General features: G+C 62.3%; 45 protein-coding genes and 1 pseudogene (2 of these 46 cut by a window edge). 31 read left to right on the top strand and 15 right to left on the bottom strand.

Annotated elements, in window-relative coordinates:
- The 6 genes from ACPQ6D_RS07005 to ACPQ6D_RS06980 form a co-directional block, all read right to left on the bottom strand.
- Positions 1-134 carry the 5' end (the start) of a hypothetical protein gene (locus ACPQ6D_RS07005; protein ID WP_423223591.1) on the bottom strand. Its footprint begins 382 nt before the window's first position, so 134 of the gene's 516 nt are visible here — the first part of the coding sequence; it begins with the start codon at positions 132-134; the stop codon falls past the left edge of the window.
- Between the two features lie 83 nt (positions 135-217).
- Positions 218-892, bottom strand: a complete 675-nt coding sequence (locus ACPQ6D_RS07000) for a hypothetical protein (RefSeq protein ID WP_423223590.1) — start codon at positions 890-892, stop codon at positions 218-220.
- Between the two features lie 30 nt (positions 893-922).
- A complete protein-coding gene (locus tag ACPQ6D_RS06995) occupies positions 923-1,330 on the bottom strand; it encodes a hypothetical protein (RefSeq protein ID WP_423223589.1) in 408 nt (135 codons plus the stop codon).
- A 71-nt stretch (positions 1,331-1,401) separates the two neighbouring features.
- Entirely contained in the window at positions 1,402-1,629 is a 228-nt protein-coding gene (locus ACPQ6D_RS06990; protein WP_423223588.1) for a hypothetical protein, read from the bottom strand.
- A gap of 101 nt (positions 1,630-1,730) precedes the next feature.
- Entirely contained in the window at positions 1,731-2,585 is an 855-nt protein-coding gene (locus ACPQ6D_RS06985) for a zinc ribbon domain-containing protein (RefSeq protein WP_423223587.1), read from the bottom strand.
- Between the two features lie 9 nt (positions 2,586-2,594).
- The gene (locus ACPQ6D_RS06980; protein WP_423223586.1) at positions 2,595-3,011 is read right to left on the bottom strand and encodes a hypothetical protein; all 417 of its coding nucleotides are present in this window, start codon (positions 3,009-3,011) and stop codon (positions 2,595-2,597) included.
- A gap of 213 nt (positions 3,012-3,224) precedes the next feature.
- Here ACPQ6D_RS06980 and ACPQ6D_RS06975 point away from each other — a divergent pair, with 213 nt between their 5' ends.
- Entirely contained in the window at positions 3,225-4,166 is a 942-nt protein-coding gene (locus tag ACPQ6D_RS06975; RefSeq protein ID WP_423223585.1) for a helix-turn-helix domain-containing protein, read from the top strand.
- A gap of 177 nt (positions 4,167-4,343) precedes the next feature.
- Here ACPQ6D_RS06975 and ACPQ6D_RS06970 read toward each other — a convergent pair whose 3' ends face one another.
- The 5 genes from ACPQ6D_RS06970 to ACPQ6D_RS06950 form a co-directional block, all read right to left on the bottom strand.
- A complete protein-coding gene (locus ACPQ6D_RS06970) occupies positions 4,344-7,403 on the bottom strand; it encodes a S8 family serine peptidase (protein ID WP_423223584.1) in 3,060 nt (1,019 codons plus the stop codon).
- A gap of 203 nt (positions 7,404-7,606) precedes the next feature.
- Positions 7,607-8,449: an ABC transporter permease gene (locus ACPQ6D_RS06965; protein ID WP_423223583.1), complete on the bottom strand. Its 843-nt coding sequence runs from the start codon at positions 8,447-8,449 to the stop codon at positions 7,607-7,609.
- A gap of 217 nt (positions 8,450-8,666) precedes the next feature.
- Positions 8,667-9,113 (bottom strand): ABC transporter permease, encoded by a 447-nt coding sequence (locus ACPQ6D_RS06960; RefSeq protein ID WP_423223820.1) that lies wholly within the window; start codon positions 9,111-9,113, stop codon positions 8,667-8,669.
- Positions 9,114-9,632 (bottom strand): ABC transporter permease family protein, encoded by a 519-nt coding sequence (locus ACPQ6D_RS06955; RefSeq protein WP_423223582.1) that lies wholly within the window; start codon positions 9,630-9,632, stop codon positions 9,114-9,116.
- On the bottom strand, positions 9,629-11,320 hold the full coding sequence (locus tag ACPQ6D_RS06950) for a peptide ABC transporter substrate-binding protein (protein WP_423223581.1): 1,692 nt from the start codon (positions 11,318-11,320) through the stop codon (positions 9,629-9,631). Before ACPQ6D_RS06950 ends, ACPQ6D_RS06955 begins: the two co-directional genes overlap by 4 nt.
- Before the next feature lie 478 nt (positions 11,321-11,798).
- On the opposite strand from ACPQ6D_RS06950, the gene ACPQ6D_RS06945 reads away from it, so the two are divergent.
- From ACPQ6D_RS06945 to ACPQ6D_RS06930, 4 genes are all read left to right on the top strand, one after another.
- Positions 11,799-12,080, top strand: coding sequence for a hypothetical protein (locus ACPQ6D_RS06945; RefSeq protein ID WP_423223580.1), 282 nt, complete (start codon positions 11,799-11,801; stop codon positions 12,078-12,080).
- A 109-nt stretch (positions 12,081-12,189) separates the two neighbouring features.
- Positions 12,190-15,021 (top strand): hypothetical protein, encoded by a 2,832-nt coding sequence (locus ACPQ6D_RS06940; RefSeq protein ID WP_423223579.1) that lies wholly within the window; start codon positions 12,190-12,192, stop codon positions 15,019-15,021.
- A gap of 128 nt (positions 15,022-15,149) precedes the next feature.
- Positions 15,150-15,947: an RNA polymerase sigma factor gene (locus ACPQ6D_RS06935; RefSeq protein WP_423223578.1), complete on the top strand. Its 798-nt coding sequence runs from the start codon at positions 15,150-15,152 to the stop codon at positions 15,945-15,947.
- Complete coding sequence (locus ACPQ6D_RS06930; protein WP_423223577.1) at positions 15,944-16,771, top strand: hypothetical protein; 828 nt, start codon at positions 15,944-15,946, stop codon at positions 16,769-16,771. The genes ACPQ6D_RS06935 and ACPQ6D_RS06930 overlap by 4 nt, the downstream gene beginning before the upstream one ends.
- Here the strand turns inward: ACPQ6D_RS06930 and ACPQ6D_RS06925 are convergent.
- Entirely contained in the window at positions 16,734-18,974 is a 2,241-nt protein-coding gene (locus tag ACPQ6D_RS06925) for a CHAT domain-containing protein (protein WP_423223576.1), read from the bottom strand. The genes ACPQ6D_RS06930 and ACPQ6D_RS06925 overlap by 38 nt on opposite strands.
- A 137-nt stretch (positions 18,975-19,111) precedes the next feature.
- On the opposite strand from ACPQ6D_RS06925, the gene ACPQ6D_RS06920 reads away from it, so the two are divergent.
- From ACPQ6D_RS06920 to ACPQ6D_RS06880, 9 genes and pseudogenes are all read left to right on the top strand, one after another.
- Entirely contained in the window at positions 19,112-23,662 is a 4,551-nt protein-coding gene (locus tag ACPQ6D_RS06920; RefSeq protein WP_423223575.1) for a hypothetical protein, read from the top strand.
- 54 nt (positions 23,663-23,716) lie between these two features.
- A complete protein-coding gene (locus ACPQ6D_RS06915; protein WP_423223574.1) occupies positions 23,717-24,997 on the top strand; it encodes a hypothetical protein in 1,281 nt (426 codons plus the stop codon).
- A 163-nt stretch (positions 24,998-25,160) separates the two neighbouring features.
- Positions 25,161-25,775, top strand: a pseudogene (locus tag ACPQ6D_RS06910) (CARDB domain-containing protein); the annotation flags it as partial.
- A gap of 30 nt (positions 25,776-25,805) precedes the next feature.
- Positions 25,806-25,952 carry a hypothetical protein gene (locus ACPQ6D_RS06905; protein ID WP_423223823.1) on the top strand — a complete coding sequence of 49 codons (147 nt, stop codon included), beginning with the start codon at positions 25,806-25,808 and terminating at the stop codon, positions 25,950-25,952.
- Positions 25,953-26,017: 65 nt separating this feature from the next.
- Positions 26,018-26,935 carry an SH3 domain-containing protein gene (locus ACPQ6D_RS06900; protein WP_423223573.1) on the top strand — a complete coding sequence of 306 codons (918 nt, stop codon included), beginning with the start codon at positions 26,018-26,020 and terminating at the stop codon, positions 26,933-26,935.
- A gap of 10 nt (positions 26,936-26,945) precedes the next feature.
- A complete protein-coding gene (locus ACPQ6D_RS06895) occupies positions 26,946-29,795 on the top strand; it encodes a family 16 glycosylhydrolase (RefSeq protein WP_423223572.1) in 2,850 nt (949 codons plus the stop codon).
- A 171-nt stretch (positions 29,796-29,966) separates the two neighbouring features.
- The gene (locus ACPQ6D_RS06890) at positions 29,967-31,097 is read left to right on the top strand and encodes a class I SAM-dependent methyltransferase (RefSeq protein ID WP_423223571.1); all 1,131 of its coding nucleotides are present in this window, start codon (positions 29,967-29,969) and stop codon (positions 31,095-31,097) included.
- 13 nt (positions 31,098-31,110) lie between these two features.
- Positions 31,111-34,035: a hypothetical protein gene (locus tag ACPQ6D_RS06885; RefSeq protein ID WP_423223570.1), complete on the top strand. Its 2,925-nt coding sequence runs from the start codon at positions 31,111-31,113 to the stop codon at positions 34,033-34,035.
- Between the two features lie 149 nt (positions 34,036-34,184).
- Positions 34,185-36,536: a sialidase family protein gene (locus ACPQ6D_RS06880; RefSeq protein ID WP_423223569.1), complete on the top strand. Its 2,352-nt coding sequence runs from the start codon at positions 34,185-34,187 to the stop codon at positions 36,534-36,536.
- A 60-nt stretch (positions 36,537-36,596) separates the two neighbouring features.
- Here ACPQ6D_RS06880 and ACPQ6D_RS06875 read toward each other — a convergent pair whose 3' ends face one another.
- Genes ACPQ6D_RS06875 through ACPQ6D_RS06865 form a run of 3 tightly spaced genes read right to left on the bottom strand, consistent with a single transcriptional unit; the run spans position 36,597 to position 38,541 of the window.
- The gene (locus ACPQ6D_RS06875; protein ID WP_423223568.1) at positions 36,597-37,775 is read right to left on the bottom strand and encodes a hypothetical protein; all 1,179 of its coding nucleotides are present in this window, start codon (positions 37,773-37,775) and stop codon (positions 36,597-36,599) included.
- Positions 37,776-37,823: 48 nt separating this feature from the next.
- A complete protein-coding gene (locus tag ACPQ6D_RS06870; protein WP_423223567.1) occupies positions 37,824-38,315 on the bottom strand; it encodes a type II toxin-antitoxin system VapC family toxin in 492 nt (163 codons plus the stop codon).
- Positions 38,305-38,541: an AbrB/MazE/SpoVT family DNA-binding domain-containing protein gene (locus ACPQ6D_RS06865; RefSeq protein ID WP_423223566.1), complete on the bottom strand. Its 237-nt coding sequence runs from the start codon at positions 38,539-38,541 to the stop codon at positions 38,305-38,307. Before ACPQ6D_RS06865 ends, ACPQ6D_RS06870 begins: the two co-directional genes overlap by 11 nt.
- Before the next feature lie 337 nt (positions 38,542-38,878).
- Here ACPQ6D_RS06865 and ACPQ6D_RS06860 point away from each other — a divergent pair, with 337 nt between their 5' ends.
- The 17 genes from ACPQ6D_RS06860 to ACPQ6D_RS06780 form a co-directional block, all read left to right on the top strand.
- Entirely contained in the window at positions 38,879-39,796 is a 918-nt protein-coding gene (locus tag ACPQ6D_RS06860; RefSeq protein ID WP_423223565.1) for an AfsR/SARP family transcriptional regulator, read from the top strand.
- A gap of 133 nt (positions 39,797-39,929) precedes the next feature.
- Positions 39,930-40,208 (top strand): hypothetical protein, encoded by a 279-nt coding sequence (locus tag ACPQ6D_RS06855; RefSeq protein ID WP_423223564.1) that lies wholly within the window; start codon positions 39,930-39,932, stop codon positions 40,206-40,208.
- Positions 40,205-42,355 carry an AAA family ATPase gene (locus tag ACPQ6D_RS06850; RefSeq protein ID WP_423223563.1) on the top strand — a complete coding sequence of 717 codons (2,151 nt, stop codon included), beginning with the start codon at positions 40,205-40,207 and terminating at the stop codon, positions 42,353-42,355. The genes ACPQ6D_RS06855 and ACPQ6D_RS06850 overlap by 4 nt, the downstream gene beginning before the upstream one ends.
- An 8-nt stretch (positions 42,356-42,363) precedes the next feature.
- Positions 42,364-44,928, top strand: coding sequence for an eCIS core domain-containing protein (locus ACPQ6D_RS06845; RefSeq protein ID WP_423223562.1), 2,565 nt, complete (start codon positions 42,364-42,366; stop codon positions 44,926-44,928).
- Between the two features lie 8 nt (positions 44,929-44,936).
- Positions 44,937-45,839 carry a Pvc16 family protein gene (locus ACPQ6D_RS06840; protein ID WP_423223561.1) on the top strand — a complete coding sequence of 301 codons (903 nt, stop codon included), beginning with the start codon at positions 44,937-44,939 and terminating at the stop codon, positions 45,837-45,839.
- A 52-nt stretch (positions 45,840-45,891) separates the two neighbouring features.
- On the top strand, positions 45,892-47,862 hold the full coding sequence (locus ACPQ6D_RS06835; RefSeq protein ID WP_423223560.1) for a phage tail sheath C-terminal domain-containing protein: 1,971 nt from the start codon (positions 45,892-45,894) through the stop codon (positions 47,860-47,862).
- 22 nt (positions 47,863-47,884) lie between these two features.
- Complete coding sequence (locus ACPQ6D_RS06830; RefSeq protein WP_423223559.1) at positions 47,885-48,322, top strand: phage tail protein; 438 nt, start codon at positions 47,885-47,887, stop codon at positions 48,320-48,322.
- A gap of 10 nt (positions 48,323-48,332) precedes the next feature.
- Positions 48,333-48,731, top strand: coding sequence for a phage tail assembly protein (locus ACPQ6D_RS06825; protein WP_423223558.1), 399 nt, complete (start codon positions 48,333-48,335; stop codon positions 48,729-48,731).
- Entirely contained in the window at positions 48,692-48,850 is a 159-nt protein-coding gene (locus tag ACPQ6D_RS06820) for a DUF6760 family protein (RefSeq protein ID WP_423223819.1), read from the top strand. Before ACPQ6D_RS06825 ends, ACPQ6D_RS06820 begins: the two co-directional genes overlap by 40 nt.
- On the top strand, positions 48,847-49,593 hold the full coding sequence (locus ACPQ6D_RS06815; protein ID WP_423223557.1) for a hypothetical protein: 747 nt from the start codon (positions 48,847-48,849) through the stop codon (positions 49,591-49,593). The genes ACPQ6D_RS06820 and ACPQ6D_RS06815 overlap by 4 nt, the downstream gene beginning before the upstream one ends.
- Before the next feature lie 2 nt (positions 49,594-49,595).
- Entirely contained in the window at positions 49,596-50,330 is a 735-nt protein-coding gene (locus ACPQ6D_RS06810) for a CIS tube protein (protein WP_423223556.1), read from the top strand.
- Positions 50,331-51,614, top strand: a complete 1,284-nt coding sequence (locus tag ACPQ6D_RS06805) for a phage late control D family protein (protein WP_423223555.1) — start codon at positions 50,331-50,333, stop codon at positions 51,612-51,614.
- Positions 51,611-52,276, top strand: a complete 666-nt coding sequence (locus ACPQ6D_RS06800; RefSeq protein WP_423223554.1) for a phage baseplate assembly protein V — start codon at positions 51,611-51,613, stop codon at positions 52,274-52,276. Before ACPQ6D_RS06805 ends, ACPQ6D_RS06800 begins: the two co-directional genes overlap by 4 nt.
- Before the next feature lie 18 nt (positions 52,277-52,294).
- Positions 52,295-52,591, top strand: coding sequence for a PAAR domain-containing protein (locus ACPQ6D_RS06795; protein ID WP_423223553.1), 297 nt, complete (start codon positions 52,295-52,297; stop codon positions 52,589-52,591).
- A 12-nt stretch (positions 52,592-52,603) separates the two neighbouring features.
- A complete protein-coding gene (locus ACPQ6D_RS06790; protein ID WP_423223552.1) occupies positions 52,604-52,999 on the top strand; it encodes a GPW/gp25 family protein in 396 nt (131 codons plus the stop codon).
- Complete coding sequence (locus ACPQ6D_RS06785) at positions 52,996-56,484, top strand: putative baseplate assembly protein (RefSeq protein WP_423223551.1); 3,489 nt, start codon at positions 52,996-52,998, stop codon at positions 56,482-56,484. The genes ACPQ6D_RS06790 and ACPQ6D_RS06785 overlap by 4 nt, the downstream gene beginning before the upstream one ends.
- Positions 56,485-56,487: 3 nt before the next feature.
- On the top strand, positions 56,488-57,671 hold the 5' end (the start) of the coding sequence (locus tag ACPQ6D_RS06780) for a baseplate J/gp47 family protein (RefSeq protein ID WP_423223550.1). 1,489 nt of this gene lie beyond the right edge of the window; the window shows 1,184 of its 2,673 coding nt (coding positions 1-1,184); its start codon is at positions 56,488-56,490; the stop codon falls past the right edge of the window.

Genomic DNA, 57,671 nt, shown 5'->3' with positions numbered 1-57,671 from the left:
GCAAGCACCGGCGCCGGCAGCAGGATCATGGCGTTCGCCAGCAGCGAGAAGGCCAAAACCCCGAGATACCCGTAGGTGGTCCAACCCTGGATATCCTGCCGGTGAATCCACAGCGCTGCCGAGAATGCGGCCATGAGCGAGAGGAATCCCCAGCGCGGCCAGCGTGACCCGCGCCCGGCGCTGCATTCTGTACGCTGGACGCCCAACATTTTCACCGTCAATTTCCCGTAAACATACTGAACACGATCCACAAGATGATCCCGCCGAGCGCGAAGATTACAGCAAGCGATCCCAGCGCGCCCAACAAGAGGATCAGTCCCCCATCAATGAGTATACCGTTGGTGGTTCCCCACTGGCCCGCAAATAGCCGGGCAAAAGTCGCTGCCAGGAAAGCGCCGCCTAGGACCCCAGCGATGACGCCGAGATTCGTTGACGCGTCGAACATGGCTGGCAGCAGTCCTGCTCCTGCGAATCCGCCCACAGCTGCTCCGACCAACAAGGCGCCAAACATCCAGAGGTTGCGCTGGGTGGCAACCTCGCCGCGTTTCTCGGTAAGCGGATAGTCAGTCGGCAACTCATACTTAACCCAGGGCGCATCCAGCACAGCGAGCGCCACCTTGTGGCGATGCATCCGAAGCAGGGTGTCAAGGATGTCCGGTAGCAGTCCTTCATAATCCTGGTAATCCGGGAAATACTTGACAAAGTCCTCAATGGTCGGGATGGTGTGGCCGCACGTTTCGCACGTCAAAGAGCTCCACCCATATTTGCAGCTCTTGCATGATAGTTTACCGTACTTCACTTCCCACTCGCGCTCTTGCAAGCAGGTGTCACAATGATCGCTCATCTTGCGAACGTGCTGGCACTTCGGGCACTCGACGATGATTTTACCCATGACGATCTCCTTGTTTTGCAGTGGGGCCGACTAATAGCCCCAAACCGTGCCAAACGTGCAGCCAAGTTGCGCGAACATCAAATAGACGACTGTCTGCATGGAGATGGGCAACGGTAGCACGTGGCGGGATACGGAGGAGTTAGACATCACCAGTAACTCAAAGGCAATGGCGAATACTACCTGCCCACCAATACCGCGACCATAGATGTATTGAAAATCAGCGCCCCGGCCACCGATCTTGGCGCCGATCGCGGAACCGATCGCTGGCAGCAAGAAGAACGTGGCGAGAGCCACGATCATCGAGGTGAGCGACGTGCCGATTTGAGCATTGAGCGCCTGGTAGTTTCTCAACGGGCTGGCGCCAACGTCGTTGAACATGGTGAAAGCTGGAATACTGGCCAACAGCCCACCGAGATAGGCATAGAGGAAGGTTTTCATGGACGATATCCTCAAAGATTGCAGGTTCCATGCGCGAACAGTTCATGACGCCCGCGCATGGAACCCATGAGCTATGGATTGGCGCGCCCGCAGCCTGGGCACGTGTTGTACTGGCTCAATCGCTGCCAGCAACCCAAACAGGCCGTCCATCCGCAGTGCTTGCACGCATACAGGTCGTGTGAATAGCCGCACTGGGGGCATGCGCCGCGGCCGCGGCTGTCGGTCAGCAGCGTGGCGGCCACGGCCAACGCGCCCGCCCCCAGCCATATCATCCACTTCACTACTTTACCGATGTGCATTTTGTCCTCCATATCCTTGACGTTGATACGTTCCCAATTGGGCCCTTGACCTCTTGGCCCAAAACCATTATTCCAACCTTCACATTTAGCCATCGAGGAGTTTACCTCCACAAAGTAGGCAAGACTCTGATAACGACGGCAAGCAGAATACCCACGATGACCATACATCCGCAACCAGTTCCAACCAAAGCGCCAACCAATTTCTTACCCCCGTATTCGCGATAAAGCCAAGAGCCGAGACCTGTCAATGTGATGCGAAGGGCAAAAACACCTAAAAAAGAGATGATAATTACTGGCAACACCGCGAGTGTTGCCCCAAGGGTTACTCCTACCAGAACCACGACAACTATCACAGATCCCACAACATCAATCAGGATATTCCACAAACCGGAAAGGAGTCCGAGTTTGAGATAGTCAGCCTTGGTGTAACGGCTGTCTTTAGAAGCCAGCTGTGCGACAAACACTCCTTGTCCCAATGCAATGGCTATATTGAAGGGAACAGAGAAGATACTTCCGAGACCCCCCGTAATGGTGTTTACAGTCGACAGAACCAGGTAGCCAATCCAAAAGATGAGCGCGGCTTTCCAGTCTGGCCCAAGCCGCTGCCACCATGACGCGCTGATAGAGCCAAGATATGGACCAACTGGCGCCGCGGAAATAGGCGCAGGAGTGGTGGGCGCTGGCGCCGTGCTGCTTACTGGCGGCGCATGCTCGATAGGTATAGCAGATACAGCAGATACAGAAGTTATGGCAGGAACAGAAGGAACAGAAGGAACAGAAGGAACAGAAGGAACAGAAGGAACAGAAGGAACAGAAGGAACAGAAGGAACAGAAGGAACAGAAGGAACAGAAGGAACAGAAGGAACATTGTCCAACACTGGCAGCGTGGTATTGCATTTGATACACGCCTGTGTTCCTTCGGGATTGGGTGTCCCACATTCTGTGCAGAAAATCATGGAAGTCTCCTATTTGAGCTGAGCGCCGCAGCGGGGACAAACTTTCCATTGCAGTTCGATTGAATTGCGGCAGTTTGGGCACAAGTTCTGAGTTACCCCCACGCCTGGCTGAGTCGAGGGTGCGGGTGTCGCGGAGTTAGTCTGGTCCGGCAACTGCTCATTCTTGATTGCTTCCTGCAATACTTGTTGCTGGTGTATCTGTTCCTGGAGTTGAACCATGACGGCGCAAATCTCTTTCAACTCATCTTCACTCAAAAGCTGCTGGGCGTAGAGTGTCCAAGCAGTATCAGCTAGCCGAGCCTTTTGGGTTTTCAACTGTCCTTCCAGGTCTCGAATTTGGTTCTGATTCTTGAGCAGTCGCATCTGCTGGTCCGCTTTCCATTTTGCGACTGCGGTCGCACGAGAAAGGTTCTCTTGGATTGACATGTTTCCTCCTACTATATGAGAAAGGTGGGCAAAACGACTATTGCATGGGTTAACATCCTCGATACCGACCATGTTTCTCTGTTGCAGCGCGGGCATCCACAGGTTGTCGCCCATCTGGCGCGTATTGATCTCGCGATTTGACCAAAAAAGTCCACGTATGATAAAATGAAATCGGTCTCTCGCTCAAGGAGAAGCACGAGCCGATTATGATTGATGCATCATACCCAATCGGCCCTGGAAATTGTTGAAAAAATTGCCAGTTCGCTTGCCAAAACGCTTATGCCCGATCCAGATGCCACTATTCTCGTGCAGGAAATTGGTTCATATGTCCACTGGCTGCGTGTCCGCCAGCGCCTATCGGCCCAGGAGCTGGCGTGTCAGCTTGATTATGACCCTTCGGTGGTGTCCAAAGTAGAACGCGGCCAGCACATCAGCCCAACCTTCATTGATAAGCTGCTGACGTCCGATGCCATTTGTCTCGACGATGAGATGCGTGCGCAGCTGCGTACTTATCGCCAGGCGCTGATCGAGGCCAAGCGCCTTCACCGCCAGCAGGGATTGAGTATACTTCCAGGCGCGGAGAAAGCGCCCGCTGTCTCCAGTGTCCCTGAGTCGTCGTCCTCAATTTCAGCCGATCCCTGGCAACGGGCGCTGGCGGAAGCATCTTGTCCTGCTTCGGTCGCGGCGGCCGAACTGCCTCCTGCCGTGCCGCTCGCCTTCACCGTAACGCGATGGCATTTCGCCTGGCAAGCCTATCAGCCTGCATTGCGCAGTCATCGTGTTCTTGCGTTGGTCATCAGTAGTGGGTTGGTTTTGTTACTCGGCGTGGTTTTGCTGCGAGGTTACTTTCCGTTCGGGCGCTATGAGTTGGGGGCGCTCGATTTCAACCTGGCCTGCCAGCAGCAGTTCCCTGGCCTGGCAGAGGGCAGGCTGGCAATCCCCTTGAATCCACACAATCCCTTTAGTTGGCGCTGTCCCTATCAACTCGTAGCGGGTGAAATGGCCCGTGAGGGTGACATGGACACCAACGTCGCCTGCCGGGAACAGTATGATTCTCTGTCGGCCTGGTCAGAGCTACGTGATGAACAGGACGCTAACTCGTGGTATTGCGTTGATTCCTCGCCGCCGAAGGTGGGGCTTGGGGCGAACGAGTGAATCCTTCCTCGCAAAAGTACAGCCATGACGCAAATTTAGTGCATGTCGCCTGATGCAAAAAGGGCCGGGTTCCGTTAAAGAACCCGGTCTTTGCATGTGCACCAGAGAGGCTAATCTATCGGCGAGACGAGCGCCAGCCGTCGGGGGTCGGCCAGCGCCCGTTTCCCACTTATAACTTTACGATCGAACCGTCCGGCGGCGGAGCACCGCGGCGCCGGCGGCCAACAGCAGCAGCAAACCACCGGCCATGGGCGCCCATGGGGCGGCAGTCCCGGTGGTCAGCGCGGCCAACTGCACGGCGGTTGGCTGACGAATGGTGGTCGTTTCGGTCGCGGCGCGGCTCTGGCCGCTGGTGTCAGTCAGTGTGGCCGTGGTGGAAGCGGTCGGCCCGACGACAGATTGCACCTTGAACCAGGCTCCCCCCTCGGACTTGGGTCGCAGGTTACCCAGGTTCCAGGTCAGCACGCCCGCCACCGGCGTGATGCCGCCGTCGGCCGAGACGAACGTCGTGTTCGGCGGTATCGTGGCCGTCAGCGTGGCGCCAGGCGCCGCGCCAAAGCCGATGTTATTCCAGTGGATATTGTAGGTGATGGTCTCATTCGTATTCACTGGATCCTTATCGTCGGCGATGGTGATGGAGAGCGCGTGATCGCATCCCCAGTTGACGGCGGCGCCGGTCGCGGGCGTGAAGCGCACAGCGCGCCCGGCCGCCAGATTGGCCGAGTTGCGATACGAGTAGAGCTGCCCGACGGCGCCGGCCGCATCTTCCAGACCCACGGTCGTGAAATTGGGCCAGCTCAGGGTGTTGTACTGGTAGGTGATGGCGCCAGAGGTGAGATCCAGAATGATCTCGAAGGTCTCAGGGAAGCCGCTCGCCCAGTGCTGCACCTGGTAGTACTCGATGACGTACAGGTTGCCCACCGCCTTGGCGTAGATAGTGCCTTGCGCGCCCAAGGCCGGGTTCAAGTCCTCGCCCAACGCCATGAGGTCGTTGTTGGGTCGCCCTTCGAAGGGTAGGAACATGTGCGCGGTCGTATAGTTCGTCGTGCCGAAGAAAACGAAGCCGTTCGAGTTGATGCGGAACGTCGTGTAGGCGGTGCCGAAGTAGGTGAACGCCGAGGGCAGCGTAATCGCCGCCGAACTGGCGTCATCATCCAACGGGTACGCCGTGCCATCGGTCGCATCAATCCATTCATAGAGCGGACCACCCGGCTGGCGGCTGTCCAGACACGCGTAATTCGCACGCGGCGTCAACGTGAAGTTGGCCGTCGTGTTGCCGGCCACGACCACGCTCTGCGACCCGGTGACATAGCCGGGATGCTGCGCTTCGATCGTGTAGGTTCCGGGCGGCACCAACAGGCTGTAGTTGCCGCTGCCATCGGCAAAGACCGGGGCAGCCAGGGCTTCGTTCTTGACAACAATCAAGGCTGGAATGCCGCCGCCCCCATCGAGCACGTAGTTGACGTTGCCACTCACGGTAAAGCTGCCGAGGGCCGTCAGGTTGAAGTCCTGCGTCGTTGTGCCGTTCTGGGTGACCACCACCGTGGGCGCGGAACCGGTTTGGTAGCCATAAGCGCTGGCCGTCATCGCCCAGCTGCCGGCGCCAGCAAGAACCTTGTAACTGCCGTTCTTATCGGTCTGGGTCGTCAGCGTCTTGCCCAACCTGCTGTAGGTCACGGTGGCGCCCGCCAGCGGGGTCGCGCCGGAGGTGACCGTGCCCTGGATGTAGCCGGCCTGGTAGATCATATCAGCCGCGGCCTTGACATCAATCCGGCCCCAGCCAAAGGCATTGTTCGGAATCTGAGAGCCTGGCACGCCGCCGCAGGTCTGTGCGCTGGTGAGTTGGACGGCGGTCTTGCGCAGTAATTCCTCGATCTCAGCCACGCGGCCACGCAGCTTCGGCTCGACCGAAATCAGCAGCGCAACGGCGCCAGCCACGTGCGGCGAAGCCATGGAGGTGCCGCTCAGGCTGGCATAGGTGTTGGTTGGATAGGTTGAACGTACACCATTGCCAGGAGCCGAAACGTTGGGACCAGTCTGTCCGGTAAACGGATTGGGGCCACGGGATGAGAAACTGGCTATCGTGTCGGTCGAAGTCGTCGCGGCCACATTGAAGGCCGAGGGGTTGTCGCCTGGCGAGCCCAGGGTGCCACACGTTGAACCGCTGTTGCCGGCCGAGAAGGTCGGGAAAATCCCGCTCGCGCGCAGCGCGGCAATTACGCCCTCGAAAATCTCGCTGCCGCCAGGCCCGCCCCATGATTGATTGAGGGCGTCTGGCCGCTTGCTTGGATCGGGATTGTTGCCAGTCAGGTCCGTGGGCGCGACCATGAATTGCTGCGCCTCTAGCAACGTCTCATTGTCAGGGCAGCAGCCGTAGGCGGCAATCCACTTGGCGCCTGGAGCCACACCAACTTGATTGGTGCCGCCATCATCGCCAACTTCCGTGCCCATCGTGTGCGTACCATGACCATTGTCATCGCACGGTACGGTGGGATCAGGGCAGAGCGCGCTGGGGGCTGTGTTGTACCAGTTGTAGTTGTGATTGAACACTCCACCGCCCAGGTTGCCGCGATATTGATTGACCAGGGCGGGATGATTGTACTGCACGCCGGTGTCCACATTCGCGGCCACCGAGCCAACACCCGTCGCGCCGTAGGCCGTCCACACGTCGGGAGCACGGATCTTCGTCACGTTCCACTCGATGGTGTCCGGCGCGGCGACGGTGTCGCCAGGCATGACGATCGGGGCTTCCAGTTTACCGTTGAGGAGAATGGCGCCGACTTCAGGCATGGCCGCGAGGGTGCGCAAGGCCGTGGCATCGGCGAGGGCGGAGACCATGTTGACAATCCAGAACGACTTGACCGCCGATGCATGTCCCGCCGCCTCGGCCACTGCGAGCTGACCCAACACGGTGGGTTGGGTGCGGTCGGCCGTGCCGCGCAGGGCATAATAGACAGCCCACCCGCGTGCGGTCCAGTCTTCGATGGCGGCCGCCTCTTGTAAGTTGGCCTGTTCACTCAGCTTGATAAAGACAGGCGCCATGCCGTCAGGCGATGTGGCCAGGGCGTCCCACACAGCGGCGTCAATCTTTTCCGCATAAGCGACGGCCGGGGTTGAACCAACCCAGCGCGCCGGCGCAACGCCGGAGACACCCAGGGCGCTAACCAGTAGGATGGCAACGAGGGCCATGCGCATCCAGGGCCGACCAGACAACCAATGGAAACGAGAGAGGTTCATGACTCTGACTCCTTGTGGTCGCGGAACAAGGGCGCCTGCGGTGACATGCCACCCTCAATGTTTGATCCACGCGATCAGCGTCACCGCAGCGTGACCGTAGTTCTGCGTAGGGCGAGTAACGGTGGCAAATCCATTGTAACATGGGTTTGCCCAATTCTCAAACTGAGAAAAGATGGAGCGGCGCCTGCGAAGGCTCGTCGCCGTCAATTCGCTGTGCTCGGATCCAGTGCATCGCGCAGGCTGTCGCCCAGGGTGTAAAGCGCCAGCATGGTCAGGCCGATGGCGAGCGCGGGCGCCCAGGCCAGGTGCGGGCTGCTGCGCACAACGCTGAAACCGTCGCTGAGCATCAAGCCCCAGCTCGGCGCAGGCGGCAGTAGGCCGATGCCCAGGAAGCTGAGGCCGGCCTCGGCCACCACAGCGCCAGGAATGCCGGTCGAGAGCATCACGAGCAGTATTCCCGTCAGATTGGGCAGGATGTGACGCCAGAGAATGTGGCGGTCTGCGGCGCCCAGGCTGACCGCGGCGGCGACGAACTCCGTCTGTTTGAGGCGCATGACCTGGCCGCGCACCAGGCGCGCCGCGCCCGCCCAGGAGGTGATGGTCAAGGCGAACAGGAGGCTGCCGAACCCACGTCCGAGGATGGTCATGAGCGCGATCAGCAGCAGGGTGGTGGGAAAAGCGTAGAAAAGATCCACCAGCCGCATCAACAGCGCATCCGTTCGTCCGCCGCCGTAACCGGCCAGGCAACCAGCGCTGACGCCAACGAGCAAGATGGGCGCCTGGCTGATGAAACCAACCGCCAGCGACAGCCGTGCGCCAAACAGCAAGCGGCTCAGGACATCGCGGCCCTGCTTATCGGTGCCCAGCCAGTGCTGCGCGTTGGGCGGTTGGCGCACGTGATCGAAATCAACTTGCAACGGATCGTAAGGCGCCAGCAGCGGCGCCAGCACCGCGACCGTCACCAGGACGGCCAGAAAAACCAACGCGCCCAGGGCAGCCCAGTCACGCCGCAAGCGTTGGGTGATGCTGCACCACAGGGCCTTCATGCGTCTATGCTTGCACGTTCAGCGGCTCGGGGCCAAACGAAGGATTCTTTGCCAGGAATTACACGAATTTTCACGAAATGGTTCTCTTCCTGTAACTGCACAGGCATCTGGCGCCCACCGGTTCTGCGTCCACGCTTGCCCTGAGCAAAGTCGAAGGGCAGGTGGACGCCCGGCGGTACGCCCATCAGGCGCGATTTCAATCGGTCGCATGCGCGGCCTATCCAATGTGCGTCACGCGCATGCGCGGATCGAGCAGCCCGTAGGCCATATCCACCAGCAAATTGAGCACAACCACCAGGCCGCCCGCCAGTAACGCACCGGCCATGATCAGCGGGTAATCGCGGTCGGCCGCGGCGTAGACGAAGGCCGCGCCCACACCGGGGATGTTGAAGATAGTTTCGACAAAAAACGAGCCGGTCAGCAGATGCGCCAGCAGCGGGCCGGCCAGGGTCAAGGCGGGCAGCAGCGCGTTGCGCAGAACATGGCGGCCCAGAACCTGACGCGATGGCAGGCCTTTGGCCCGCGCCGTGCGGACATAATCCGCGGCCAGCACCTCCAGGGTTTCAGTACGCGTAAAGCGGATCACCGCGCCCAGCGGCCCCAGGGCGAGCACACAGATTGGCAAGATGGCGCGGCCCGGCGCGCCCCATCCGGTGAGCGGCAGCTAGTGCAGCCGCACCGCGAAGATCACGACGCACAACGTCGCCAGGACATAGATCGGAATGGCGGCGCCCGTCACGGCGAGCAGGCGCGCCACCTGATCCGGCCAGGCGCCGCGGCGCGCGGCTGCGGCCAGGCCGAGCGGCGCACCGGCGCCAAGCGCCAGGGCAGCCGCGGCCAGGCCGATCGGCGCGGAAACCGGCAGCGTGCGCGCCAGCACCTGCTGCACGGTTTCATTGCGGTAGGTGTAGGACATGCCAAAATCGCCCTGCAGAACGCGACCGAGCCAGCGCAGATACTGCACGGCCATGGGCTGATCCAGGCCGTAGAGCTGCCGGTAGCGCTGGCGCATCTCCAGCGGCACGCGCGCGGCCTGATCGGGGTCATCCAAGCCAAACGGCCCGCCCGGCGTCGCGTGGGCCACCGCAAAGGTGAGCAGGGAGAGGAGCAGCAGAGTCAGCCCCGACTGCGCCAGCCGGTTCAACCAATGCCGCCAGCTGGGGCGCGAGGGTTGGCCGCTCATGAGACCAGCCGCACCTGGCGCAGCGCAGGCGCGCCCATGCCGTTGATGATCAGACCTTGCACCGCCGGCTTGATCAGCCGGTGGCGCATGACGTAATACAGCGGAATGATGGCCGGGTCGTCCAGCACCAGGACGCGCTCGCACTGCTGATAGCGCGCGGCGCGCTTGGCCGGGTCGAGTTCCTTTGCGGCCTGGCGCACCAGATCATCGAACGTACGATTGCTGTAGATCAACTCCGGGGCCGTTTTCCAGAGGTCGGCCTGCGGCGGAGGCGTAGTGTAGAGCACGGTCATGAAGTTGTGCGGATCAGGGTAGTCCGCGCCCCACAGTTGGCGGTAGAAATGCGGCCGCAGCGGGCGCTGGGTGCGCCAGGCCAGCCGCGCCCCGGCTTCGGTCGGCGCCAGTTCGGTGCGCACGCCCAGGTTTTCCAGGAGCATGGCTTGCAGCGCCTCGAACAGCGTCTGGTAAGTCTCATTCTGCTCGTACTGCCAGTAGACCAATGGCACCTCTTTGCCGCTCGCGTAGCCGGCCGCGGTCAACAGGGCACGGCCGCGCGCCGGGTCGAAGGCCAGTTCGCGGCCAAGCTGTCCATCATGACCAAGCATGTTGGGCGGCAGGAACTGGTAGGCCGGCTGGCCGATGCCTGGCAGCACCTTGTTGCAGAGGGTTTCGCGATCAATGGCCAGGGCAAAGGCCTGGCGCACGCGCACATCGTCGAACGGCTTGAGCTGCACGCTGAGGCGCAGGTGCATCGTGCTCAGCTCCGCATTCGATTGCAGTTCGTGGCTCAATTTGGCGTCAGCGCGCACGCGGCCCAGTTCGGCCACCGGCGCCTCCACCATGTCCAACTCACCCGCCTCGTACGCGCTCAAGGCCGTGCTCTCCTGGCGGATCATGTTGACTTCCAGGCGATCCACGCCCGGCGCGCCGCCGTGGTAGTAGGGATTGGGCGTAAAGATCATCTGCTTTTCAGGAACCCATTCTGTCAATCGAAACGGCCCATTGCCAACGACATTTTCCGGCTTTGTCCAGGCCTGATCTCCGGCCCTTTCCACCACCTGGCGCGGCAGGGCCATGAAGCTGGGCAGCGACGCCAGGTTGATGAAGTAGGCCGACGGGTTTTCCAGCGTCACCTCCAGCGTCAGGTCATCCAGGGCGCGAACGCCGACGCGGTTGGCATCGGTGGTTTCACCGGTATAGAAGGCGCGCGCGCCCTGGATGTCCACGAGCTGCCAGTACTGGCCGCCGCAGTAGAGCGTTGGCGCCAGGTTGCGCTTGATCGCCCATTCAAAATCATGCGCCGTGACGGGCGCACCATTACTCCAGGCTGCATCCCGCCGCAGGGTGAAGCGCCACACGGTGCCGTCGGCGTTGGGCCGCCAGGAAGCGGCCAGGTCAGGCGTCGGCTGCAGGTGCGCGTCCAGGCTGATCAGCGCGCTGAACATCAGCGAGTTGATGAAATAGCTGTGGTAGGCGCCGGAGCAGCCGGGATCGGCCGCAGCGCCAATATCGCCGCGGTTCAGCGGCATGTTGATGCGCAGGACGCGGGGTCGCCGGGTGGCGCTCGGCGCGGGATTGATTCGCGAGCGGCCATCCGTGACCGGTTGGCAGCCGGCGATGAGCAGGGCGGCCGCGCTGGCGAGGGAGGCGCGCAGGAATTCACGACGGGTGAGGGTGGGTTGGGTCATGGGCGACGATTTTCCTCCTGGCGAAACGAGCGCAAGGCGGGGACAGGCACGCGGGTTGAGTTACGAACCATCGGGGGAATGACAGGTCTCTTGTATCGAACTACGGAAAATAGGGGAATCGCAACGTGTCGCTGCTCAAGGGCGGATGACCGTTACCGAGCGGCCGGTGTGAGCTTGGCAATGGGCGTCGAGAAAATTATACACCAGGTGAGTGCAGGGAGCAAGCACCTTCAGCGCGATAGCACGACCGCGCATTGGACTGCCGTTGGGTGGAGTGCAGTCTTTGTGCAGATAGTGTGCAGTCCGCGTGCATTTTTTTGATGTAGAATGAGTACAGGCGCGATCCCCTGCCCACCCACATACGAAGCCGGTTGGGGTTCACTTCGAGGAACGCGCAGAAAGATCGGCTGACGCAGCGATCTCTGCGCGTTCCTGGGGAGCATGGGGTTAGCCAATCCAAAGATTGGAGAGGATGACGATGTTGGAAGCTACGCTGGACGCAGATTTTTCAGCCCGACTGCCGGTGCAGATGGCGTCCGCGCGGCAGGCGGCGCTGGCCTGGTGGGCCGCGCAGAACCGCGAGCGGGCCTGGTGCGATCAGTGCTGCCGGGCCTTGGCCTGGGGTGAAGGGTACCTGCTGCCAGCCGCGCCAGCGGGGGAGCAGCCCCACGAGACGAAACCTGCGCCGGCCGACTGGCTGGTGTGTGAGCGGTGTTTCTACGCATGCAGCGCGGTTGGCGTGCGACATGAAAGCGCATGACGTGACGAATCTCCTGATGAATAGGCGCCGGTGTTTATGGCGCCGCACCTTCCGGTGATAGCCGAGGTGGGCGCGATTTCGTGATGAAAGGTCAAGGAGGCATACGCCTATGGCGACTCATATGACTACCTCTCGCACCCATCAAACGGGGCGCGTGGGTCTCCCGTATTGGTTTTTTCTGGGTATCATTGTGTTCTTGATTGTTATCACGCTTGGCCTGGCGCTGTGGCTGAGCAGTGGCAACACCCGCTACCGCAGCGCTCACCAAGCCTACCTGGCTGCTGATTGCAGCGCCGCGTTGCCGTTGTACGCGCAATCTACACGCTATCCAACCTGGGCCGGTAGTTTCGTCAGTCAGGCGCGGCGTGAAGAGGCCGAATGCACGGCGTTTGTTGGCGCCACGAAAACAGCGGGAACCGCCAACCCGGCAGAAAGTATCCAGGCATGGGAGGCGTTCTACGCGGCCTATGCGCAAGGCCCCCTGGCGCCGCAGGCTCTCGTCCAACTGCGCCAGCAGTACCTGGCCTGGGCGCAAGTTCAGCGCACCGCTGGCGACTATGCCAGCGCTATCGCCACCTACAGACAAATGGCGACAAGCCATGCTGAATGGGCGGTGGATGCAAACGCAGGGTTGTCGCCAACCTACCTGGCATGGGGGGAGGGATTGCGCACAGCTGGCGATTTTGCACACGCCATCGCGGTGTATGATGAAATGGCCGCAATCAGTTCTGTCTTTGCGGCCGACGCGCTTGCACCGCGCAATCAGGTTTTTCTGGCCTGGGGCGCTGATCTTACCCAACGGGGGGCCTTTGCCGAAGCCGCACAGGTCTATCGTCTTCTCTTGCAGCGCGAACACGAACGCCTCGCCCCGCTCGACCTGCCTGAACGGAACTGGCCGATTACCTGGCTCTACCCATACGCGCTCAGTCAGCATGATCTTGCCGTGCTCAAGACCTCGTTGCACGAGGGGCCAGGTATGCAATATCCCGCGACGCAGGCGCCTGGGGCTGTGGCGGCCAATCGGTTTCCTGGCATTGTCGGCGCCAGCCCTGATGGTCAGTGGTTGGCGCTCGACCTGACTCACTGGACTGCCGAGCCGAAGAGCGAACCAGGCTTACTCACCACATTGCCCGATATTGCCTGGCAGCGAGACCCGACGGCCCAGGTGGCCTGGGCGCCGATTGCTGCGGCGCCCTTGTCGCTGACCACAACGATCACGCTGCCAGTAGCCGGTGGGCTGCTTCAGGCCCTGGCGACGCGCAGTGAGGCAGCCTCCCAGGCGCTTGGGGGCTTGGCAACGCTTTACACCAACTGGGGCGCAGCAGCCCAGGCCGCCGGCGACGACGCGGCAGCCACGGCCGCCTATCTTGCGCTGGCGGATTTGACCAGCGATGCCGCTACGCGCGAGCAGGCGTACGGTCAGCTAGCGCAAATCCACCTGGCATTGGCTCAGCAGTTCACGGAGCAGCATGAGTACCAGGTCGGCCTGGTCCATGTGCGCCAGGCGGAGACGTTCGATCCGACTGGCAAACTGGCGCGTCCAGTACAGGCGCTCCATAGTCAGATTCTGCTGTCCCTGGGCGATCAGGCTCTAGCGACCCGCTCCTGGGATATAGCCGCCAGGCGTTATGGCGACGTGTTAGCCTTCGAGCGCTCGGCGTTTGGCAAAGGTCAGGCGTTCGTCAAGCAGAAGGGCGCTCGCCTGCTGGCCTCAGCCGATGCCAAAGCATCGGTCGTGCAGACCGTGGAGCCAGGCCAGGCATTGACGACGGTCGCGCAACAGACGACGCCTGCGCCCGGTTGGATCGCGCTGCTGGCGCCTGTTGCGCCCACGGCGCTGGCTTGGGCGCCGGCGACCCAAGTCACATTGACCGGCGCCGCGCTTCCCGATGTGGCAACCACTAACCTGCCGCCGCTGCAGAGTCACATCGCGCTGGTCAACCTGGCGCACACACAACAAACGTGGGGTCAGACACTGGCCGGCGAACGCAAGTACGAGGAGGCCGTTGCCCACTACCGTGCTATCCTGGATGATGGGGCGTTGCGCAGCGTCATTACTGGTACGGCCGACCTGCTTGCGCAGAATTACACGGCGTGGGGGGATATGCTCATCGGGCAGGACAAGGCGGTGGATGCTATTGCTCGTTATGGATGGGCCGTGAGCACCGCGCCCAAGTCCGACGCAGGCGTCAAAGCCAGTCAAGCGTTGTCAAAACAAGCCGCAGATACTGTCCAAGCGGTGAGCAAAGGGGCTGGCTGTGACGCTGTGTCCATCTTGGATGCTCTCGTCAAGACCACCGTGAAGGCTAAAGCTGATTCAGCCTTGCCGCAGGCGCTCTATCAATGCGGGCAGGCGCGCTTGACAGCCAACGTCGCCAGCGAGGCCAGAGCCGCGTATCAACGTATCATAGATTCCTATGGCAAGAGTGCTTACGCGGCCAAAGCGCGACGGGGGATTCAGGAGATTGACTGGGCGTTGCTAATCAACAAGAATGGGATTGATTCAGCAGCCAACACGGCCTGCGATCAGGCTGGCGTTACGGTGCGGGGACGCGTCGCCAACATCGCAAAGCCTTATGTCGTGTACGTCAATGGCGGTTCCACCTATTGGTACACAGATTTCCCCGCCGCCTGGCAGGGATCGGATAAAGAGACCAATGCCGTCGTGTGTTTGGGCGATGTGCAGAGCTACTTGGTCGAGAGTTGCCCCTACACCAATAATCATTGGATCAAACGTTATCGGTCGTATCGGACGGTGCGACTGGTTGACGCTGTGGGTCGTTTGTTGGTGGCGCAAGGCAAGTTGTATGGCAGCTCGCCCAACGAGTGCCCTTTCAGCGAATGGTTCTCGTCCTATCTGAGCACCAAGACGTATGAAGGCGATATTCCAGACAGCGCCGACCTGACGGCCTGGTTGAAGAAGTATTTACCGGTGAAGTAAACGATCACCAGCATCGCGGTCTTTTCGCCGCATGCATCTCACGACCCAGATGACTTGCCGGCCGTGTGAGCAACCGGCCCTTCGGTTGCTCACACTCCCCCTCAAATTGAAACAAGGAGGCATTCCGCATGGATCCTGAATCAACTTATCGAACCGCCCTTCGTAGCCTGGTCGCCCGCTTTCGCTGGGGCTTGCTCACCGAAAGCGCCTGGATCGCGGCCGCGCGGCAGATCAATCCAGAGCCGGGGGATGACAGGGCAGCCCGCCGCGCCTGTTTGACCATCTACTCCCGCACCCTCCACGAGGCGTGCCAGGATCGCGGGCGGCAGGACCAGGCTTATCGCGAGCTGTTCGATTACTTGTATCCACAGGCCTTTGCGCGGGACGCCAACATCGCATTTGAGGCGACACAGGATGCAATTGGACTGGCTTATCGTTCGTTCACGGAACAAAAACTCACGAAGTGCCAACAGCCGGAGGCGTTTCTGTGTTTTGCTCAAGACAAGCTGCGTGACGCTTTCAAACGCATATATCAAAGGCGTAAGCGGGAAAACGGCAACGTTTCTCTTGACTCACCGTCGGGCGATGACGATCAGGGCGACGGTTCAACATTGCCAGAGCCGGCCCATCAGATGCCAGGGCCGGAGCCGCCTGACAGCGAACGCGAAGAATGGGTCGCAGCGATGGTCTATCGCGTGGCCGAACGGGTGTTGCACTGCCTGGGAACCCTATGGCAGCAGCGCTCATTAAACATGCAGGTCCGCATCCTTCTGTTGACCTTCATGGATCGCGCGGCCGATGCGCAGATCGCTGCACAACTACACAAGACAACAACAGCTATTCATTCGCTGCGCACGCGCGCGTTGGACAAACTGCGCGTGTGCCTGAATTTGCACCTACCCTTGTCTTGGGGAGGCGAGTTATGAATCCGCGAACATGTTTTGTTGGCGCCGAGCAGTTCCTAAGCTACTTGGACAACCCGTCCGGCCTGCCGGGCCTAGAAAACCACATTGCAGAGTGCTATTTTTGTCAGGTGCGCCTCCTGGCCATGGCGGGCGGGGCGCAGACGCGCGGGGCTTTTCGCACCGAATGCCAGAAGGTAGTGCAGGAAATTCCTGCTCTAATGGCGGCTGAAGCGAGCGGGGAGGCAGCGGCAGAGCGATTCTGGCCGGCGCAGTTCCACCTCTTGCTTTGCCGTGACTGCTTCGGTGTTTATCGGGAGCTCAAGCAAATGACTGAAATGATTCTCGATGACACCTTGCCATTCCTGTCTCCATCCGACTATCGTGCGCCTGACTTGTCGTTCCTGCACAGGGAAGAATCCGCGCCGCAACCTCCCTTTCCGCAAAGACTGCGCCTGAACCTGGCGCTGCTCTTCCAGCCGCGACAGGCCGTGCCTGTGCCGGTGCGCAAAGAAACGGTCGCCCAGCCTGAAACGCCCTCATCCACTCAGCCGGCCTTTGAACGGGTCTGGGGCGCCGAAGAGTTGGGCGAGCTGAATGTGGAAGTGAAAGCCTATCCAGACCTGAACGATGCGGCCCAGGTGCGCCTGGAGGTGGAAGTCCACCAGGTCACACGCTTCGACGCTGCCGGGATACGTGTGGCGCTGTGGATGGGCAAGGCGCCGGCGATCGTTCATCACACCAATACCCGGGGCGTGGTCGAATTCGATGGATTGATAGAAGATGACCTGCACACGGCGGTGCTCGAAATCACCCCGGCGCCGCCAGGCGATCCCCCACGAGCATGAAGGGCGCCCAGTAATACGGATGGGCCAGCAGGCGTTCCGGGCCGAAGCTGGCGGCCAGCAGCTTGGCCGCCGCCTGGCGCAAACGCGTAATCTCGGCCTCCGCATCCCGGTCCGATAGACCGGAGGCGATCAGCCGCTGCCGAAGCGCAACGGTGGGCAACGTGCGCAGGGTTTGCTGTGCGCTGGCCAAAGCGGCCGCCGGGGAATGGCCGGCCAGGAGGTGGGCATAGAAGGTTTCCATCAGCAGACCGGTCGAGACGTCGTCCACCGGCCATAGGCTGACCAGCACCGACGGTGTGCCTGCGTAGATGAAGGCTCGCACCAGGCCGATTAGCTCGTCCCCCCGATGCAAGCGATTTTGGCCGGTCTCACAGCCGCTGAGCACCACCAAATCGGCGTGCAGGCGCAGATCATCGAGAATCTGGCGCACCGTCAGGCGCCCATCAGCCAGGGTCAGGCCGGAGGCCAGCGGGTCTTCCGGGTCAAAGTGGGCATGACAGGCAAAATGGAGGATCGGGTAATCGGCGCTCTCACCGATGGCCGCAGCAACGGTGGCTGCCAGGTTTTGAAACCAGGGGCCGGCCAGGCGGGCAGCCACGGCAGCTGCCTCACGCTCCACATAGCGCAGGTCATCGCCCACGCTGAACACCGCGCCGCCGCGGCCGCGGGCCGGCGGCTTGGCGCAACAATAAGCGAGCAGGACGGTGGCGCTCGGCGCGTGGATAATTTCAGGGGTACGCTCTTCACTGGACTGGTGTAACAGGGCATGAAAGGGAATGTAATGCAACCGGCCATAGGGCACAATCACCAGACGCAGTTTATCGGCCAACCGCGAAGACAGCGGCGCGATGAGCCGCTCCTGCAACAACGGCAAGAGCCACGGCGTGTGCAGGATGCCTTCGTGATCCGGTGCCATTTGCTGCAGCCGATGGCGGTTGCGTTCAAAGGCGGGGCCCAAGTCCTCATAGAGGGACGCCGCCAAAGGAATAACCGTCAGGTCGTTCCTGGAAACGACAAAGGCCACGGCCTGTCCTGGCGCAACCATGTATTCGATCAGCGCCGTATCTGGCGGCAAGCGTTGTTGAATGGCGGCCGCGTCCAGCGGCGCGGCCTGGCGCCGCGCGACCTGCTCCAGCGACACGACATCCCCTGGCCTGACATCGGGCGGGGCATAGCCGGCCAGCAATTCAATGAAGGCCCGCGCCTTTGCTCGTTCCAGGGTAGTCAGCGCGGCGTGCGGATCGCCGCGCGCCATGTCGAGCAGCACGCGTTGTTCGTAGATCTGAATCCGACTGCCAAGAAAGCCGATGCGCGCATTCTCGCCCTGGAGGGGATCACGCAGGGTTTCGATCAGACGGATGGCCGCATCCGACGCGGCCACGGCCTCTGCCATGCGCCCCTGGGCCTGGTAGAACTGAGCCAGATTGGCCCAGACATCGGCCTCTTCATAGGGGTCAGGATCGGGGAGAGCGCAGAGCAGGCGCAGAGCTGTTTGGTAACTGGTATGCGCATGCGACCACCGACCGAGATGATGGTAGACCTCGCCCAAATTATCAAGAGCAAGGGCCAGGCTGCGCTGCCAGCCAGTCGGGCGGAAACGGCGACATCGTGCAGCCCGGAATGTGTACTGGCTCCGGGCCTCGTCCCAACGATTCAAAGCCTTGTAGACGGTGCCAAGTTCCAGTTCGACGGTATCTGCCAATCTTTCATCACCAAAGGCTCGAGCCAGCGCCAGGCTGCGGCGGTGACAATCGAGCGCTTGATCAAGCACGGACCGGTCAGCCTGGCCGCGCTCGAAAGCCCGGGTGTGGGCTATGCCTGTATTCTTGAGAACCTTGGCAACATACTCCTGATCTCCCAGGTGTTCGAACAACCGTTGACTTTTCCGGTTATGTTCGATGGCCTGGGCATAATCACCCAGGTAATCGGCGGCAAACGCAACTTCCAGGTGGACACGCGCCAGCAGTTCATCGGGAATCTCCGCGTTCAGAAGATGGCGCATTTTCTTCTCAGCCAGATCCCAGCGCGGCGGCGGTTTTTCGCTCAGCAAGATGGCTTCCAGGTAATCCAGCCATGCATGCTCCACTGGCGAGCTGGCGTGATCGCGTGCCGACCGTAGGAGCAGCTCACAATCATGAAAGCGGCGCGCACCCAACAGAGCGAAGAAGTCGGCAAGAATCGTATCCAAGTCGAATGGTGTCATCTGTTCGAACGCCTGGACATGAGAATCCGAAAATGTACTGACGAATGAACACCTGATAACGGTGTGTTTCGGTCAGTATACCACATCCTCATCCTCTGGTCATCTTATCTTGTGCGGCACATGTGAGGAGGCGACCGATGTTACGACAAATTATCCGTGTTAGCTTGTTCGTCGTGCTAATCTTGCTGGCCTCGGTTATCCTGGCAGGAAGCGAGACAATCAGTGTTCATGCCGAAGGCGGCGGTAACACCGCACACGAGCCGAGTCATGCCGTTGTTCAAATCATCCCGCTGGACGGCGCCTCGATCCTGGCAAAAGCAGGGCGCGTGGGCAATCTATCGAACATCGGCGCTTCACTGCGCGTTGGTTCCACTGCGCACGAGCCAAGCCACGCTGATTTCGATCCGCCAATCAATGGCTACGCGTTCACTTTCGATGGCGTCGCTACACCCTATACCAGCAGCCCCGTCATGACCTTCGTGGTGACAACTACATCGGCCATGAGCGATACGATCATTCTCGGCGCCAGCGATTTCGAGCAGCGCTATATTCCTGGGGATGCGCCGCTTACGATTAGCTCGCTGGATACCGCAGTGCGACTCTTCATGCCGGCCGGCGCGCTTCTGCCTGACTCCTACGTGGTGATCAATAACACCGTGCAGTTGCCCGGCGACTTGCCGGCTGGTTTTCGGCAGTTAGGTCAGGCGTATTCGATACGCGCCTCAGGCGCCGTCACGCAGAGCCTGGCGCCCATGATCCTGGACATGGACTATGAACCAGGCATGTTGGCCGGCCGGGACCCGTACACCGTATCCATGTTCTGGTGGGATGAGGCTCACAATCAGTGGCAGGACGTCGAAAGTGAACCGATGGGCTATCTGCCGGCCCAAAGCAAGTCCGTGCGGCGTTTTGGCATTTACGTATTGATGGCAGGAACGACCTGGCGTGACACGCTGCAGAATTACGATGGCCTGGGCAACCGCCGTAACGTGCGCCTGACAAGCGGCCGGTTGGAATTGAGCAGCAGCCAAACCAACGGCTACGCCGAATCCATTGCGATCGCACCGAGTGAAGGATTTGCAGCTTGGGAGAGCGTTCATTTCGTCACTGAGACGAGCAGCGGCACATCACTGACCGTAGACATCCTGGCTGCTGATCGCACCTTGTTGCTGTCCAACGTATCAGACAGCGTCAGTTTAGCCGGGATTGATCCGATCGCTCATCCAAGCCTCATTCTACGAGCAAACCTCGCAAGCCAGCATGCCGGTGCAACGCCATCACTGGACAGTTGGTCGCTTAGTTGGCGCACGAACACCTTGCCAACTCAACATCGGTTCTTGCCTTTGGTCAGGGGCGGGATTCCAGCCTATCAGAGCGGTTTGCCCGAGACGTTTCCATCGGACGCTCTTCGTGCATCACAACCGCCTGATCTTGGAATGACGACCGAGCCATCGGCGCAAGTAGTCAGTTCACCCCGTCTGGATCCAGACAGTGGCTACGGCTGCGAGCCGCCGTCCAACCCACCCGTGACCTGGACGCCTGCCGTCCGGCTGACGTCCAGCGATACGATCTCGATTGCACCCGAATTGGCAGCTGATCGCCAGGGGCGGCTCCACGCGGTATGGTACAACAGCGGCCGTGTCGTGCTTTACGCCAGCAAAGCGCCCGGCGGCGCGTGGTCAACGCCCACCATAATCCCTGGCTCGGCCAATGCCTACTACCCGGACATCGAGGTGGATGCGCAAGGTATGTTGCACGTTATCTGGCTGGCAAACGGCAATATCGTTTATGCGACAAAGCCAACGAACGGAAGTTGGAGCTCGCCTGTGAATGTGTCAAGCGCCGGTCAGGCCAATGTCATTCCTCAAATTCACAGCGACGCGACCGGCAATTTGCACCTCATCTGGAGCGACAGCAGCCCTGGCAACGCCGAAATTTTTTACCGACGCAAAACCGCCGGCGGCGCCTGGAGCGTGACTGAACGCGTCTCCAACACGGCAGGCACCTCCTGGGCGCCGGACGTTGCTGCCGATAGCCAGGGTAAGGTGCATGTCGTCTGGTATGAAAATGGTGAGATCTTCTACGCCTGGCGATCGGTTGCGGGCGATTGGAGTGCGCCTGTCAACATTTCGCAAACAGCCGGCAGCTCGCTCTGGCCGGCCCTTGGCATCAGCGCGGACGACACACTTCACCTGGTGTGGCCGGATCGCCTGCCGGTCGGTATCAATGGCGACGTGTTCATCCTGTACTATGCCGAAAAACCAGCCGCCGGGTCATGGTCAACCGGCCTGGAGCTCGCACGCGTGCCAGGCAGTGGGCAGAACCTGATGGCGCCATCGCTCGCCGTGGGGCCAACCGGCGCTTTGCATGTGGCCTGGGCCACAGTCACTGAATGGGCGCTGCGTTATCTCACGCGACCTGACTCAGAAACTGGCTGGAGCGCCGCACAGGTGGTGGCGGCATTGATTCCTGCGCCTGTTCCTTCGAACCAGTGGTACTTTCCTGGGTTGACTGTTGCTCCCGACCGCTCGGTTCACCTGCTTTGGAATGACATGGTTTCGCCAATCGGCTTCAACCAGGATATTTTCTACAGTGCTGCCGCGCCGCCGCCGATTCCAGCGAATCATGTAGCGGTGATAGACGGCAGCGGGCGCGCTGTGCGCGGCGCCTGTGTCTACCAAAACGGCCGGTTGGTGGGAGTGAGCGATGCGCTGGGTATCGTGGCGCCCGCCAGCATAGCAATCGGAGATCGCCTGGTGGCGATGAAGCCATTGGACGAACGACCTCATCGCCGCGGCGATTGGGCCTATCGCACCAGCCTCACCAGCCTGACGATGAACCTCGCGGATCCTAACACCCAGGTCAGCGGCCACAAAGTGACACAACTCGGGCGTCAGGCCCTGAGGCTAAATCCAGCACTCCCCCTGGTAACCTTCAATCTGGTTGTCTCGCTGCAGTGGAACGCCACACCAGCCTACATGCAGGAAATCTCGACCGCGGTGCGCCTGGCCTCGGACTATCTTTTCGATGTGAGCAATGGGCAGATGGCCCTCGGTCAGGTCACCATCTACGACGATGGTCAACAATGGGAGGAGGCTGATGTGCAGATGCTGGCCCGTCAGTTCGTGCGTCCGTATGCTTACATTGGCGGACTGCGCTCGACAGACCCGGCCGATGTCATACGCGTCGGGCGTCAGTGGGATCGCTGGGGAGGCACGGGGCGCTACGGCACGGGTCATGGCTATTGGAATGAAGCCGATGGCTATCGCACCCTCATCCATGAGTTCGGTCATTATGGGTTGACCCTGCTTGACAGTTACTTTGGTTACATCTATGCAAATGGCCAGATAGTCGGCATCAATGATAGGAAACGCTGCACCGACTCGACGCTAGATTCCCAGTACGATGCTGTCAATGCGAGCATCATGAATATGCAGTACAACGCCAGTGAATGGTCATCGCGGGGCGCCGCCGGACTATGGAGCTCGATGTGTGAGGAGACCGCGCAGTGGCAGATTTATCAAGAGTCGGACTGGGAAACCGTGCTCAGGCGTTTTGCGGACACAGCAGCCCCGCCGCGCTGGCAGTTATCCAGGCCCATCACGGGCAGCGCCGTAATCACTGGGCCTGTGGGGCTGCCATCGAACTTACTGCCCTTTCCTCAAATTACAGTTCACGAGCAAGGGGATGCTGCCCCGCTGCGCCAAATCACCGTGCGCGCTACGAACGGGCAATCCTTTGCCGAAGGGGCGCAAGTTGCCATTGATACCTATCGGAATGGTCGTACGGTTGTCATCAACCAGGGCCAAACGAACGCCAACGGTCAAATCACCGTTTATGGCGCTGTCGCCGGCGACACACTGCGAGCGACAAGCCTGTCTGGTAGTTACTCTGCCCAAACGGTCATTGGTGTTGCAACCAGCTATGTCATCACCCTGGGGGTTGCAGCCGGGCGGCAAGACAATAGCCCCGCGCCCAACGCTTATCTGAGCTTGATCCCCAGCCCCGAGGGAGATGATCTGACTGTCGTGGTGGGCGGCGTCGGCTCGAACAGTATTGTGCGAGCCATAATCTCGCCGCCAGGCCCGGTGATTCCGGCTTCCATTGTGCTGCAGTCTCAAGGCGCCACCGGAGTCTATTCCGGGACGGCGCACTTCAGAGTTGCCAGCACGGGGATGGGAGATGTCAATCTGGTGGGCAGCACGGCGGGCGACAACATCCGACAAGATCTTAATTATCACTTGGGCGCCGTGGATAGCGACACGGAACAGAATTTGTATTCACCGGATGGCGCGGCATGGCTGCACCTGGAGCCTGGCAGCTTCACGCAGTCGAATGTGAGTATGGTATTGATGCCCACCGGCGCGATTCCACAGCCGCTGCCCACCGGTATGATAGCCGTGGGCCAGGCGTACGCGCTGCGCGCTTCCGGCGGCATCACCGGCACAGAGCATCCCGCGGTCCTGCGTCTTTTCTACGATCCAACCCGTCTCGGCAACGGGATGACACCCGCCGATCTGCGGATTGCCCGCTGGAACGACGTTGACTGGCAAGTACAACCAAGCCAGCCTGACCCGGATCACCTGGCAATCTCCGCTGTCGTCAACGATCTGGGGATTTATGTCTTGCTGGCGGCGTCGCCCAGTAACAGCGGTCCGCGCCTGTATCTTCCCCAGGTGCATCGGTAATGCTTTGGGCTGCAGGCCAGGTTGACATCTCGAACAAACGAAAGGATATCGTCCATGTCATTTCGCCTGACGATACAGTTCGTCGCCTTGCTGACGCTGTTCGCAACTGCCCTCGATGCCGCAGCGGGGTTTCATCGTGGTCAAGCTACTGATGCGCCAATTGGACGTCCTATCCCCGTGGTCGCAGCGCCAGCGCGTGTCACTGTCGAATCCATGATCCAAGTGCTTGCCAGTTCATCGGCTCGCAACCCAGCATTCGCCGCAACCCCGGCCGTCGCGGAGATGCAGGAAACCTTCGAAGGCTCCTGGCCGACACCGGGCTGGCAACTGGCCGACCAGGGCAACGATGACGGTGGCGAATACCTGTGGGGCAAACGCAACTGCCATTCCCACAACCGTAGTAATTTCGCCGGCTGGTCTGTGGGCGGCGGCGCGCAAGGCGGCGCGTTGGATTGCGCGGCGACCTATCCCGACAATGCGCGCACCTGGGCTGTGTATGGGCCGTTCGATCTGAGCCAGGCAACCCACGCCAGCCTGGACTTCTACCTGTGGGGTCGAACCGAAGGCGGCGTGGGTTGCCCTTTTGACCTGCTGTATGTCGGCAGTTCCCCCGATCGCGCCGTCTTCACCGGCTCAGCCTACTGCGGCGACTGGAGCAACGGCTCGAACGGTGAAGGTTACTATCGGCGAACGCTGGATCTGCGCCAGCGCCTGGGACAAAGTCAGGTGTGGATTGGCTTCGGCTTTATCAGCGATGGCAACACGAGCGATATGGGCATCACGGTGGATGACATCGCGCTCGACGTTACCTACCCTGCGGCCACATCAACGCCAACCGGCCAACCGACGGGAAGGAGAATCAACTTGCCGCTGGTTCTACGGGCCGATGCAACGCCGACGCTACCGGTCATCATGACAGCCACACCGACCTTGACGCCAACACCCACCTCTACACCAACGGCAACGCCGACGGCGCCGGCCAATTCAGGGCATTTCATCGGCGCCACCAGCCAAGGGCGTGTCGTGCGGGTTGACTTGTTGCCAGGGGGCGCCCTGGTTGGGCATTTCTATATTGAGTACAGCATCACCTGTCCATTCATGACGCAAACCGGCCACATAGACATCAATAGTCCGGTTGGCTGGCCCATCGTCAATGGGCAGTTCGAAATCAACGCTGGGGCCGGCGGCGGCGCGACGAACCGGTTGGCAGGCCAGTTCAATACGGCGATGACAACCGTCCAAGGCGCCTGGCTGATCTGGGCGGTGGTTTACGATCCAACGCCCCGCGCGGTATGCAGCAACAGCGGTACCTGGACGGCGACGCAGCAGCCATAGCTGAACGTGTTAGCGTGCGTGATGATCCTTTTCGCAGGGCGCAGGAAACATCGTCAGCGCGGTGATGACAGCCGCGCACAGGCCTGTCTCTTGAGAAGTAGAACGGTATGTTCAAAGTAATCGGTCGAAACCAAGAGTCGTGAGCAGAGCCTCAGCGGGGATCATGTTTGCGAAGCAGCTGCGCTCTGTTCAACGACAGCATAAGTCAGCTTCACTTGTGTATGAGCACACCGGTGATGTCGCCGAGATGGGCAGCCTCAATTGCAGATCAGGTTTGCCAGTCGGAAAAGGAGACAACATGCGACACGGAACAAGCAAGGGCGCGGGGTTTAGCATTTCTCTCGCTATTCTGGTGGTCCCAACCATCCTCTGGGGCATGGCGTTCTTACCAGCGCAGCCGATGACCGGGCGAGTGGCGCTTAGTCCAGCGCCAGAGCATGCGCTGTACCTGCCGCTCGTTGTTTGCCCTGTGGTCACGCCCGATCCATCGTCGCCCGATCTGGTAGTGCGTTACATTTATGGCGGGAGTTCTTCTGCACCTTGGCCGTGCTCCAATAGCTGGTGGGTTGATGTGGCAATCGCAAACCGAGGGAACGGTCCAGCAGGGGCATTCGACACAACAGTTATGGGTCCAGGGGGCTACACCAGGCAATGGTCACTGCCTGGTTTGGCCGCAGGTGACTCTCAGGTATTCACGGAATCAAATCCCCCGCTGCGCCTGTATGCAATTTACCAGGCTATGGTTGACAGTGCGGATCGTGTCCGTGAAAGTGACGAAAACAACAACCTCATGGTTGCAGAGGCAACCATGAGACCAAGTTGTACACCCACGTCGACGCCGACGCCGACGCCGACCGCGACGCCCTCCCGCACGCCGACGCAAACACCGAGCCCGACATGGACGCCCAAGCCGACTGGCGCCGCAACACCGGAGCCGGTGGCGAAGAATATGTGAGGAGTCCCCTATCGTGCCAGCGCTCACGCGCGGCCTTCTCTTGATCTGTAGGAGGGTAATTCACCATGAAAACACGTATTTGGCTGGTTCTGGCCTTCTGGGCGCTCGTGCTGGCCGGTTGTGGCGGATCCACCACGGCGCCGGGCGCCCACAGTACGACGGCTATCAACACGCCTGCCACGGCGCCATCTGCGACCATGGCGCCGCCGACCGCGACATCGGCGCCAACGACCGCCGCGACAATCGCCCCGACCGCTACGCCGACGCCGCCGGCGACAGCGACACCCACGGCGACGCCGGTGCCGAGCGATACTCCATCTCCGTCCCCTACCCCGGCGCCGGCCGCCTCCGTGACCGGCGACAGCATCAACGTGCGTAGTGGGCCCGGCACGGTCTACCCCGTGGTCGGAAGGGCAGCCAAAGGCGAATCCTTGCCGGTGCTCGCCCGCAACCAGGATGGCTCTTGGTTGGAGGTGGAGCTGAAAGATGGCAAGCATGGCTGGGTTTCGGCCAAGCTGGTGACGCTCAACGTACCGGCCGAGTCGGTTCCAATTGCCAAGTCCATTCCGCCGACGCCAGCAGCGCCGCCGACGCCAGCCAGCATAACGGTCAAGGCCATCTCGAACCTACGCATGATCGCGACCGACCAACCTGATGATCCGGGTCAGGTCGCCTTTCCCGCCGGCGTATCTGTCGTTTGGTGTGCTTTTGAGATTGATGGTAACAAACTGCAAAGGGGCGACGCCTACACCCTCGATCTGAGCAACCCTCTCGGCGCCTCGACCCTGACCGTGAACCTTCTAGGGCCTGATGATAAGATCTACCAGGGGACAACGATACTTATCGGGAAAAAAGGGGAATTCCGTTTCCTGGCAGTCCCCCTTTACGCGCCAGGTGGGTCTTTTTCCAATGGGGGCTATCGCTCAGAGATTCGTCTGAACGGTGAGGTCAAGGCGACTATTCGATGGTCTGTCGGGCCTTGAGGAGACGATCATGCCATCCAAACAACGGTTTTCACTTTTTCTGGGCCTGGCAATTCTGGGCCTGACGCTGATCGTGGGCGCGGCCGCCGTGGCAGCTATGCGACTACATACGCCTGCGGCCGCATTCTTCGATGATTTGAATGCCTTCGACGCCAATCGCTGGCACAAGGCCGATTGGGGCAATCCCAATCCGCCGTTCTGGAACCATTGGCTTCCCGATCACATCGGGTTCGCCAACAGTCAGATGACGATTCGCCTGGACGATGATCCCTGTCCGGCTGGCTGCGGCGGCCGGCCCTATGCCTCCGGCGAGTATCGCGGCAACGAGCTTTTCGGCTATGGTCGCTTCGAGGCTCGCCTGAGGGCATCGAACCTCCCCGGCACGGTGACGGCTTTCTTCACCTACACGGGGCCAAACGACAACAACCCAAATGATGAGATAGACATCGAAATCCTGGGGCGCGATCCGACTCGCCTGCAGGTCAATTACTTCACCCAGGGCGTCGGCGGTCACGAAACCTGGATTGACCTCGGCTTCGACGCTTCGACCGACTTTCATACCTACGCCATCGAGTGGAAGGCCGGACGCGTGGCCTGGTATGTGGACGGCGCCCTGCGCCATGTGGAGACAGGCAGCCGCGGCGCCCTACCCACCACGCCCATGCGCATCATGACGAGTTATTGGGCATGCACCGAGGTGGATGACTGGTGCGGCCGCTTCACCTACCCCGGCGCCCCAACATTCGTGACCCTCGACTGGATTCGGTACACGGCTTTCACCACACAGTTTCTGCCGCTGGCCGCACGAGCCTATCCGCCCGCGTGCCAAACCCTCGAAGACTTCGAGGATATTCGTGACTGGCACGGCGAATATGGCAACGGCGCAGTCTGCACCTACACCCAAGAGGCTGGTTATCGCGGGCAGGCCATCAAGCTGGACTGCGCCACCTTCGAGCCTGACGACTGGTGGTTTGTGGCCAAGCCGGTCAATCGTGACTGGCGCGCGATGCGGGAGCTGCGGTTTTTCTACCGCAAGGTGAGCGGCGCCGGTAATCTGTACCTGGCCCTGCAAGACGCCGATGACGAGATCTGGGGCGTCCCCATCACGGCCGATGGCGCTGAGTGGCAGGAGATTTCGGCGCCGCTGGCGGCCATCACCTGGCGCGATCCGTGGGATCACCAGGGCAACGGCGTGCTCGATCTCTCCAACATCAAGCAAATCCGCCTGCGGCATTGGCCGCGGCAACCCGGTCAGGTCATCGCTTCGGCCGATGAGATCCAAATTTGCCCGGCGGTTGTGACCGCAACGCCGACGCCAACCGATACGCCAACGCCGACCAACACACCAACCTGGACGCCAACGCAAACCAACACGCCAACCTGGACGCCAACCCGGACGCCAACGCCAACCTGGACGCCAACGCCGACCCGCACCCCAACGTCAACGCCGACCTTCACGCCGACTCCGACGGCCTGTCCAACCGGCAGCATCCCGGTGCCCGGCGGCTGCGCGACGATCACCCCAACCAACACGCCAACCTGGACGCCAACGCCGACCCGCACGCCGCCCTGGACGCCAACGCCGACGCGCACCCCAACGTCAACGCCGACCTTCACGCCGACGCCCTGTCCAACCGGCAGTGTGCCCGTGCCTGGCGGATGCGCGACGATTACGCCAACCCCCACGCCAACCTGGACGCCAACGCCGACGCGTACCCCAACGTCAACGCCGACGCGTACCCCAACGTCAACGCCGACCTTCACCCCGACCCCGACAGCCTGTCCCACCGACACGGTCCCTGTGCCCGGCGGCTGCGCAACAATCACCCCAACCCCCACGCGGACGCCGACGCCCGTTCCACTGCCGATCGGTTTTACGCTTGGGTGTCCACCTATTGGACCCTTCCAACCTCTTCCTTCGGTATGCCGAGATGGCGCCAGCCTACCACCTGGGCAATACAGCATTTCCTTGACGGAAGCGGCTCGTTGTCTGCAGGTTCCCACTCAGGCAATCGTGACATTCCTGACCCTGTCCTTCGATGTGAATTCAATCGCTCAGACGTGCTACCAGGGGCCATATTTGAAACTCTACGATACGAGCACAAACAGAGTGGTAGGTCAATCACCCCATTACTCATGCTACCTTGCTACCCCGGAGCACCATGAGGCAAGTCTTGGCGATAGCTATCCTTACAACACATCGCAACTGGAGCTTCAGGCGAATACCGGCGATTGGTGCGCTTCGTTTCGAGTTACCGATATGATTTTCGATACACCCACGCCGACTCCCACACATTCGCCGACACCCACAAGCACGCCAGCGAATTGGCCCCCCGACCTCATCGAGGATTTCGAGCTCGGTCTGGGGAGCTGGTACAACGACCATAATGATCTCGATCACTTCGACTTGGTATCCGATGCCTGCCAGGGGAGCAACGCTTTGCACATGGGCGGCGCCGACGAGGGCAATTCCTGGGTAGGTGAGGCGGTGATCGGGGCCTGGGGTGCACGGCCGAGCGACTGGCGGAACAAGGCCTGGCTGCCCGCTTGTATGAAACGCTGTGAAACTGTGCGCGGCGGCCGCCCTTCGATCACTGTGGTGGTGGTGGACGATCACGGCGTTCAGTTGCAGCTTCATCGCGACAACGATCAGTATCTTCCCTGGGCTGGCGGCGGTTGGCGCACGATCGTCGAGAACAGCGCCTGGATGACGTACTACTACCCTCTGCGCGGCGAGACCGGTTTCAATTGGGCGAATGTGAGAGGCATGCGCATCCAGGTGCGGCGCACCTCCATCGGCAACAATCAGTGGGACCTGGAGCCGGACGATGTTTACGTGGATTGGATTCGGCGGCAGTGATCCCAGCCGCGATGGACAGCACTGCACAATGGCCTATGTGCAGACTATCGTGCAGGATCTGTGCAGTAAGTGTGCAGTCTCAAGCGGCCAAAAGCAGGTAGAATAGATGTAAGCGATCATGCCCGCAGACAGATTCGTTCTCTGTCCTGCCCGTAGGAAAAGGAGGGTCTCATGACCACCCCGCCAGTTGCGCAAGCCACCGACAGCAGGCTCAACAAGGAGAGGGTGAAGTTCGGAGGACCGTCGCTGACAGGTCTTGTCAGGCCGGCTGACGCGCACGTCGTGTCGTCGCCCGACTGCGCGACGCGCGTGCAACAGCCATTCCATCGCCTCGCCAGCCTTGTGCAGCATATCGAGAGCCGGCTGGCAGCCGCGAGGTCATCCGACCAGCAAGCGATTCTCGCGCAGCACCGCCGCGCCATGCTCGACGCCATGCACGACCTCGGCGGCGCGATCCAGGCCTTCCTGGATCGCTCGCCAGGCGAAGCTGAGACCCAGGCCGCCAGGGAGTGGGTCGTGCCGCCGATTCGCGCCTGGTCGGCTACGGGGCCGTTCTTCCATCACGCCTTCGCCAAGCCGCGCGGCTACCCAGGCGACTTCGAGACGATCGAGATCATCTACGACTGCTGCCCGCGTGCAGATGACCTGCCCGGCCTGATCTTCGACGACTACTACCTGCATGCGCGGCCAGCCCAGGCCGTGCGCAACCGCCTGGCGTACCTGGTGGACAAGCTGGCGGCTGAAGTACATCGGCGAACGGTCGCCGGCATACAGCCGGTGCGGTTGCTCAGCCTGGGCAGCGGGCCGGCGCGAGAGTTGGCGTTGCTCTCAGGGTACCCCGGCTGCGCGCAAGCGGTCGAGGTCACGTGCCTGGATATGGACGGCGCCGCGCTGACCTATGCACACCAGCGCATCAACGGCCGGCTGAACGGCCAGGTGCAGTTCGTGCACGACAACGCGCTGCGCTATGCCCGCGGCGCTAACCGGCCGGCGCAGCCGTTCGACGTGATCTATGCCGCCGGCCTGTTCGACTACCTCAACGCCGACCTGGCCGCGCGCCTGATCGAGGACTGCCATGGTATGTTGGCGCCCGGCGGTACGCTGATCGTGGGCAATTTTAGTACGGAAACCCATCCAAACGACCGCGTCCTGGTTGATTGGTTGTTGGACTGGCCCTTGCTCTACCGGGACGAGCAGGCATATCGCCGGATCTTCGCCCGCACGTCGTTTGGAGTCGCTGGCCTGCGCTTTGAGTTTGAGCCGCTGCGCGCCAACCTGTTTGCGGTTGCGCAGCTAGTTTAGCAAGGAGGATTCCATGTCAACCCGTAAACTCGTTGTGTTGGTTGTGTGCTTTTTGCTCGCCGCGCTGGCAATCACCGTCCGGCTGGTGGTCGCCATGCCAGTGACACAAGAATCCAAACCCGTGAAGCCATCTCAGCCGCACGCAGGCGAGCCAGTCTTTGTGGGCAATATCGCCGAAACCCCATCAATTACACCTAGTCCCACACCGGATGTGTGGCGCGTGCAGCGCGAAATTGTTGATCGTAGTGGGGATGTCGGGCTTTTTACATCGCTTGCCATTGACCAGGCTGGTCGCCCTCATATTAGCTATTTTGACGCCACCAACCGCGCCCTGAAATATACCTTCAAGGATGCGACCCTCACATGGCAAATAGAGGTCGTACGCACAGGTTTTGGACAATACGGCGGGCAAACCTCACTAGTATTGGACAACCAACAATTTCCGCACATTGCCTATTACGATGGCACTGCCACTGGTATCAAGTATGCTTACAAAGACGCTGGCGGCTGGCATTTTGAGACCATTGATAGTCAAGGGGCGTGGTATGTGTCGCTGCAACTGGATAACAATGGCAGGCCTAACGTCAGTTACAGTGTTGATTTGGGAACGTGGAGAGCAGATCTGCGATTTGCTATTCGGGAAAACGGCGCCTGGCGCCATGAAACGGTCGACAACCAAGGCAAGGTAGGTTTCTACAACTCTCTTCGCCTGGATAGTAGTGGCAACCCCAGAATCAGTTATTATGACTATCTAAACGGCGATCTGAAATACGCCTGGCGTGACAACAACGGTTGGCACCAAGAGGCGGTTGATACCTTGGGCGATACTGGCCTTTACACGTCGCTTGCGCTTACTGATCAGGGGGAACCGTATATTGCTTATGGGATGGGGGCACCGCCCCCCCTCTTTTTAAGCTATGCGCACAAGGCGACCAGTGGTTGGGAAATCAGCAGATTCACCATAGTGTCGAGTTACAGATCAAATATATCTCTAGCTATACACAGTAGTATTCACCTCAGCTGGGAAAGCCAACTCAAATTGTTCTACTTCGGTTTGACCTATCGAGAGATAGATGATGTTGGAATCTATGGATCATACTCAGCAATGGCGGTTGACGAGTCAGGTACTCCGCATTTCAGCTACTACGGTGGTGGCGTTCTGAAATACGCCCGCATCATTCGGCTCGATCCGACCCCCACACCCACACCCACGCCGACGATCACCCCGACCCCCACACGCACCCCGACTTCGACGTTCACACCTACGCCTACCGTCACACCCACGCGCACGCCAACTTCGACGTACACACCCACCCCGACCGTCACGCCCACCCGGACTCCGACCGGCGATTGGCTGAGTTGGGAGCGGCCGGTTCAAATCTTACTGCTGCCGCCTGGCGGTACGACGATTGGGGTGGTGTACGGCAATGTGACCCTACCCGCCGCGCTGACTGCCCAACTGAGCGGGCCGGCGCGCTTTGCCAATGGCAGCGCGAATCTGACCGTGGACCTCAACGACCCCAACGGCCGCGTGGACATCCGCCTCAAACAAGCGGCCGGCGCGACGCGCGGTGCACCCTTCACGCTCCAGTTGACCGTTGGCAGCCGCCAGTTGCAGAAATCCGGCACGATTGCCTGGGGTCTCAACGTCCCGATCCCCATCCTCCTGACCCCAACCCCTACCCCTACCTGGACACCGACCCCCACGCCAACGCCGACCCCGACGCCCACGGCCACCGATACGCCAACTCCGACCCCCACGCCTACGGCCACCGATACGCCAACGCCGACCCCCACGCCCACCCGGACCCCGACGCCGACCAAGACGCCGACGATCACGCCAACGCCGACGATCACGCCAACCTGGACGCCGACAGTGCCTGCGGCAACGGAGATGCTGGTCAACGGCGACTTCGAGCAGTACCACACCGGCTGGACAGAGACCACGCTCATCGGTGTGCCGGTGATTCAGCCGCCGCCCTCCGGCATTACCGCGCACAGCGGCCGCTACCTGGCCTGGCTGGGCGGCTATCACAATGCCGATGACCAGTTGTTCCAGAACGTGACGATTCCAACCGACCTGACCAGCGGCATCCTGAGCTTCTGGTACTGGTCGCAAAGCAGCGAAACGGCGACCGGGCGCGACTACTTCACCCTGCAGCTGCTCAATCCGGCCACCGGGCATCACGACGTCGACGCGTTCCTTATCGACGGGGCGCCGCCCACCAATGGCTGGCGATTTGCCAGCTACACCCTGACCAGCGATCAAGTCAATGCAATCCGCGGGCAAACCGTGCGCGTGCGTTTCCGCGTCGTGACGAATGGCACGCTCCTATCCAGCTTCTTCGTTGACGATGTCAGTTTCCAGATCAACGGTTCGGTTACGCCCACACCAACCTGGACGCCTACCACCTCCGGGCCAACGCCAACTTGGACGCCGACCACGTCAGGGCCAACCCCTACACGAACGCCCACCGCCTCCGGACCAACCCCTACACGAACGCCAACGCCAACGCCGACAGCGTCCAATGGGCCGCAGCCCGGCTTCTGGCGCACGAGTGGAGGCGCGGTTGAGTTCTACGTCACGAACGACCGCGCTTACGTGGATGATTTTGCCATCTATATCAGCGTGACTGGCTGCGGCAGTTACAAAATTACGCACTTGCCGCTGGAAGCGATCGCTGGCAACGCTTTCTCCTTTAGCGGCGCGTTCTATGCCAGCGGCACATTCAGCAACCAGACCACCTGCAATGGCAGCGCTGGCCTGAGCAACTTCTATATCAATGGTTGTGGGTATGTGAATGGCGGCCCCTGGTCTTACTCAGCGGTTTGGTGGTCAAACGAGCTGCCCCTGCTGTCCAGGCAGTCAGACACAAACCAGATTGAAGAAGCGCCGCTGGGGCATCCGACTTATCAGGTCGAACGCGTGACGCCATGATGGCGTATCATAGCGGTGCGTCCCACCCGTGACGAAGGGGGTGTTCTCTATAAAAGCGTATAAGATGCAGCACACAATGAAAGATAGAACAGACGCCCCGTGCCCGGACGTCTGCGCTGGCTTTGGATAGACACACGAGGAGGTGTCTTATGTCACGCACAAACCGTTGGTCGTTGGGTCGCCTGGCGCTGATCGTGGTGCTCCTGATGAGTGTGGGCATCTCGGTGAACGCCGCCGACCGCAGTCTTACCAAAGACGTTCAAGAAACCGAGGTGAGCGTCATGGCCGCGCCGGTCAGCGAAACCCTGGACTGGCAGGCCGACATGCCGGTGTTGACCAAGGAGCAGGAAGAAAGCCTGGCTGCCTGGGCGGAAAAAACGCACCTGCCAGGCCCGCTTATCGAGGGCAAAGAGGAAGGCCTTGATGCGGCCGCGCCCGTCGCGGGCAGCGAGACCAACCCAATCATGGAAGACAAGCAGAACGCACCTGGCCCTCTGGCCCCGGGCGATGCGCAAATCTACCGTAACGTGACGTTCGGCAGCGGCTTTCCCAGCGGTACACGCTCGAACGTGATGGAGAGCAGCGTCGCGGAGAATGGCAAGAACGTTTTCTACACCGGCAACTGGTTTGCCGCGCGCTCCACCAACGGCGGACAAGGCTGGACCTACATCAATCCTGCCGCCAGTATGAGCGACTTCTGCTGCGACCAGGTGACGCTGCATGATGAAAGCCGCAACATGCTGCTTTGGTATCGGCAAGGCAGCCCGAACAGCAGCGGGGTCAATCGCTTCCGCCTGGGCGTCTCTACAGATGGAGGCGCGAACTTCTGCGCCTACGATGTCTACCCCACCGGCGTCAACAGCGAGTGGACAAATCAATGGTGGGACTATCCGCACCTGCAGTTGGGCGCCGACTATTTGTACATTGCCACCAATATGTTCAACGCGTCTTCGCAATGGATGCGCACCGCGCTGCTGCGTTTTCCGCTCGACAACCTGCGCGCCTGCAGCAGTTTCAACTTCAACTATCTGACGACCACGGGCTGGTTCACCTGGGTTCCGGTGCAGGGGGCAGATCATGCGATGTACTTTGCTTCCAATTGGCCGATCTCCGCGCCCTATAACCGCATCAGCGTGTGGCGATGGTACGAGGATCAGACCTCAACCACCAGCACGGTGTACACGGCGGCGAGCTGGGGCCGCACGGGACGCAATCAAGCCGTCTGCGGCAGCACCAACGCCAATTGGGCCGGGCGCACGGATGATCGCCTGCTGACCGGCGCGCGCTACATGCTGCACAACTCCAATTACAAGGAGCCGGGCCGCATGGTGTTGGGCTGGTGGTGGAACGTCAAACAGGGCAATGGGTTCAGTCAGCCCTACATTGATGGCTTTGCGATCTACGAAAACAACCTGTCGGTGCTAAGCGGCGCGCAGGGGCGGCCCTATCTGTGGAATCCCAGCGCCTGCTTCCTTTACCCAAGCGCCGCCGCCAACAAACGAGGAGACCTGGCCCTGGTCTTCAATACCAGTACTGGCTCGGCCATGAACCCGAGCGTGGCTTATGCCATCGCCGATGATTTCACGGCCGTGCCACCCGGATTCACCTACAGCATCGCACAGACCAGCAATGCCCGACCCTCTGACAACGTGTGGGGAGACTACAACACGGTGCGGGCGTTTTTGCCTACGCAGGACACCTGGGTGGGCGCCGGGCATACGATCCAGAACGGCAGCAATTGCACGTACTGCGCGCTGCCTGTGCTGTTCAACTTCGGTCGCGCGCGTGACTTTCCGAGTTGGAACGGCTGGCAAGACGCCGCGCCGCCGCCGGGGTGGACAACGATCGTCGAAGCCAACTTCGAAGGCGGCTTCCCCGGCGCCTGGAACGTATTCGACGGCTACAGCGGCTATGGCGAGTACTTCTGGGCCAAGCGCGGCTGTCGAGCCTACGCGGGAAGCTACAGCGGCTGGGCGAGCGGCGGCGGCGCCAATGGCTCAGCCCTGTATTGCGGCAGCTACTATGCCAACAATACCAGGTCGTGGATGACGTATGGCCCGTTTAGCCTGGTCGGCGCCACAGCGGCCGACATGAGTTTCAAGCTCTGGCTCTACGCAGAATCCGGTTTTGACTACGTCTGCCGGCTGGCTTCGATAGATGGAAGTAACTACTACGGCAATTGTACGTCCGGCGCCTCTAACGGATGGATCAACCAGGCGCTGGACCTCACAAACGTCTACAGTATCGGCGATTTGCGCGGCCGGCCGCAAGTTTGGGTGGCCCTGGTCTTTTACACCGATTCCTCGATAACGTACGCCGAGGGAGCGTATGTGGACAATGTGCTGGTGCGCAAGTGCACGACAGGCACGTGCACCACTCAGGGGGTGGAGGAGATCAGTCCTGCCAGCCAACTGATTGACGTGCCGTTCGTCACGACACGGGATAATCCGGACAAGGCGCCCACCTACGAAGGACGGCCGTCTAAGCCCACGAACAATTGAGATCGCATCATACAACACACGACCTCACAGGTCTTGAAGGCCTGTGAGGTCCACGCGCCTTCAACCGACGCCGTACAGCGTCTTGACCGTGGCGTAGACCCAGCCCATCTCCTTGCGCGGGTAGTGCGGCGCCAGGTGGCGCATGAGGGCCGGCAGGTCGTGCGGGTCCAGGCCAGAGCTGTCCACCAGGCTGCGCAGCCACGCCTGGCGCTGCAGCTCCACCACGAAGTCGAGGTAAGTGCGCCCGATCAGGTCGGCCTCGGCCGCGACCTGCTGGGGGTCGAAATCGGCCTCCAGAGCGGCCTGCAGATCGTCCACGCGGCCCGCGCTGAAATCGTAGCCGTTCTCCAGCAGTTTGAGCAGCGCCTGGCGCACGATCTCCCGGCTGATGTGCTGATCGGCCTGCCAGTGAATCTCCTCGATCGAGGGCGGCTTACATTTCCAGTACGTGGCGGTTTCGACCGTGGAAAGCGCCAGAATCGCGCCTTCCTGCACGAACACATCCTGGCCCGCAGCCTGATTCTCGGCCTCCAGCCGCGCCTGCCAGCGCCGATACGCCGCCGCCAGACCGTCGGCGTCCGGCGCGGCCACCTCCAACGTCGGCGCCAGGGCCAGCCCGTAGCGCTGCGCGATATCAGCCAGGCGCTGATGGCTCATGAGCTTGCGGTGGCGGATGGCGGTGTGCAGCGTCAGCGCCAGCGGCTGGTCGTAACGCACGAGATGCGGATTGCGATAACCCCACAGCTCGAAGGCCAACACCACGTGCTGCTCGCGCACCGCAGCCTCCACCGGGCTTCGGTCCGGCAGGGCCTCGGCCAGCAGCCCATGCCAATCGCCCCAGCGGCTGGGCGCCAGCACCGGCAGCAGGCGCGTGCGGGCGACGACTTCCAGCGTCTGACCCTGGACATCGGTCAGCGCGTAGAAAATAATGGCGGTGCCATCCAGCTTGACCGTGAAGCGCGCATCCACGATGTTAATCGGCACCGGGATGCTGACCTGCAAGCGCCCCTCGCGATCTTGCACGTAGGGATAGTGGATCTTGGGCATGGCCGGGATGAATTCGAGCCGCGGCTGGCCGTCCAGCGTGGTGACGGCCAACAGGCCCAGTTTGTCGCTCTCCTGGCGGCAGAGGTAGCCGGCGAAGCGGATGCCGCCCGGTGAAGTCGCGTCGAAGGGCTGCCAGTGCTTGGCGCTGACGTCGGTAATCGCAATAATTTCGTCCAACAGGGCTTGAGTCACGACGACGCCCCCTCAACGCAGAATAGATGTATGGCGCCGTTATCACCATCATGTTGCATGGTTCGCCGGCTGTTGTGCGGATGAACTCGACTTGGCTGGCGACTCCGCCGGAAGTTCCGGTTTGTTGTGCGCCAGCCAATCAACCGTGATCAGGTCTTCAACCTTGCGGAACTCTGGATCGCCCGTGAGCAGCGTAGCCTGCCTGGATTGGGCCAAAGCAACGGCAAACGCATCGGCATAAGAGATGGCATGGTGCGCCTTGACATGAGCAGCCGCCAGGGTCAGCTTGCGATCAGCCTCGACGAGCGACACAGCCCACTGATCAATCGCGGCAATCACATGCTGGGCGGCCGATAGGCCTTGCTCACGTTCCGTGATATAGACGACTTCGCCATAGTTCACGACCGACAGGTAGATCGTGGCCCGATTTTGCGCTCCCTGTTCCAGGACCTCCCTTACCCTGGCGGCTCCGGCCTCATTTCCGAAATGAGCCAGGATGGCATAGCTATCCAGCACGAAATGTCCAGGTCTAGCCTTCATGCGCTGTCTCCTCAGCGCGCTCATCCAGCAGTGCGCGCACAAGCGAAGGCCCACCCTTGAGCATACCCGCCGATTCGGCCACCGGGTCGGACATCGGTGGAACCAGGGCCAGCACACCGCCGTAGTCAACGATCAGAACCCGCGATCCGGCGTTCAGGCCATATTTCTTGCGAAAATCCGCCGGGATGACGACCCAGCCCTTCGACGATACCGTCGCGACGGTCATATAGAACCTCCTGCATGTTATACTTATGACAGCGCAAGTATAACAGATGAGAGATTCAATGGCAAGAAAAAAACCCTGGCAGGATTTGCTAGCTTGTCAGGTCTATCGTTGCGCCACACGTTCGAGCGGACGCCTAGCTCACCCTATCCAACGCGACTTTGGCCAGGGTCGGCAAGGTTTTTCTATCCGCCCGTTACCTCCGACGCCCGCCTGAGAGCCAATATGCTGACCGTCGCGGGTTCGTGGTCAATTGTGAGCCAGATGGCTAGACGGCTACCACGGCCGGTGCTTCAATAGATACCTCTTGACCACCACTGCATTGTGGAGGTGTACTGCCATGTCGCGCTTAGTGGTTCGTCTTTTCGGTAAACTATCGGTCGAGCGGGACAACGCGGCCGTTCCAGGGCTTGAGGCCCGCAAGGTGCAGGAGCTTCTCGGTTATCTTCTCCTGCACCGGACCCGCCCACAGCCGCGGGAAACGCTGGCCGGCTTGCTGTGGCCCGACTATGCGACCGCGCCGGCCAAATCTTACCTACGCAAAGCTCTCTGGCAGCTTCAGGCCGCGCTCGACGAACCGGCCGGGCAGACGCCGGTGCTCCTCGTGGATGCGGAGTGGATTCGGCTGAACCCGGCGGCCGATCTGTGGTTGGACGTCGCCGTGCTGGAGGATGCGCTGGGCCAGGCGCGCGGCGTGGCCGGCGCGGCGCTCCTCCCCACCGCGGTTGAGCGGTTGCAGGAAGCAGCCGCCTGCTACACCGGCGATCTCCTCGAAGGCTGGTACCTGGATTGGTGCCTCTATGAACGCGAACGCCTACAGTTGTTGGCTCTCACGCTGCTCGACAAGCTGATGGATTTCTGCGAGGCTCAGCAGCGCTATGATGCGGGCATTGGCTATGGCGCCCACATCCTCCGCGTCGACCCTGCGTCCGAACGCACCCATCGCCGGCTCATGCGGCTCTACTATTTGGCCGGCGACCGCACGGCCGCCCTGCGCCAGTTCGAGCGCTGCGCCGCGATCCTGGCGCGTGAACTCGATACGGAGCCGGACCAGACGACGCGCGCCCTCTACCATGACATCCGCTCCAACCACGGGCTGCGCGCCGCCGCGGCCAACGCCAGTGCGCCAGAAGGCGGTGTGTCCCTCCTCGACATTCTCGGCCGCCTCAAGCAGTTCCACACCTTGCTGTCGGAAACCCAACGCCAGGTTCTTCAGGATATCCAGGCCGTTGAGCAGATGATCAGCCGCTGGCGCTGACCTGCCAGACTTCCAACGTCTTCGCAACCACGTTGACATGACGCGTTTCAGACTTCGGAAGTCTGCCCGGAACGCGTCAAGATACGCTGCCGCTACGCCTGGCGCTATCCATACCCGCTATACTCCCTTCACCATGACCGTAGACCCACTCATACTTCAGGACCAAGAGGCGCTGGACCTGCCTGAACCGACCCGGCAGTCATTCATTCTGCGCGTGTGGGTTGAGCGCACCACCGAGGAGGCTGGCCAGGCGACCTGGCGCGGACGCATCGTTCACGTTCCCAGCGGGGTGCAGGCTTTGGTGGATGACCTGGATCAGGTCGGCCTGTTTGTGGCTGGCTACCTGGGACGGATGGGCGTTCGGTTGACGCCCTATTGGCGATTCAAGCGCTGGATCGAGCGACGCAAATGATGGATGACAACGCCTTCCTGATCGCCGCCGAAACGCTGGCCGGCCTGCTGCCGGAGTTGGAACGACTCGATCACCGGCTTGCATTGGCCACGACCGCGGCCGCGGCGCGCTACGGCCCGCACGCAGCCCGCGATGCCTTCCGCGGCCTGCACCTCGATGCGGCCGACGCTGCGCGCCTGCTCGCCCAGCCGCCATCCGCGCCTTTCCTGACCGATGACGCCGACGCATCGCCTCCCCTGGCTCCACGCCTGGCCTGGCTGGCCCAGACCTTCGATCTCACGCGCTTCGATCTGGACCTGTTGATCCTCGCGCTGGCGCCAGAAGTGGACCTGCGCTATGAGCAGCTCTACGCCTACCTGCAGGATGACGTCACCCGTCGCCGGCCCAGCGTTGACCTTGCCCTCAATCTCCTCTGCTCATCCGCGGCCGCTAAGTTGGCCTGCCGCAGCCGCCTGGCCCCGGAGTCGCCTCTGCTGCGCCACCACCTACTCGTGCTGCGACCGCCATCCGGCCAGGAGGCGTCGTCGTTTCTCAACGTCACCTTGCAGGTTGATCCGCAGATCGTGGATGTGCTACTGGGACAAGGCGGCCTCGACCGGCGGTTGGCCGCGTTCTGCACCTTGGAGCAGCCGGCCCTGACCTGGGATCAGGCGCCGGTTCCGGCTGACCTGCCTGTTGCGCTGCCGACGATCGCACGGCAGGCGCGCGCCGCGGGCCAGTCCGTCCGCTTCTATTTTCACGGGCCGGCGGGCGGCGGTCAGCGGCAAGCGGCCGCAGCCCTGGCCTCTGACCTCGGCCGTCCCCTCCTCTACGCTGACCTGGCGCGCCTGGACATCAACGCCGATCCGGCCCACGTGATGATCCACGCGAACGTGGGCGTGCTGCGCGTGTTGTGGCGCGAGGCCCAATTCCAGGACGCCGTGCTTTACCTGGATAACCTCGATACACTCCGGCAGTCAGCGCCCAGCCTCTATGCCGCGCTGGCCGCGGGGTTGGCAACAACCAATGGACCGGTCATTTTGACCGGAACGCAGCCCTGGGCGCCTGACCCGCGCTATCTCACCGCCGTCACGGTGGTGCCGTTTGCCGCGCCTGACGCGGCTACGCGACGGGCCTACTGGCAGACCAGACTGGCAGCCGCGGGGGTCAGCCTGACCGATGGTGCGCTGAGTGCCCTGGCGTCGCGTTTCCGCCTGACACCCGGCCAGATTGATGAAGCCGCGGCCGGCGCGTTCAACCGGGCGGCCTGGCGCGCAGCCGCGGGCGACCCGATGACCGAAATCGTCGTGGACGACCTGTTTGCCGCGGCCCGCGCGCAATCCGGGCGCGAGCTTGCCACGCTGGCGCGCAAGATCGAGCCGATGACCACCTGGCACAGGCTGGTGCTGCCAGACGATGTCACAGCCCAACTGCATGAGCTGGTGCAGCGCGCCGCCGCGCAGGTGCGGGTCATGGATACCTGGGGTTTTGCACAGACCCTGTCGCGCGGCAAGGGCACCACGGCCTTGTTTGCCGGCCCTTCGGGCACCGGCAAGACAATGGCGGCCGAGATTATTGCCCGCGACCTGGGCGTAGACCTCTACCAGATTGATCTGTCGAGTGTGGTCAGCAAGTACATCGGCGAGACCGAGAAGAACCTGGACCGCATATTTCGCGCGGCCGAGGATGCTAATGCCGTGCTCTTCTTCGATGAGGCGGATGCGCTCTTTGGCAAGCGCTCCGAAGTGCGGGATTCCCACGACCGTTACGCCAACCTGGAGATTAGCTATCTCCTGCAGCGCATGGAAGCCTACGACGGGCTGGCCATCCTGGCGACCAACCTGCGCGAGCACCTGGATGACGCGTTCACGCGGCGCCTGAGCATGATCGTGCATTTCCCTGCGCCCGACGAGCCCAGCCGGCGCCGCATCTGGCAGCGCATCTGGCCGCCGGAGACGCCGCTGGCTGCGGACGTGAACTTCGACTTCCTTGCGCAGCAGTTCAAACTGGCCGGCGGCAACATCCAGAACATTGCGCTGAATGCCGCTTACCTGGCGGCTGCTGATGGCGGCGTCGTGACGATGGGCCATCTGCGCCACGCCACGCGGCGCGAGTATCAAAAGATGGGCAAGGCGCTGAGCGACCTGGAATTGGGGAGTGAGGGGTAGCGAAACGCATGGCTGGACAGGCGGCGGCGAAGTCGTTCGATAAGGGCGCAGCAAAGGTGGACGATCGTGCATCGGAGCTGGCGCATCCCCATCGCGCCGTGGGGCCTTACGCGGAGGTAATGGCATTGCAGCGCATGGCCGGCAACGGGGCGGTCACCGCGCTGCTGCAGGGCGGCGAGCAATCGGCGGCTGAGCCAGCGGATGCCGGCCGGCCGCTGGACGCCGCGACACGAGCTGAGATGGAGCAGCGCTTCGGCCACGATTTCAGTCAGGTGCGCGTGCACACGGACACGGCAGCCGCCACTGCGGCCGCGGGGGTCAGCGCCAAGGCCTACACCATCGGCCGCGATCTGGTCTTTGGCGAAGGCCGCTATGCGCCGGAGACGCACGAGGGGCAGCGCCTGCTGGCGCACGAACTGGCGCACGTCGTGCAGCAAAGTCGGGGCGGCGCCGCGCCTTCCCTGGATCCGGGGAGTTCCCTGGAACAAGCGGCTGCGACCGCTGCCAGCCAGGCGACGGCGGGGAGCGGCCCGGTAGCCGTGGCCGGCGCCAGTGGGGTGGGAGTAGCGCGCGCGCCTGACGATGAATTGCCCTTCTATCAACGCCTCAATCGGGTCTACCAACGAGCCTTGGATCTTGCCCCAAAGCCAGTCAAGGAAAAGATCGAGCAAGCCAATGCGGCCGCGCAGCAGTTTGTCGCGACCCATGGTATCAGTGAGCGCGAGATTGACAAGGCGGTGCAGGTCGCCGAGCCTGTGTTACAGCAGGCCGAAGCGACGTTGGGTATCCAACCTGACAAACCAAAGGCGGATGCCCAACAACCTCCTCTACCGACGGTTTGGCTTGGGCAGCCACCCCTGGACGTTCGTCTACAGCAAAGAAAACAAGCCCAGCAGGACAAGGACACATCAGCCAAAGAAGACCCATCCCTGCTACCTCCGCCTCCGCCACGAGCTGGAGCCAACACGGCAAGCAATGCCATTGATCTGAGTACCTACAAACCGGACCCACCCCCGACCGACTTTGAGAAGAAACTTCAATCAAAACAGAAATTCGCGCATCAAGTGACAATCCCGTCGAAAACGATTGCACCCATAAACTGGGTTGGGCGCCCCCCTTCGCCGGCGACAGTACAGAACCTGGCCCTTTATCAAGATGATGAGCCAATGCCCAACACCTACATCTCCAAAGACAATTACCTGAAGACAAGGGCGGCCACAGTGAATGTGGGTTTGATTAGCGACAGTGATGTGATGCCAGTTCGGGACAACAAAACCGGCGAGCTGAAAGGTTATCGTCTTCGGCAAGGTGAAACGATTTGGGAGCTGGATCGTGATGGCAATATCGTTACCACGCGTGGCCTTGAGGCGCCGCTCGAATCTCCACTGGTAGATCCGATAGACGTGGCGTTCATCGTCGCTGATGTCGGCCCGCTGGTGGCGAAAGGCGTCATGGCTGGCGGCAAAGCTCTCATCCGCAGCGGCACGAAAGGCCTCCTGCGGGAGACAACAGAAGTGGGATCAGAGAGCATTGCCAAATCCGCCACGAAGATGCAAAGCAAGGTCGGGCAAGAAGCGATTGATCTCGCTCTTGAAAGCTCCAAACCATCGTCAAGCGTGTTTGGCGAGAACCTACCTCCGGTCAAGGGGTCAGGGGGTCGAGCCGCAAATGACGTCTTACCAGACAACGTCTTACCGTTCAAGCGGCCACAGCCGGTCATCAACCCAAGTGAAGCATACGAGCCTATGGCCCAAGCAGAAGGTTTTTCTCAAGGAGGCGCCGTCTCATCGAACAAGCCACCCGCTGGCATGCGCCCCCAGGCCATCCGGGGCGGACAAGGCGGAAGTGGAGGCGGTGATGTCGTGCCGCCCCGTCGGGGCGCATCGGGGAGCAGCGGCAATGTGACCAGTTTGCCGCCAGGACGAGGGCAGTCAACCGGGCCGTCTGTGCGGACCTCTACTAACCCTGCACCAACCGCGATTGATCCAAAGATCCAAGCCCAAGCGCTCAAAGACGTAGTCAAGAAAGCCAGCGCGTCTAAGAAGGTGGTGCCGATTCATGGCTCGGCTGAAGATTATGCGGAATCCTTGACGCGACGTGGCGGAATTCCGCAGATGGGCAAGTTTGAAAGGGTGATTCCTGGTCAATTACCTCCTGGCTCAGGCATGCCGCCACGGGCAGGTAAGGATTTATGGGGCTTTCGTGACGGGAATCCGGTTGGGATTGAGATCAAGAATTACGGCAAGGACCTGACGTCGGTCAAGGGGCGACCGATGCTCGAGGGAACCAAACAAATCTCGCCCACCGGCGACAAGATGGATTGGCTAACCTGGGTAAAGTCGAATCCTGCCCAGGCCCAACGCCTGGTGGACCAAGGCGTGCTCGATCCGAAATGGCTCGACATAGGTGAGGGCGGTTACGTCCGGCGCAACGCCGCAAACCATTTCTTGCGGCCGGGCAACCGTTATGCCATCGTCATCAGCCCCGGGGGACAGGCCGGCATAGCCCCCTCGGTGCTGGAGGCCATCAAGTTACCAACCGACGCCGTGATACGCCTGGCTCTGCCAGAATGAGTTGAACCATGCTTGATCTCCTGGATTTGTTACTGCGCCGTCTGGTCCTGACCCGAGTGCCAGGCATCACAACCGAAGACCAGGTGCGCTTCCAGCCGCCGGATCAGATCTGGCGCACGTATGTGAACGGGCTGGGCGCGCGCAACGCGCTGAACATCTACCTGTTCGACCTGCGCGAGAACCGCAAGCTGCGCTCCAACGAGCGCGTGCGCAGCACCGACAGCGGCGTCGCCTTTGACACGCCGGCCGCGCCACGGGTTGACTGCCATTACCTGATCACGGCCTGGAGCCCCATGACCGTCACACCCCTGCTGGAGCCGGTCTTGGATGAACACAGTCTGTTGTACGGCATCACCACGGCCTTGATGGCGGAGGCGCCGCTCAACCCGGCCCGCCGCTATGCCGCAGGCAGCGCCGACCTGCTGGCCTGGCCGGAGGCCTGGCGGGACGCTGACCTGCCGACGGTGATTCTACCCATCGAGGCCTTCCCCAAGTATGCGGAGTTTTGGGGCACGATGGGCCAGACGCATCCCTGGAAGCCGGCCGTCTACGTGGTCGTGACGCTGCCGGTGGTCATGGCCGCGCAACCGGCCGGCTACCTGGTGACGACGCGCGAGGCCGCATATGGACGTGCGGACGCAGTCGCATCCGCCGACGCTCTGCTGCAGATTGGCGGTACGGTGCGGGCCGCGGGCAACCAGCCGGTGGCGGTCGCCTGGGTGGGCCTGGAGGCGGCCGATGGCACGACCTTGCTCCAGGTCGCGGAAACGGATGCGCAGGGCCGCTTCACCTTCAGCCGCGTGCGGGGTGGACACTACTGGTTACGCGTACGCGCCGCTGGTCGCAGCGAAGGGCACCTGCCGATTGGGGTGCCCGGCCCTGCCGGCGGTTATGATGTGCAGCTTACCTGACGTTCGGCCGCTTAGCGGCCATGGTTCATGAACCGGAAAGGAGTATGCCCAGATGCCAACTTACGATTATCCTGGCGTCTACATTGAAGAACAGCCTGCAGCCAGCCCGATTCAGGGCGTTGGCACCAGCACCGCCGCTTTCATCGGCGTCGCACGCGGCGGACCGGTCAATCAGCCGGCTTTTGTCACGAGCTTCGATGAGTTCCGCCAGACCTTCGACGCACAACCCATGGATGGTTTCTACCTCTGGTATGCCGTGCGCGCCTTCTTCGACAACGGCGGCCGCCGCGCCTACATCGTCAAGGCCAGCAGCGGACGCACCGCCAGCCTGGCCCTACCGGACAGCCGCGCCGTGGGCGCGCAGACCGCCCTGGTGGTCGTTGCCCAGGCGCTCGGCGTGCCTTCGCCAGACATCACCGTCACGGTGACGCATACGTCCCTGGTGCCGTCGGTCAATGTCCTGCGTTGGCAGGCCCCGGTCGCCCAGGCCAACGGCGATCGCATCCGGGTTGCCGCGGTGGTGGGGCCGCCGGCGCTGACCGCAGCCGAAGCCGCCGCGCGCTTCCGCGTGGGGGACAGCGTACATATCACAGAGAACGCCAATCAAGAGGATGCGACGGTGCGCGAGGTGCGGGGTGATCTTCTCTTGTTGGAGAAACCCCTCGCCAAGACCTATGCCGGGGGCAATGTTCGCCTGGCCGACCTCAAGCCGGGCGGCGTCAGTCTGCGCCTGGAAGCGGCGGCCGCGGGATTGGCCCCAGGCAGCGTGATTACCATCGCCCAGGGCGCCACCGGCCCAGAAACGTTGGTGGTCAAACAGGTGCAGGCCGAACGGATCACGCCGGACCTGACCACCTATCGCGTGGATCTGCAGGCTGGCCTGGCCAACACGTACGATCGGGCCTCCACCACGGCCATCGTGGTCAAGTCGCAGGAATTTACCCTGGCGGTGACGCAGGATGCGGTCACGGAGACCCGCGCCCATCTTTCCATGGATCGCCGTCACCCCCGCTATGTGGGCGCGTACCTGGCGCAGCAGCCCTTCAGCCTGGTGACGGTGAGCGAGCCAGCGGTGCCGTCAAACGCAGACATGAAGGATCGCAGTCCAGCGGAAACGGCGAACCAGAAGCTGGTGGGGGGCAAGGCCGATGCGCCGCAAGACCTGACGCCGGCCGATTTCCAGGACGCGCTCGACGCGCTGCGCACCATAGACGAGGTGAATTTCATCGCCATCCCCGATGCCGCGGGCCGGCTCGATGTGCAGATGGCCTTGCTGGCCCACTGCGAGAACCTGCGTGATCGCTTTGCGATCTTCGACGCGCCCCAGGGTCTGCCGCCGACCGGACCGGGCAGCATTCGTGATTGGGTGGCCGCGCTGCGCTCCGATCGCGGCTACGGCGCCTTGTACTACCCCTGGGTGCTTGTGTCTCACCCCGCGGGCGGAACGGTCGCAGTACCGCCGTCCGGCCATGTCGCCGGCGTCTATGCGCGGTCGGACGGTGAGCGAGGCGTCAACAAGGCGCCCGCCAATTTCACACTGAACAGCGCCTTGGGCGTGGTGACCTTGATCAACGATGACACGCAGGGACCGCTGAACATTGACGGGGTCAATGTGCTGCGCGTCTTCCCCGGTCAGGCGCGGCCTGTGGTGTGGGGCGCGCGCACCACGTCACCGCAAACTGCGTGGCAGTATGTGAACATCCGCCGCCTGCTGCTCTTCATCGAGGAATCCATCGAGGAAGGCATCCGTTGGGCGGTCTTTGAACCCCACAACCCGGCGCTGTGGGCCAAGCTGCGCCGCACCATCATTGATTTCCTGACCCGCATCTGGCGTGACGGTGCGCTGTTTGGCGCGAAGCCAGACGATGCGTTCTACGTGCGCATTGACGAATCCAACAACCCGCCGGGTGAGCGCGCCCTGGGGCGCCTCTACATCGAGATCGGCCTGCGTCCGGTCTACCCTGCCGAGTTTATCGTCGTCCGTATCGGCTTCTGGGAAGGCGGATCGGAAGTCAGCGAGTGAACCACCACAAGGAGCAAGAACCATGGCCACCGGACAGGTGAAAGATCCCTACGGTAATTACAATTTTCTCATCGAGATTGACGGCATCACGCGTGCGGCTTTCCAGCAGGTGAGCGGCTTCGACTCGACGATTGACATCATCGAGCACCGCGAGGGCGGTCAGAACACGACGGTGCGCAAGCTGCCGGGCATGACCAAATTCAGCAATATCCAGCTGCGCTGGGGCATCACCGATGACCTGCAGCTCTATCAATGGCACCGACAGGCCATTGACGGCGATTTACAGCGCAAGAATGGCTCGATCGTCCTGCTCGACCGCCGCGGCGAGGAAGTCGCGCGTTGGAACTTTTTCAGCGCCTGGCCCAGCAAGTACGATGCGCCCGACCTGAATGCGGAAGGCAATGACGTGGCCATCGAGACGTTGGAACTGGCGCACGAAGGGCTGGCACGCGTCCGCTAGGAGGTTCTGCATGTTTCGGACAGAGTATGAGTTCACGCTCCCTTGTGGGTACCTGGATGAGGATGGCACCCTCCATCGGGATGGCATCATGCGCCGGGCGACCGCGGGGGACGAGATTCTACCGCTGAAGGATCCCCGCGTGGTCAAGAACCCGGCCTACCTGGTGATCATCCTGCTCGCGCGCGTCGTCACGCGGCTAGGCTCGGTCAATCCCATCAACCCGCACGTGATCGAGAACCTGTTTGCCACCGACCTGGCCTATTTGCAGAAGCTGTACAACGAGATCAACCAGCTCGAAGAGGAACGCCGGACGATCCTGTGTCCAAACTGCCAGCATGAGATTGCCCTGGAGCCCGCGCTCCCGGGGGGATTACCGGCTACCCCCTGGCCCAGCTTTACCGGGAGGTAGCCTTTGTCGCCTACCATTTCCACTGGTCGCACGCGGAAATCATGGAGATGGAACACGCCGACCGGCAGCGCTGGGCTGCCGAGATTTCTGGCATTAATCGCGAGATGAACGAAACATGAATGGTGCCAACCCATTTCCGGCTCGCATACAACCGGCCTGGCGCCCGGTGCAATCGGCCAGTCTACGCCTCGCCACGCACGGCGCAGCCAGCGCCGCGGCGAGCTTCGCCGCGGCGATCCGCGGTCGCTATGGCGCGCGCGGGACGACCGCCCAGGCCCCTGACCTGGTGCTGGCGCGGACTGCACCACCATCCTGGCAGCCCGTATTCCGCCAGACGTTCGTGCGCGTCGAGCCACGGCTAACCCTGGCGGTGCGCCCCACGGTGCGCGTCGAATCGCTGGAACGCCAGGTGGAGCAGCGTTTGGCCTGGCAGCCAGGCGCGCCGGCCGGAGAGGCTGCGCCGCCCGTGCAAATGGTCTCGCGTCTTCTGGCGCGCAGCACACGCGTGGAAGCTGGTCAGCCGGCCGGGGCGCCGTCCGCGGCCGCGCTGGTCGGTCAATCTGACGCCGCTGATGCGCGGCCAACACGACCGCCAGCCATTCCGCGGCCGGAATTGATCGTCCACCGCACGACGGTCGTGCTCCCGATCGAGAACCAGGCGCGAACCTCGCCGGTCGCCGTGCCCTTGCGGCCTGACGACGCACCGCCCGCCGACCGCTGGTCGGCGCCGCCTTCAGCCCCGACCGGCTGGCAAACGCGGGCGCCAGAGGCAACGCTGGATGTGCAGCGTCTGACCGACCGGGTCATGGATGTGTTGGACCGGCGTTTACTGGCCGCACGTGAGCGCATGGGGAGAGGGTAATCATGCCGCCATTCACAACCAACCTGGGCAAAACCCTGCATGTGCTGGCGACAGGCGGCCTGCACAAGGCGCTGATCATCAACACGGCGACAGCGGACAGGATTCCGGTGCAGTTCAACCCTGAAGAATACACCTTGAGCCGCGAAAATAACTTCGCGCAGGCCGCGGTGCCTGGCCTGGGCGGCCCCATCCTACAATTTGCCCATGGCAACCTGAAGACGCTTGAGATGGAGCTGTTTGTTGACACCTATGAAGCCCACAACGAGGGCGCGCTGCGCACCAAGGCCGGGGATGACGTGCGCATCATCACCAACCGGCTTGTCGGCTTGATGGAGATCAACGCCGATCTGCACGCGCCGCCGGTCCTGTTGTTCACATGGGGCGGCCTTTCCTTCTCGTGCGTGTTGGCCCGCGTCACCCAGCGCTTTATCATGTTTCGACCGGACGGCGTACCGATTCGTGCCCGCATGCAGGTGAGCTTTCACGAGTACCTCAACGCCAGCCTGGAGCGTAAAGAGGTCAAGACACAAACCGCCGATTACAGTAAGATTTATGTGGTAAGCCAGGGCGAAACGTTGAGCAGCATCGCGGCGTCCGTTTACGATGATCCGACGATGTGGCGGCCCATTGCCTTGCTGAATCGCATGGACGACCCACGATCGCTGAGCACCGGACAGCAGCTCTTGATTCCGCGGCTGCCCTTCCGCGATCCTGAAACCGGCGAGGTCCTGGCGTAAATGACCACCTACACGCAGTATGCGCCCGACTTCAAGATTACCATCAACGGTAGTGAGATTCCAGATGCGCTGCGCGGCGCGATTACCAGTGTGCGCTACGAGGACGGCGTTCCTTCCATGATTGGCGAAGGGGATGAACAGAGTCTGCGGGGCGCCGATCGGGTCGAGGTCGAGCTGGCCAACCCTGATCTGCGCTGGCTGCAGCGCCACATCCGCGGGTTGGGTTTCCGTCCCTTCCCGACCGATCTCAAAATCGGGCCGGCCCGCATCAAGAACGCCTCGTCGGCCGCCTTCGGGCTGAACGCCGCGGTTGTGCAGAAGCTGGCCGCTGAAGAGGCAACCGATGGCCTCTTCGATCTGGACAATCGCCTGACCCTGGCGATGGGCTATGCGCCGGGCCGCCTGACCGATCTGTTCCTGGGCGAGATCACCGGCGTCGAGGCTGACTTCCCAAACAGCGGCATGCCGGTGATGCGCCTGGTGGCTCACGACTACCTGCACCGCCTGGCGGATGGCAGCGTCGGCCGCAGCTTCGGTCTGCTGCCCGATTGGCTGGTGGCGGCCATCCTGAGCGCCGAGAATCTCCTGCTGCCGCTGGTTGACCCCGTGGTCGGCGCGGCCTCCACGGCGACGGCCGTCATCAATGCGATCTTTCGCGGCGCGGGGCGTAAGCAGCGCGGGCAGACCGATCTGCAGTTGCTGAAGGAAATCGCGGACACCTATGATGCTGATTTCTGGGTGGACGGCAACATCCTGTATCTTTCGCGTGTCATGGGCAAAGAGTACACCCCGCGGCTGACCCTGACCTGGGGCGAGTCGCTCTTATCGTTCTCCCCGCGCGTCAGCACCATCGGGAAGGTGATGGGCGTGTCCTGCAAGTTCACCGTGCCGCTGATTCCGCTCGATTTCCTGTTGGCTATTGCCTGGGACTTCGACCGCGAGAGCTTGAGTGTGCGCGTACTGCCAGGCGCGGTCGCAGCCGCCAGCAAGAGCGTGCTAGGCGGCCCGGTGATGAGCCTGGTCAACCGGAAGCTCGACAATCCGGCCGACATTACTCAGAGCGCGATGGCCCTGGCGCGCCTGCTGCGCAACAAGCTGAACACGCGCCTGACTGGCAGCGGGGAAGCAGTCGGCGATCCACGCCTGCGCGCGGGAGCCATCATCCGTCTCGAAGGCCTGGGGCCTTCGTTCAGCGGCGACTACCGGGTGACGAGCGCCACGCATACCATCAGCAGCAGCGGCTACCGCACCAGCTTCAGAGTGCGCAAGGAGATCATTCCGTGACAAGACCAGCGATTGGCCTGATGTCCGATCAACTGGACGAAGAACAGAGCGAGCCTAAGACGCAGTATGGCGTGGTGACTGGTCGCGTGGTGAATTTACTTGATCCCCTCGCACAGGCGCGCGTGCAGGTGCAGTTCCCATGGCTCGATGGCACCGATCTCAGCGCGTGGGCGCGCGTCGCCGTTCCCACGGCCGGCCCTTTTCATGGGATGTACTTCATGCCCAACATGGGCGATGAGGTACTGGTCGCCTTCGAACATGGCGACATCAATCATCCCTACATCATCGGCGCGCTGTGGAGCCTGAAGGCGCCGCCGCCGCTGCCGTCGCCGCTGCTGCAGATTCGTGCGGAACGCACCCTGTCCGGCAATCAGATCGTTTTCACGGATGGGCCGCCCTCCCTGACGATCCAAAGCGGGCCAACCCCACCCCTGGTCCTGCCGGCGCCGCCTTCACCCACCGGCCCTCACCAGACCGTGGCGATGTCGCCGGTGGGTATCCAGATTATTGGCAACAGCATCCTGTTACAGGCCGCCGACAGTATCGTCACGATTTCGCCGGCTGGCATCACGCTGCAGTCTGGCGCGAACAGCGTCGTGATTTCAAAAGCGGGAATCGTCATCCTGGGGCACCCCCAGGTGCAGATTAACCCATTGGGTTGATGGAGAAAGGTTAACACGATGCCATCCAAACCGGCGGCGCGCGTCGGCGATCTAACCACGCATGGCGGATTTCTGACGGGGCCGGGCTGCCCGACCGTCTTCATCGGCGGCAAACCGGCGGCGCTTGTCGGCGATTCGCAGGTTTGTCCCCTGGTGGACGGCGTCAAGCCGCACGGCGGCGGGGTGATCACCCTGGGCAGCCTCACCGTGTTCATTGGCGGCCGTCCAGCGGCCCGCGTCGGCGATATGACGCAATGCGTCGGGCCGCCTGGAACCATCGCCCCGCCGGGTTGCCCGAGCGTCATGATTGGGTAAGGAGTATGACAGGTGGCTGATTTCTTAGGCAGCGGCTGGAGCTTCCCCATCCGGATTGACAAGCAGGGCGAGATCGCGCTGGTCAGTCGTGAGGAAGACATTCGCCAGGCGATTCTCGTCATCCTGGGCACGAGTCCGGGTGAACGGGTCATGCGGCCGGACTTCGGGGCCGGCCTCAAAGCCCTGGTCTTTGAACCGATCAATACGGCGACCAAGGCCCTGGTCAAACACCGGGTGGAAGAGGCGTTGTTGTTATGGGAACCACGCATTGACAGCGTCGAGATCACCATGGCGGACGAGCGCAGCCTGGGCCGCCTGCTGCTTGACATTCATTATCGGGTGCGAGCTACGAATACGTTTTTTAACCTGGTCTATCCATTCTACTTACTGGAAGGAAAGCAGTCGTGAACAGCAACGGGACACCTGGGCTGGACGCGCGCACAATCGAGGCGCTGGTGCACGACCTGCTCGTGCGGCGGCCTGCGTACACGCCGGAGTGGACGCCGGCCGACCGTGGGTCAGGCCAGGCCTTGCTCCAGGCGTTTGCGCATCACCTGCGCGCTCTGGCCGAGCGCGTGAACCAGGCGCCGACGAAACTCGAGCTGGCTTTTCTGGACATGTTGGGATTGTCGCTGCTGCCGGCGCAGGCGGCACGCGCCCCGGTCGTCTTTCAGCCCGTGGCGCGCCTGGGCGATGCCCGCGTCCCGACCCGTACGCGCGTCGGCGCGCAAGCGCCCGGCCAGAGCGACCCGCTGATCTTCGAGACTGAGCGCGCCATCGCGCTGGCGGCCGCACGCCTGGCCGAGATCGTCACCGTGTGGCCGGGTCGCGACGGCTATGCCGATCACAGCGCGGGCCTGCTGGCTGCGCAGCCGACGACTCTCTTCAGCCCCTTGCAGCCGCTGCCTCACGAGCTGTACCTGGCGCACGATGTGCACCTGGCGCTGAGCGGCCGGGCCACGGTCGAGCTTTCCATCGAGCTGGCCGGGACAGCCTCTACGGCGTTGAACCTGGCTTGGGAATACTGGGATGGACAGGTGTGGCGCGGCTTCGGCGCCTTCCAGGCGATGGACCAGGCGGGCCAGAGCTTCGATGGCACGGCCGGCCTCACGCGCAGTGGGGTCGTGCGCCTGGTCGCCGACTGTGCGACGAGCGCCCGCCGCGTCGTCAACGGCATCGAAAGCTACTGGATTCGCGCCCGCGTGAGCCAGCCTCTGCTGCGCGGCCCAGGCCTTGTATTACCCCAGATCGGCCGCCTTAGCTTGCGCACAGTGCAGCAGAAAGACCTCTGGACGCGTGCGGTGCGCACCCTGGATCCCGCCATTCTACCGCCGGATCCCAATGGCAAGACTGGTGTGCGCGGGACGGTGACCGCTGAGGATGGCCAGCCCGTTGATGCGACGGTCTTTACGATTGGCGGCGATTTCAACCATCCTGAGAGCGACAGCGGGCATACCCGGGCCACCGGCGCGTACGGGCCTCTCCACGTACCGCCTAACCAGACCGTGGAGGTCGCGCTGGGCTTCCCCTTCCCCTTGGCGCGTGACCCCCTCCCGATCGGGATGACTCCGCTCGAGTACAACCTGGTCGTCGCGCCCGGCGCCCGCCTCGAAGCAGCCTTCGCCGATGGAGTCAAGCTGGATGTGGGCAGCACCTTCTATCCCTTCGGCCCGCAGGCCCAGGCCGGCAGCGCCTTCTACGTCGCCTGCCAGGAGGCCTTCAGCAAGCCGGGCGCCGAGCTGCGGTGGTGGATTGACCTGGTTTCTTCCACGGGCAATTCTTGGAGCATGTCGAAGGATTTGACTTTTGCCTGGCAATACTGGAATGGTCGCGACTGGGTGACGCGCGAGACCGCGACCATCACGGCGCTGCAGGCGGACACGCTGGCCTTTTTGACCGCCCCGCGCACGGTGCCGGAGGACCTGGCGCCGACAACGGTCAACGGGGAACTGGGGCTTTGGATGCGCCTGGTGATCAAAGCTGGGCGCTTCTACCGCGAGCGCAACTTCGGTAACAATGTAACCATCCAGGAGCCGGCCGGCCCGGCGCTGGCCAACTTACGCCTGGGCTACGTCTACCGCTCGCCCCTGACTGCTCCCCAGGCCTGCCTGACTCATAACGATTTTGCCTGGCAGGATCGCAGCGACGCCGTGCGTTTCCGCGGCGCTGCCTTTGATCCCTTTACGCCGACGACCGACCTGACGCCAGCCCTTTACCTCGGCTTTGACAAGCCCCTGCCGGCCGACCTGGTCAGCCTCTACCTGGATATCGTCGAAGACCCCGCGCGGCCAACCGGACCACGACTGGTGTGGGAGACCTGGGACGGCAGCCGTTGGAACCGCCTGAGCGTCACTGACGAGACCCAGGGATTGGCGCTGCCTGGCATGATCAGCATGGTGTGGCCGTCAGCGCCTTTCGCAGCCAGCCCCGGCGCGCCCGCGGATGTGGTTCAGGCCCAGGGTGCGGCGATCCAGGTGACCGACGCGCTGGCCGCGGCGCGCTTCGCACCGGGCGACCAGGTAGCCATCACCCAGGACGACAAAGAGGAAGTGGCGACGGTCGCAGCCGTGCGTGGGTCCACGCTGGTCCTCAAGACGCCGCTGGCCCAGGCTTATCAACGGGCGACGGTCAGTCAGGCGCGCCTGCCGCGTTTCGGCGCCCCGCGCACCTGGCTGCGCGGCCGCCTGCAAGACGACGGAGAACCGCTGCCGAGCCAGGTGCGGGGTATCTACCTGAATGCCGTGTGGGCCAGTCAGACCCAAACCTATGAAAATGAGGTGTTAGGCTCCAGCGCCGGTGAGCCGGGTCAGGTCTTCTTCTTCCGCACGACGCCCGTGCTGCCTGGTCAGGTCGTGGAGGTGCGGGAATTGACCGGGCCGCGCGCGGCCATCGAACTGCCCTTGCTGCAGGAAGAGCTGCTGCGCCAGGGGCTAGGTGATGACGCCATTCGCACCGTGGTGGACCGCCGCACCGGCCAGGTGAGCGAGGTCTGGGTGCGTTGGCAGGAGCAGCCGAATCTCTTCTTCTCTGGCCCAGGCGATCGTCATTACACCCTGGAGCGCAGCCGCGGCCGCCTGCTGATGGGAGACAATCACCGCGGGCGCGTGGCGCCCCCAGGCCCCGATGCCATCCTGGCCCGCAGTTACCAGGCGGGGGGTGGTTTGATTGGCAACGTGCCGGCGGGAGCTGTCAATCAACTCCTGGCCGGCGTGCCTGTGCAAGGCGTGCATAACCCGCGCGCCGCGCAGGGCGGCGCCGACGGGGAGATCATCGCGGCTGTACTCGATCGCGGACCACAGGTGGTGCGCCACCGCTGGCAGGCCCTCACCCGCGAGGACTACGAGGACCTGGCCCGCAACGCGTCGCCGGCCGTGGCGATGGTGCGGGCGCTGCCGGGCATTGGCCCGGGCGGCACACCGGCGCCGGGCTGGATCACGCTGGTCGTGATGCCCCACAGTCAAGACGCGCAACCGCAGCCGTCGTTTGAACTGCGACGGCAGGTGCACGCGTTCGTCGCCGCCCGACGACCGGCCACCCTGGCTGGGCAGATCCAGGTTACGGGGCCGAGTTATTTTCCGGTCGGCGTGGAAGCGGTGCTGGCGCCTCTGCCGGCGGCCGAGCCTGGCCCGGTGCTGACGGCCGTGCTGGCCGCGCTGCAGGCCTTCCTGCATCCCCTGCGCGGTGGCCCCAATGGTCGCGGTTGGCCTTTTGGCCGAGCCGTGTACCTGTCGGACATCGCGGCCTTGCTGGAAAGGGTGCCTGGCGTGGATTATGTCCCCACGCTCAACCTGCTGCGGGACGGCACCCCGCGTGGCGAGGTGCTTGAGATTCCCGCAGACCGTATCGTCGTGGCGGGGACGCTGCGCGTGCATCTCGCCGGACAGGAGGAATAGCCCATGCCGCTTCCCTTGCCTAATCTCGATACCCGGCGTTGGGCTGATCTCGTGGCGGAGGGGCGATCCCTCGTGCCACGCTACGCGCCAACCTGGACTGATCATAATGCGCACGATCCCGGCATGACCTTGTTCGAGCTGCTGGCCTGGCTGGTGGAGCAGGAAATCTACCGGGCCAACCGTGTGCCCGCGCCCGCTTATCGCAAGTTTCTGGCCCTGGCCGGTCAGGCGCCGCAGCCACCCCGACCGGCCCATACCGTGCTGATGCTGACGCCTCGACCCAACGCGGGGACCGTGATCCTCCCGGCCGGCCTCTTTTTTGAAGCAACCGAGGGAGCGGTCGCCGGCCAGCCTTTCCGCAGCCAGGCGCGTGTGGCGGTGACAACGACACTCCTTGACACGGTGTTGGCTTTCGATGGCCGGCGCTTTGCGGATCTCAGCCGGCCCTGGCGCGAAGGCCGTGCCATCCTGCCGTGGGGCATTGACCCGCAGCCGCTGCGCACGGAGCAGCCGGACGCCGGCCCAGCCCTCTACCTGGGCTTCGACGAACCGTTGCCCGCGGGCGTCCCCTTATCGCTCTGGTTGGCCGTGGATGGCCCGACCAGTGACAGAAATGAGCGTGCCCGCCTGGAGGCGGCGGCCGCCGCCCACGCGGAGACCTGCCGTCCCCAACGCCCGCAACAGGCCGCGTGCGCCAATCCGCAGCTTCTCGTCGGCCAAGACGCCTCACCCGCTGCGGGCGAGGTAGACGAACGCGCCCCCGATGGCAGCGCTCTTTCGCCGATCCACCACCATGACCAGACTGTGGCCTGGGAGTATTTCGATGGCGAAGCCTGGCAGTCCCTCGCATCCGATCAGCTTGACGATGCGACACGCGGGTTGACGTTGAGCGGCCGCGTCGGCCTGACTCTGCCGGCGACGACGATGGCGACGGTGGTGGGCACGCGGCCGCGCGCCCTGCACTACCTGCGCTGCCGCCTGCTGCGCGGGATGCCCGATGCCGCGCCGGTCTTACGTGGACTGTGGCTGAACGCGGCGCCGGCTGTGCAAGTGCGGCCGATACCCGTGCCGGTGCGCCGCGAGATCGCGCCCGGTACGCAGCCGGCCGCCGCGCACGCGCCGATCCTCGGAGAGATGGGTCGCCTGCAGGTGCAGCCGGCTCAAGGCGCGCTGACCGACCTGGTTTT

Source organism: Candidatus Amarolinea aalborgensis (assembly GCF_900491745.1).
GTDB lineage: Bacteria > Chloroflexota > Anaerolineae > SSC4 > Amarolineaceae > Amarolinea > Amarolinea aalborgensis.
Note: the sequence above shows the minus strand (reverse complement) of the source record. Positions and strands in the feature narration are given on the sequence as shown.

What these genes read in the sequence shown, in the direction of transcription:
- ACPQ6D_RS07000 (WP_423223590.1), bottom strand. Translation starts at nt 892, where the DNA reads ATGGGTAAAATCATCGTCGAGTGCCCGAAGTGCCAGCACGTTCGCAAG.
- ACPQ6D_RS06995 (WP_423223589.1), bottom strand. Translation starts at nt 1,330, where the DNA reads ATGAAAACCTTCCTCTATGCCTATCTCGGTGGGCTGTTGGCCAGTATT.
- ACPQ6D_RS06990 (WP_423223588.1), bottom strand. Translation starts at nt 1,629, where the DNA reads ATGCACATCGGTAAAGTAGTGAAGTGGATGATATGGCTGGGGGCGGGC.
- ACPQ6D_RS06985 (WP_423223587.1), bottom strand. Translation starts at nt 2,585, where the DNA reads ATGATTTTCTGCACAGAATGTGGGACACCCAATCCCGAAGGAACACAG.
- ACPQ6D_RS06980 (WP_423223586.1), bottom strand. Translation starts at nt 3,011, where the DNA reads ATGTCAATCCAAGAGAACCTTTCTCGTGCGACCGCAGTCGCAAAATGG.
- ACPQ6D_RS06975 (WP_423223585.1), top strand. Translation starts at nt 3,225, where the DNA reads ATGCATCATACCCAATCGGCCCTGGAAATTGTTGAAAAAATTGCCAGT.
- ACPQ6D_RS06970 (WP_423223584.1), bottom strand. Translation starts at nt 7,403, where the DNA reads ATGAACCTCTCTCGTTTCCATTGGTTGTCTGGTCGGCCCTGGATGCGC.
- ACPQ6D_RS06965 (WP_423223583.1), bottom strand. Translation starts at nt 8,449, where the DNA reads ATGAAGGCCCTGTGGTGCAGCATCACCCAACGCTTGCGGCGTGACTGG.
- ACPQ6D_RS06955 (WP_423223582.1), bottom strand. Translation starts at nt 9,632, where the DNA reads ATGAGCGGCCAACCCTCGCGCCCCAGCTGGCGGCATTGGTTGAACCGG.
- ACPQ6D_RS06950 (WP_423223581.1), bottom strand. Translation starts at nt 11,320, where the DNA reads ATGACCCAACCCACCCTCACCCGTCGTGAATTCCTGCGCGCCTCCCTC.
- ACPQ6D_RS06945 (WP_423223580.1), top strand. Translation starts at nt 11,799, where the DNA reads ATGTTGGAAGCTACGCTGGACGCAGATTTTTCAGCCCGACTGCCGGTG.
- ACPQ6D_RS06940 (WP_423223579.1), top strand. Translation starts at nt 12,190, where the DNA reads ATGGCGACTCATATGACTACCTCTCGCACCCATCAAACGGGGCGCGTG.
- ACPQ6D_RS06935 (WP_423223578.1), top strand. Translation starts at nt 15,150, where the DNA reads ATGGATCCTGAATCAACTTATCGAACCGCCCTTCGTAGCCTGGTCGCC.
- ACPQ6D_RS06930 (WP_423223577.1), top strand. Translation starts at nt 15,944, where the DNA reads ATGAATCCGCGAACATGTTTTGTTGGCGCCGAGCAGTTCCTAAGCTAC.
- ACPQ6D_RS06925 (WP_423223576.1), bottom strand. Translation starts at nt 18,974, where the DNA reads ATGACACCATTCGACTTGGATACGATTCTTGCCGACTTCTTCGCTCTG.
- ACPQ6D_RS06920 (WP_423223575.1), top strand. Translation starts at nt 19,112, where the DNA reads ATGTTACGACAAATTATCCGTGTTAGCTTGTTCGTCGTGCTAATCTTG.
- ACPQ6D_RS06915 (WP_423223574.1), top strand. Translation starts at nt 23,717, where the DNA reads ATGTCATTTCGCCTGACGATACAGTTCGTCGCCTTGCTGACGCTGTTC.
- ACPQ6D_RS06905 (WP_423223823.1), top strand. Translation starts at nt 25,806, where the DNA reads ATGAGACCAAGTTGTACACCCACGTCGACGCCGACGCCGACGCCGACC.
- ACPQ6D_RS06900 (WP_423223573.1), top strand. Translation starts at nt 26,018, where the DNA reads ATGAAAACACGTATTTGGCTGGTTCTGGCCTTCTGGGCGCTCGTGCTG.
- ACPQ6D_RS06895 (WP_423223572.1), top strand. Translation starts at nt 26,946, where the DNA reads ATGCCATCCAAACAACGGTTTTCACTTTTTCTGGGCCTGGCAATTCTG.
- ACPQ6D_RS06890 (WP_423223571.1), top strand. Translation starts at nt 29,967, where the DNA reads ATGACCACCCCGCCAGTTGCGCAAGCCACCGACAGCAGGCTCAACAAG.
- ACPQ6D_RS06885 (WP_423223570.1), top strand. Translation starts at nt 31,111, where the DNA reads ATGTCAACCCGTAAACTCGTTGTGTTGGTTGTGTGCTTTTTGCTCGCC.
- ACPQ6D_RS06880 (WP_423223569.1), top strand. Translation starts at nt 34,185, where the DNA reads ATGTCACGCACAAACCGTTGGTCGTTGGGTCGCCTGGCGCTGATCGTG.
- ACPQ6D_RS06870 (WP_423223567.1), bottom strand. Translation starts at nt 38,315, where the DNA reads ATGAAGGCTAGACCTGGACATTTCGTGCTGGATAGCTATGCCATCCTG.
- ACPQ6D_RS06865 (WP_423223566.1), bottom strand. Translation starts at nt 38,541, where the DNA reads ATGACCGTCGCGACGGTATCGTCGAAGGGCTGGGTCGTCATCCCGGCG.
- ACPQ6D_RS06860 (WP_423223565.1), top strand. Translation starts at nt 38,879, where the DNA reads ATGTCGCGCTTAGTGGTTCGTCTTTTCGGTAAACTATCGGTCGAGCGG.
- ACPQ6D_RS06855 (WP_423223564.1), top strand. Translation starts at nt 39,930, where the DNA reads ATGACCGTAGACCCACTCATACTTCAGGACCAAGAGGCGCTGGACCTG.
- ACPQ6D_RS06850 (WP_423223563.1), top strand. Translation starts at nt 40,205, where the DNA reads ATGATGGATGACAACGCCTTCCTGATCGCCGCCGAAACGCTGGCCGGC.
- ACPQ6D_RS06845 (WP_423223562.1), top strand. Translation starts at nt 42,364, where the DNA reads ATGGCTGGACAGGCGGCGGCGAAGTCGTTCGATAAGGGCGCAGCAAAG.
- ACPQ6D_RS06840 (WP_423223561.1), top strand. Translation starts at nt 44,937, where the DNA reads ATGCTTGATCTCCTGGATTTGTTACTGCGCCGTCTGGTCCTGACCCGA.
- ACPQ6D_RS06835 (WP_423223560.1), top strand. Translation starts at nt 45,892, where the DNA reads ATGCCAACTTACGATTATCCTGGCGTCTACATTGAAGAACAGCCTGCA.
- ACPQ6D_RS06830 (WP_423223559.1), top strand. Translation starts at nt 47,885, where the DNA reads ATGGCCACCGGACAGGTGAAAGATCCCTACGGTAATTACAATTTTCTC.
- ACPQ6D_RS06825 (WP_423223558.1), top strand. Translation starts at nt 48,333, where the DNA reads ATGTTTCGGACAGAGTATGAGTTCACGCTCCCTTGTGGGTACCTGGAT.
- ACPQ6D_RS06815 (WP_423223557.1), top strand. Translation starts at nt 48,847, where the DNA reads ATGAATGGTGCCAACCCATTTCCGGCTCGCATACAACCGGCCTGGCGC.
- ACPQ6D_RS06810 (WP_423223556.1), top strand. Translation starts at nt 49,596, where the DNA reads ATGCCGCCATTCACAACCAACCTGGGCAAAACCCTGCATGTGCTGGCG.
- ACPQ6D_RS06805 (WP_423223555.1), top strand. Translation starts at nt 50,331, where the DNA reads ATGACCACCTACACGCAGTATGCGCCCGACTTCAAGATTACCATCAAC.
- ACPQ6D_RS06795 (WP_423223553.1), top strand. Translation starts at nt 52,295, where the DNA reads ATGCCATCCAAACCGGCGGCGCGCGTCGGCGATCTAACCACGCATGGC.